The sequence below is a fragment of the Acinetobacter sp. YH01007 genome (assembly GCF_013420425.1).
GTDB classification, from domain to species: domain Bacteria; phylum Pseudomonadota; class Gammaproteobacteria; order Pseudomonadales; family Moraxellaceae; genus Acinetobacter; species Acinetobacter towneri.
This window is the reverse complement of sequence record NZ_VOYC01000014.1, coordinates 56,902-112,434: the sequence shown is the minus strand read 5'-3', so window position 1 is coordinate 112,434 and position 55,533 is coordinate 56,902. Positions and strand designations below refer to the sequence as shown.

Genomic DNA, 55,533 nt, shown 5'->3' with positions numbered 1-55,533 from the left:
TGACATAATTCCAGACGAAGTTCACTTCTGATGCTAGTTGGTCTAACACCTTGCAATGTTTGTCTTTTATACGTAATTTAAGGGTTTTCATGTACTTATATTAACAATCAAAACTCAAGGAAAATAGTCCTTAGTTAAATCAAACGACACTTCATGTCGTGTCGCTTATATCTCTGACCTGAAGGACTGAGTTTTACGCTCCATTTGATAAAGCATGCTAAACTGCCAAACATAGGGATTAAACTGCGTTAACCATGTCAAATATCAATAAAAAGTTATTTAAGCGCTTACATTTAAATCATGCTTATGGACAGCTGATTGCACTTATTTTTGTGCCAATTATGGTTTTGGCATGCGTCGGCACGATGCTAGTTTTATCTGAAACCTCGAATGCCGCAAAAGCACAGCAGCGACAAATGGCAATTGCGATTTTGACCCGTTTTGAGTTGCCATCTGAAGCAGCTTTGCATCAACTGGCTAGCTTTCCGTGGAAGTACGAAGAAGCACGTACTTTTATGCAAAACATGATGAACGAAAAGCACTTGATTCGTACTGCACTGATTGATGCTTCTGGTACACGCCGTTTAAGCATGGGCTTTCAAGACCAAGCCGAATGGCCCAAATTCCCTAAAAATGCCGATTTTTTTGGCCCAATTCTGTATAAAAATAATCATGTGTATGGCATGCAAATTCAGCAAGACATCAACCGTCCTGCATGGTTGCTGATTGAACTGGACAATCAGCCATTACAAATTGCCCGTTATCGGGTCATGATTGTATTAATTGCCACAGGCTTGCTGACCCTGTTGTTGTTATTGCTGTGTCTGAATTTCTATTCACGACGCTGGATTGCACCCATGTATGAAATTCGCATGCAGCTACAACGCCTGAATGCCGATACGCTCGATCAACACATGGTCATTAACAGTACTGGCGAATTACGCTTACTGCAGCGGGATATTGCCAATGTGGTAAAACGCCTGCATTTCAGCTTTTTAGAACTCAAAGAACATACCGAACAAACCGAAGATGACTTGCGCCGCACCCTCGATACTTTGGAAGTGCAAAACATCACTTATCGTCAGGCACGTGACCAAGCGATTTCTGCCAACCAGTCTAAATCGGTATTTTTAGCCAACATCAGTCACGAACTCAGAACACCATTGAACAGTATTGATGGCTTTATTCACCTGTTATTGCGTCAGGAAAATCTTAGCAATGAACAGAATTTATATTTACAGACCATTCGTAAATCATCGGCGCATCTTTTAGCACTCATTAATGACGTATTGGATTTTTCTAAAATTGATGCAGGCAAACTGGAACTGGATACCGCACCCTTTGATTTAGAAGAAGCCATTTTTGATGTGATGGATATGCTCTCGCCTTTGGCTGCGCAAAAACACATCAACATGGCCTTTTATTTTGCCGATAACGTGCCGCAATATGTGCTGGGCGATGCTTTACGTTTCAAGCAAATTTTAACCAATTTAATTTCCAATGCGATTAAATTCACCCCCGATGGTGAAATTATTGTACGGGCGCGGGTAGAACATGACGATATTGGACAATGCTTAATTCACTTTAGCGTCCAAGACAGTGGCATTGGCTTAAGCGGTACAGACCGTAAAAAATTGTTTGAGTCTTTCTCTCAAGGTGATACTTCGGTCACGCGTCAATTTGGTGGTACAGGTTTAGGTTTGGCCATTTCCAAACAGTTGGTGCATTTGATGCAAGGTCAAATTGGCTTTGAAGACAATCAGGAACGCGCCCCAACCGAAAAAGGCTCGACCTTCTGGTTTACTGCCATGTTTGCGGTAGATGAAGCGCATGCACAGCAGCATCCAAACTTTAAAGAGATTCAGGTGGTGTCGTATTTGGCGCACCCTGCCACAGCGAATGTCTTGCGTCATTATCTTGAAAATTATGCGGTGCGACATATTGAAGCCGCTTCAATTTTAGATTTATTTAGCCGCTTAAAAGATGTATCCGACCTGCAAGACAATACTTGGTTGATTGTTGATCATAGTGGCGACACCGAAGCTTTATTAAAAGAAATTCGTACCCGTTATCAAGGTAACTTGGCAGTGTATGGCTATCAAATGGCGCTAGACCCAAGTCTGTTAAATGAATATCGTGCGCGCGCTTTGTATCAACCGCTCAGTCGTTCAGCCTTAATTGACTTACTCAACAATGAAAACAGTTTTGATGAACAGGAGTCTGCATCATTTGATGGTAAAGGCCTGCACGTTTTAGCGGTGGATGACCATCTACCAAACCTGATTGTACTCGAAGCCTTGTTGGGCGAACTGAATGTGACCACCACCAAAGCGCAAAGTGGTCAGGAAGCTTTGGGGATTTTGCAGCAACGCATTGAGCAGGGACAGCAACCATTTGACCTGATCTTTATGGATATTCAAATGCCTGTGATGTCGGGGGTAGATACCACCCGTGCGATTCGTTCTTTAGAATCGACTTTGGAAAATCACAAACGCTTACCTATTATTGCCCTCACCGCGCATGCTCTTGCCGATGAAAAGCAAAAATTACTCAAAGTCGGTATGGATGACTATGTCACCAAACCGATTCAGATTGAACAAATCATCCAAATTTTAACCCATTGGACCACGCAAAGTTTTAATAAGCCACCTGCAGTCGATAAAGCCATTGTGATTGAAGCGCTAGATCCACAGGTGTTGGATTGGCAACAAAGCCTAATGCTGGCAGCCAACAAAGAAGACCTTGCAGTGGATTTACTGAAAATGCTAGTGGATAGCTTTGCCACAGAATTACATGAAATTGAACAGCTGATTGAACTGGAAGATTTCCCACAACTCGAGCATGTGTTGCATCGTCTGTATGGTGCGACCCGCTATGTTGGCACACCGAACCTGCAAGAAGTAACAGGCTCATTTGAACAGTTTGTTTCGACCTTACGTAAAGAACGTCGTAAAGCCGATGATCTGTTTGTGCAAGAGGTCTTAAACCGTTATCAGGAATTACAAACCTGTATACAGCAAGTTGAACATGCGGCAGAACACATTTTTACCAAACACAATGCGGTGAGTTAGCCAACATCAAAGTGACATTCACCGCGAACGCCTCAACGAGAAGATACAGTTTGTAAGCACGACTCACCCAGCACTATTCACAAAAAAAAGTCACGTAATCAAAGGCAAGGTCGCAAGGCTTTGCCGTGACTCTGCTGTCATTTATCGCACTGCTGCCCATGTTATGCTTTGCCCAGTAAAAACAAGAGCTCACATCATGACCTTACTTCGTATCGAAAAAAATAATGGCATCGCCACAGTTTCCCTGAACCGCCCAGACAAACGCAATGCCATGAGTTTTGCCCTACTCAAAGAATTGGTGCGGACTGCCGAAAAACTTAAAAAAGACCGCAGCTTACGTTGTGTAATTTTAACAGGCGAAGCAAAGGTATTTAGTGCAGGCATTGACTTGGCCGACCTCAACAATCCACAAAACCGTGCATTTGCGGCTTGGGAGTTAATTAAGCCAGGGCAAAGCCTGTTTCAAAAAGCATTTCTCGTTTGGCAACAATTGCCTGTACCTGTAATTGCTGCAATTGAAGGCTATTGTTTTGGTGCAGGGATGCAATTGGCCTTGGCCGCAGATATTCGTATCGCGCATCCTGACACACAAATGTCGATTATGGAAAGCCGTTGGGGCTTAGTGCCTGATATGGGGCTAAGCCGTTCTTTAAAAGGTTTAATCGGTCTAGACCTTGCCAAAGAGCTGACTTTAACTGCGCGTATTTTTGATGCCAACTATGCCAAAGAAATTGGTTTGGTCACGCATTTAGATGCAACCCCCTTACAAAAAGCACAAGCCCTTGCTGAAGAAATTGCACAACGCTCCCCAGATGCATTGGCTGCAGCCAAACAAGTGCTGGATGCTATGGAACATGCGCCAAATAAATCTTTACGTTTAGAAAAAATTTGGCAATTAAAATTATTGCTGGGTAAAAATAGCCAACTGGCACGTAAAAAGGACAAGAACCCTGAAGTGACCTTTGCACCGCGTCAGTTTTGATTCAGTTCAAACACAACAGACTTTGACCAAAGGCTAAATTGACATTTCAAGCCAGACTTGTACTGTAGGCAAAAATGGAGAATCAGCGCTATGCATTTTGATCGTGACACAAAAATCGCTTTTTTAGGTATGGGACTTATGGGGACGCGCATGGCAACCCGCTTAGTTCAGGCAGGTTTTGAGGTCGCGGTGTGGAATCGTAGCCCTGCGGCTTGCGAATCTGTGCTCAGTCTGGGGGCAAAACCGCTGCAATTGAGCGAGATCGGACAATATCCAGTGATCTTGAGTTGCCTTGCCGATGATAATGCCGTCCAAGCTGTATTAGATCAAATTGAGCCTTTTTTGACTGCTCAACAAGTCATTGTCGATTTTTCCAGTTTGTCTGTAGATCAAACCCAAAAGCTAGCGCAGCAAGCCAACCTCAAACAGGTCACATGGATTGACTCACCTGTATCGGGAGGCACTGCGGGAGCCGAACAAGGTAGTTTGGTGATTTTTGCAGGGGGTGATGCAAACACCATCGAAAAATTAAGCCCGATTTATGATGTGCTGTCACAACGTGTGACCCGTATGGGCGAAACAGGCACAGGACAAGCCACTAAAATCTGCAACCAACTGATTGTTGCTGCCAACAGCACCCTAATTGCCGAAGCTGTTGCCTTAGCAGGACAGGCAGGCGTAGACACCCGTTTACTTGCACCTGCTTTGGCCGGTGGTTTTGCCGACTCGAAACCGTTTCAGATTTTAACTCCACGCATGGCGACTCACAGTTTTGAACCTGTGCAATGGAAAGTCCAAACCCTATCTAAAGATTTAAACAATGCCTTACAACTGGCAGCACAATTTCAGTTACAGATTCCTATGGCAGAAAAAGCCCTTTCACAACTGCAAGCTCATCAAGCCAAAGGTTTTGCAGAAGCAGATTTAGCCACCATTATCCATCAAGTCGAAGCCTAATCGGCTTGATTCCTGATCCACCCTTTGCCTGCAAGGAGCATCTGCATGTCTAAACTGGCGGTTAATCTGTCGATGATTTTTACCGAAGTGCCTTTAATTGAACGCTTTGCCCTTGCACGCGAACATGGTTTTCAGCATGTTGAAATTCAGTTTCCCTATGAACTGAGTATTGAGCAGATTCAAACCCAACTCACACTCCACCAACTCAGCCTGTGTTTAATTAATGTCCCTGCGGGCGACCTCATGCAAGGCGGCAATGGTTTGGCGGGCGTACCGGGGAAAGAGATTGAATTTCATCACGCCCTAGAGTTAGCCATCCGTTATGCCACGGCGTTAAATGTCCCTAGCGTCAATATTTTGGCAGGTAAACAACCTGTCGATGCCGATCTACTACCTTGCTTAAACACGCTGGCAGAAAATCTAAAACTGGCCTGCTCGATGCTCACCCAACATCATATTCAGCCTGTATTTGAAATGATTAATGGCACCGACATGCCACGCTTTTTGGTACAAAATATTGCGCAAGCTCAAGAGATGCTAGAAGCAGTCAAACATCCTGCTCTTAAAATGCAATATGACTGTTATCACATGGCGATGATGGGTGAAGATGTGCTGAGCGCATTGCAAGAAAACATTCAGGATATTGGTCATATCCAGTTTGCCGACAATCCAGGACGCCATGAACCCGATTCAGGCGAGCTAGACTATACTACTATTTTCAAATGGTTACAGCACAGTGCTTATTCAGGCTATATCGCTGCAGAATACCGCCCAAGTCTGGCGTCAAATCAATCATTTGCATGGAAAGACAAATACTTTCCCTCAAATCAAAGTGGTTAAAATTAAACCGATTTGAAATTTCAGGCTAAAACAGCTATATTAGACGATGAATAATTTTAGGAAATTATACACCCCATGAATTTAGAACCATCGCCCGGCGCTTCTAATTCTCACGATCTTGCAATGAATACCCAAAAGCATGACGTACAAACTTGTCTTAAAGTTGTACATGAAGCTCTCCTTGATGTAAAAGCCAAAGAAATTGTTGAACTTGATGTCAGCAGCATCAGCAATGTTTCAGATGCCATTGTGATTGCTAGCGGTACATCAACTCGCCACGTAAAATCTCTTGCCGACAATGTTGCCGAAGAAGCGCGCAAAGCAGGCTTCCGCCCAATTGGTATTGAAGGTGAACGTGATGCAGAATGGATCTTGGTCGATCTTGGTATGGTAGTGGTTCACATAATGCTACCAACAGCACGTAAATTCTACGACCTAGAAAGCTTATGGCGCACTACGCCTGAGTCTGTTGCTTAATACAACAGCTCACTTGAGCAGCCTTAAAGATACACAATAAGCGACTTTCAAATAAGTCGCTTTTTTAATGCAGATCTTTTGAAGCTCATATCCCTAATCATTTTTATATCGCATTAATCTACCCACCAAATATTGGTTTATATCATCCCCTACCCAATACATTGCTTCAAACCAATCCTATAAAACTCGCCCAAACTCAATCTGCCTGATCTCAATTAACCACTTTACATCAGCCATAAAAAAAACCGCCCGAAGGCGGTTTCATATCTGGAAACAGTGTCTTAGTGACCTGTACCGTTGATTGATTTAGTCATATCTTCCACAACTTTCTTGGCATCACCAAAGATCATCATGGTCTTGTCGTTATAGAACAAGTCGTTGTCTAGACCCGCATAACCTGTTGCCATTGAGCGCTTGATGACCATAATGGTACGTGCTTTATGCGCTTCAAGAATTGGCATGCCGTAAATTGGCGAGTTTGGATCGTCTTTTGCCGCAGGGTTAACTACGTCATTTGCACCAATCACCAACACCACATCTGTTGCAGGGAAATCTGAGTTGATTTCGTCCATTTCTAAGATGTCTTCATACGGTACGTCTGCTTCTGCAAGTAATACGTTCATGTGACCCGGCATACGACCTGCCACTGGGTGAATCGCAAAACGAACAGTTACACCTTGCTCTTTTAACAAGTTGGCCAATTCTTTGACCGCATTCTGTGCACGACCTTGCGCCATACCATAGCCCGGTACAATTACTACGCTGTCTGCATTTGACATCAAGAAGCCAGCATCATCAGCAGAACCTGAACGGTAGTTACGTTGCACTTGCGCACCCGCTGCTGCCGTTGGTGCTGCTGCACCGCCCATCGCACCACCAAACAATACGTTGATGATTGAACGGTTCATGGCTTTACACATGATGTAAGACAGAATCGCACCTGAAGAACCGACCAATGAGCCTGCAACAATCAGCATGTTGTTTTCAAGTGTGAAACCAATACCTGCTGCCGCCCAACCTGAGAACGAGTTCAACAATGACACCACAACTGGCATGTCACCACCACCCACTGGTGCAATCCATACCCAACCGAATGCCAATGCTAAACCTGTCATTGCCCAGAATGAAGTCATGTTGCCGCTCAGGAAGAAGTGAATCCCAAAACCGAGCATAGCAAGGAAAATTAACGCCTGAACAGGTTTTACCCATGCACCCGAAATAGTTTTTGCCCATTTCTTCGCCGCCAATTTACCGTATGCAAAAACAGATGCAGTAAAGGTAATCGCCCCCACGAAACAGCCCACAAACAATTCAAATAAATGAACTTTGCTCATTTCATGGAAAGTAATGCCATTTGCAGCCAACAAGTCTGGACCAAGTTCGATTAACTTGTTGTTATGAATAATCGCAGCAATCGCAATTAAAACTGCAGCCAAACCGACTAAAGAGTGCATTAACGCTACAGTTTCAGGCATTTGAGTCATTGGCACCGTACGTGCGCGGGCAATACCCACCACCGCACCTGCTGCCATAGCTGCCAGAATCATCCACACAACTGGATTGTCTGCCACAAAGAATGTAGTCAAGACTGCAATCGCCATTGCGATCATGCCGTAACGGTTGCCCGCAATCGCAGTTTTAGGCCCAGACAAACCACGTAAAGTTAAGATAAAGAGCACAGCCCCGATTAAATAGAACCAGTCTGCATATTCACGAATAAATTCCATGCATTAGCCCTCTTTTTTCTTTGCTTTTGGTTTGAACATTTCCAGCATACGTGCAGTCACTGCAAAACCACCGAAAATATTGATGCTTGCCAAGAACACAGCAATCGCACCCAGTACACTCACCACATTAATGGTTTGGAAATCGACACTGCCTTCTACACCCATGATTGGTAGACCAACAGTTTGAATCATCGCACCGACAATAATGATTGAAGAAAGTGCATTGGTTACTGCCATTAATGGCGTATGTAACGCAGGTGTTACCCCCCACACCACGTAGTAACCTACGAAGATGGCAAGGACAAAAATCGTAATTGTTTCAACCATGAGAATTCTCCTTAACCACGCTTTAACAGCACTTGACCGTTATGAGTGACCAGCAACGCTTTCTGAATTTCTTCTTCAGGATTCAATGCGAAGTTCTTGTCGTTATCAAATAATGTTTCAACAAAATTCAACACATTACGCGCATATAGTGCAGATGCTTCTGTCGATACAGTCGATGGAATGTTTGGAATACCCAAAATTTTCACACCATTGGCAGTCACTACAGTTTCACCGCATTGTGAACCTTCGACGTTACCGCCCGTTTCGACTGCCATATCTAAAATCACAGAACCCGGCTTCATTTTTGCCACAGTTTCCGCTTTGATTAAACGCGGTGCATCACGACCCGGCAATAACGCAGTGGTAATCACGATATCCGCATTAGAAACGGCTTTATCGACAATCACTGCTTGGTCTTTAATGTATTGTTCACCAGGCATCCAGCCATAACCATTTTTGGCAGCATCGGCAGCTTTTTGTTGTTCTTCTTCAGACATTGGTACGTCTAACCACTTACCACCCAAAGATTCCACCTGATCTTTTGCCGTTGGACGCAAGTCAGTTGCTTCGACTACAGCACCTAAACGCTTCGCTGTTGCAATGGCTTGCAAACCAGCAACACCCACACCCATGATCACAACACGCGCAGGTTTTACAGTACCCGCTGCCGTCATTAACATTGGGAACATGCGTTGATATTCTGCTGCAGCCAACAACACAGATTTATAACCTGCCAAGTTGGCTTGTGATGACAACACGTCCATATTTTGCGCACGCGACAAGGTACGTGGCAAAAGCTCTAAAGCAAATGCAGACACCTGAGCCGCAGCAAATTGGTCTAATTCAGTATTGCGGTAAGGATCAAACATCGCCACCACAGTGCTGTTCGGTGCAAGTTTTTGAATTTCTTCACCCTTTGGGGCACGAACTTTCAAAATCATTTGGCTACCGCGATAAGCATCATCTGTCATGGTCGCGCCTACTTGTTCATAAGCGCTGTCGATATAAGCGGCTTTTACGCCTGCACCACGTTCAATGACTACGCTATGACCCGCGCTAATCAACTTCTTTACTGTTTCTGGCGTCGCAGCGACACGATTTTCACCGACAACAGTTTCGGTTGGAATTCCGATCTGCATGAGCGTTCCTCAAGCTAGTTTTTCTTAAGTCAACATCGTGGATAACGATGCTTTCCCCTCAGGATAAGTTTTGTTGAATTTTTGGATTCTAATGCAACATTTTTAAATTACCACCCAATATTTATTTAATAAATACCTATATTTTGAACTGATGATTCATAAAAATATTGTTGCGAGATATAATTGATAAGTTTTGCTTATTGAATATAAGTATAATTATTCAGCAAAACTTCGATTTGAAGTGTCTAAAAGAAAAAAAGCGATGCTTTGAGCTTGCAGTTGACCACATTTAAATGAATTAAGCATTGATCATTCTGACACGCATTTCACTTAATTGGGAAAATCCGACTTAGCGCTAAAAGATTGCATATCTATACATTTAAGCGCTAAAAGCAAAAACTTAAACACCAAATTGACTTTTTTGACAATTTTTACACCGCACAACATGGTTCAATTTAGAAGTGTTTTGCGCATCTGAAAACCTTAGAAAAACCTACCTTTGCCTTATGAGTAAAACCGAATATTTGAAACAGTAAAACTTTTAAAAGAAGCTTGAATTTATTCAACTCAGGTCTAAGTTAAGTGCTGCTATTTTTTCATTTTTTTTGTGCGTCATTTTGTCTGATGATGGATTTTCTCTGTTTTGCAATATTTTCAACTAATTTGCACCATTATCGTGCAAATCCCATTTACTCTACTTTTCACAAAATTTATGCCATCTCAAGCAGACCATCTGCATAAAATCGGCTATGCTTGCTCAAATACAGCACACACAGCTTGATCCATGCAGTCGCATCTGCCTTTATCTATCATGCAACTTGCATTTGTGTGCGCGGCATGTGTCACTTCTCTTGCATCCACCTTGCTCGACAGCATTTTTCATGATCAGACTTAACGCCACACAATGGGGCTCCATCTTTGCCTTATTTGCAGCCTTTTTGTTTAGTACCAAAGCCATTTTTATTAAACAGGCTTATGCACTTTCACCGTTGGTCGATGCAACCGTACTCATGGCTTTGCGCATGGCAAGTGCCCTGCCTTTCTTCTTGCTGATTTGTTGGCTCAATCGCCATCACAGTCGCAACATCTCTACACGCAATTGGCTGCTAATAATATTTGCAGGTCTGATGGGCTATTATTTTTCTAGCTGGCTGGATTTTTTAGGGCTGATGTTCATTAGCGCTTCATTAGAACGCATTATTCTGTTTTTATATCCAACGCTCACCGTTCTGGCTTCGAGCGTAATGTATCGGCAGAAACTGAGCTGGCTGAGTCTGTTTGCAATTGCTCTGAGTTATGGCGGAACAGTGATTGTGATGTTACAGGAACAGAGCAATACCCCACATGACACGTATTTTTGGTTAGGCAGTAGTTTGGTGTTCGCCAGTGCAGTGTGTTTTGCAGGCTATTTATTGCTGACCAAAAGCCTGATTCAGCATTTTGGTTCATGGAATTTTACAGGTCTGGCTTTAAGTATTGCCTGCATCGGTACGCTTACGCATTACAGTTTGGTCACACCGAATCCACTGGGACTGGTGCAACAACTGCCTGTAGAAGTGCTGGGCTATGGCATAGCTTTAGGGATATTTGTCACAGTCTTGCCCACCTTACTCATGGCGCACAGTATCGCCCGTTTAGGTGCGGCACAATCGGCCATGATTGCTTCAATTGGCCCCATCTTGACGATTCTATTGGCCACAGCATTTTTAGGTGAACATCTAAATGGCATACAATGGTTCGGCTGCATGCTCAATATTGTAGGCGTGATGATGATCACCTTGTCCAAAAACAAGTTCTCTCATTAAGTTAAAGGCGACATCCTGCCACTAATGAAGTTGAATATTGGATTCAATCTTTGAGCTACTGCAACCCCGTTTTACCATTGACCTTAGGATAATTATGAACACTGCACCCGACATCAGCCAAGATAAAACCCTGCTCTGGTTGATGGCGATCGCCTGTGGTCTATGCGCGGGGGCGAATTATTATTGCCAACCGCTGATTTACTCGATTCATCAATCTTTCCAAATTCCGCAATCCCAAGTGGCATTGACAGTGACTTTTGCACAAGTGTCTTATGCTCTGGGTTTATTATTCATTGTGCCCATGGGCGATATTGTCAATAAAACCAAATTCATTCCCTTATTGATGTTTTTGGCCTCGATTGGCTTATTTTTATGTGCCTTTTCCAGCAATTTAAGCATGCTATGGATTGGCACGATTATCACAGGGCTGTTTTCAGTTGCAGCACAAGTCTTAATTCCCTTTGCCACCATGACCGTAAAACCTGAAAAAATGGGTGAAGTGGTCGGTTTATTGATGAGTGGTTTATTGGTCGGTATTTTACTTTCGACCAGTTTGGCAGGTTTGCTGTCCAACTTATTCCATTGGAAAGTGATTTACCTGATTAGCGGTGTGCTGATGCTTTGCATTGCCGCGGTACTCAAAGCACGCTTACCCTTTATCTCAACCAGCAAACTCAGCTATTTGGCCGTGTTTCAGTCTATGGGCAAACTCATTTTAGAAGAACGTCGTTTGGTCTATCGTGCCTTGCTCGGTGCGTTTGCTTTTGCAGCGATGAGCGTGTTGTTTTCCACCATTGCAGTATTACTCAAATCCAGTTTTGGCTTAGCTGACTTTATGGTGGGCATTGTGGCAATGGTGGGTGTATTCGGTGCTCTTTCGACCAAACACGTGGGGAAAATTGCAGATCGTGGCTATGTTACAGCGCTGACGTGGGGTGGTTTGGCGCTATTGGCAATCAGTTGGGTCTTTCTATACAACGGACAATTTAGCTTATGGAGCTATATTCTTGGTTTTGGCTTAATTAACCTTGGGCTTGCCACCGTACACAGCAGCAACCAAAATGTAATTTTTCGCTTACGCCCCGATGCCAAATCGCGGATTAACTCAATTTATATGACCAGTTATTTTACTGGCGGTGCTTGTGGTTCTGCCTTGGGAATCTATGCATGGCAACACGGTGGATGGTTATGGAGTTGCCTAGTTGGTTTGTGTTTTGTTACCGCCGCAATGAGCTTTGCCCTACTCGACTGGCAGCATCAACGTCAACACACCGCCATGCCTTAAACGCTGCGATTACAATCAAGCAAGTCGCTTAAGACATTTGCATCACAGGGTAAAATGGCTGACTCAATTCCACATTTTCTAAATTTTCCAATAAGATTTGGATAAAACACGGCATCAACGCACACAGTAAAGTATTGGCATGGCTGAGTTGTTTGCGGTTGATTGCACTGTTATAAGTTGCACCACCTTGTAAAAGTTGCTGCTGTAACGTCAATAAGCGCTTAAACAAACATGCCAAAATTGTAGCTGAATCATGGATGTGCAATGCCTGCATAATCTGCTGTTTCTCTGCTTCATAATCTGCACGCCATTCAGCTTCAGTCATTTTTTGATTACGCCAATCCCAAAAACTTTGATACAAATAAGGGTTGGTCAGCAACACCTCTAAACTTTGTGGATATTTTTCCCAAATAATTCTCGCCATGCGCTGATCGACATCTTTTTGATACATACGCTGCACAAATTGCTGCAAGGTCTGTTGTGTATGCTCTGCCGTTTGACCTTGCGCATACAAGGCACTCAACGCCACCCATGCTGTCATAAATTGCATATCGACATCATCATGAAACTCAATGGCTTTTTTCCACCAACTTAAACTGCGCTGCATGCGTAAATTAAATGCCGTTGAAAATTCATTTTTCTTAGTTCGATAAATTTCTTCTAATACCAACATTTTATTTTCCCTCTTATGCTGCGTTATCCTATCTTTTCAACATACTAAAAAACGGCTACGCATACAAATACTGAGCAGTTCCGCTTTAGCATCTACGGTTGCGCTGCTTTGTTCATAGCGAACAAAGCAAAGTTAATGCCAATGGATGTGGGTTGGGGATACTGTCGATTTTCACTTAAACCCCGTATAATGCGCGGTCTTGTGCTTTTGTTTTTCAATTCAGGTGGGTTATGACACGTGCCATCCAAACTTTACAACCTCGCATTTCGGTTGCCCCGATGATGGATTGGACTACCCGCGATTACCGTTTTTTTGCACGTTTATTTAACCCCAATATCATTCTGTATACTGAAATGGTAACCACTGGCGCAATTTTATTTGGTGATGCCAAGCGCCATTTAGATTACAGCAAAGAAGAACATCCTATTGTCTTGCAGTTGGGCGGTTCAAATCCGAAAGACCTTGCGACCTGCAGTAAAATGGCACAAGACTGGGGTTATGATGAAATCAACCTGAATGTTGGCTGCCCAAGTGATCGAGTACAAAACAATAAAATTGGTGCGTGTTTAATGGCAGAACCAGACTTGGTTGCAGAGTGTATTGCCGCCATGCGTCAATCGGTTGATATTCCTGTGACCGTAAAACATCGCATCGGGATTGATGACATGCACTCTTATGCAGAGATGCTGTATTTTGTGGATACTGTGGCTCAAACAGGTTGCAATAACTTTATCGTGCATGCCCGAATTGCCTTATTACAAGGTTTATCGCCTAAAGAAAACCGCGAAGTTCCGCCTCTGCGTTATGAGGATGTGTATCGCCTAAAACAAGACCGCCCCGAATTGTTAATTGAAATTAATGGTGGAATTAAAACGTTTGCCGAAACCCAACAACACCTCAAGCATGTCGATGGGGTGATGATTGGTCGTGAAGCCTATCACAACCCTTATTTACTGGCAGAGCTTGGGCAATTATGGGGGCTAGAATTACCTGACCGTTTTGAAATTATGCAGCGCATGTTGCCGTATATTGAACAACGTCTACAACAAGGTGCACCACTTTCTGTCATTACCCGCCATATTTTAGGTTTATTCCAAAACCTGCCAGGTGCACGTAAATGGCGTCAGGCACTAAGTGGCGGCAATGCCAAAACATTTGCAGATGTAGAGCAAGCATTGGTCAATATTCAAGCAGCAATGCAGCGTACGGAAGACTATTCAAAAGAGCAGCAGCTACAACGACCTACTGAATAAAGTCATTGGCGATGTGCAAAATCAAAGAACTTTTTTATAAGCCATGCCTCGCATGGCTTTGATTTATGTATTTTTAGCCTGTAAGGCATCTAACTTTTTCAACACTTCTGCCACAGCTACCATCGCAAAACTGGACGTGACCACCACCGCCGAACCATAGCCGCCACAGCGCAAGCCTGCGCTTGGGCATACATCGGCACTAGAAAATGGATTGTCGATGGAATACACACAGGTAATCCCAAACTTTTCTTTTGGCTTTTTACAAATACCTTTGCTGCGTAATTGGGCGCGCAATTTGGCCAACATTGGGTCTTGTTCGGTTTTAGATAAATCTGCCACTCGAATTTTCAACGGATCAAGTTTGCCACCTGCACCACCCGAAACAATCAGTGGAATCTTGTTAAAACGACAATGCAGCATCAACGCTAGTTTAGCTTTTACGTCATCAATGCAATCTAAAATCAAATCAGGTGCAGTCGCCAATAACGCTTTGACGTTATCTGGACTGAGGTAATCATCGACCAAATTAATTTTGATACGTGGATTAATAGAACGGCAACGCTCTGCCATGACATTAATTTTTTCATGCCCCAAGGTTGAGCTCATGGCAGGCAATTGACGGTTAATGTTAGATGCTGCGACCACATCCATATCCACCAATGTCAGCTCGCCGATACCCGTACGTGCCAACGCCTCAACCGCCCAAGAGCCGACACCGCCAATTCCTATCACCATGACATGACTTTGGGCATAATGCTGAAAAGCACTGTCGCCATAAATTTTGGCCACACCTGCAAAACGGCGTTCATATTCATCATCTTGAAGAAGATCTGTCATGCTGCAATCAAATTTAATTTCAAAGTGTGGGCATTTTACTGCGTTTCGCAGACTTCGTGTTGTTTCATCTAAAGTTTAGGCAGGTCTAATACTTGAACACTATTCTGCCAAAGCTGTGCGGCTAAAGTTTGCGGTGCAATATCTAAACAATCCGCTAAACCTTCAAGCACATAAATCAGGTTCGCAGGGGTATTTCGGGTTCGTGATTGAGTATCTGTCTGACAACATAAAGGCGTCATATCGGGGCAGTCGGTTTCCAAAACCAAATGTTCAGCACCAATTTCCTGCACAACACGGCGCAGTTTTTTTGCATTGGGATTGGTAATCTGCCCTGTCACACCAATTTTAAAGCCCAATTTGATCAGTGCTTTGGCTTCTTCTACCCCACCGCTAAAAGCATGTGCAATGCCACCAAACTGAAATTGTTGCTGTTTGAGTATTTTTAAGGTTTCGGCATGAGCCTTACGAATATGTAGCAGTACAGGTTTTTGTCGATGGCGTGCGATTTCCAATTGCGCGGCAAAAAAATCTTGCTGCTTTTGAAACGCTTCAGGCTGTTTATGTTCAACCAAAAAAGTGTCTAAGCCAATTTCACCCACCGCGACACAATGCTGTTGTTGCAAAAACTGTTCTAAATCTTGTAAATGTTGGTCTTGATGTTGTTCGATATAAAAAGGATGCAAGCCTGGTGCAAGATGACTTTGTGGCACATGCTCAAGTTGGTTTAAAAACTGTTGTGTAGAGATTAAATCTTGAAAACGTGATTGTACAAAGCCAATCAGTACCAAATGTTCTACGCCTGCTGCCTTGGCCGCATACGCCAATTGCTCCCGATCTGAGTCAAAATCAGGTACATCAAAATGGGTATGCGTATCAAACAGCGCAATGCTCATATTAAGATTTCGCTTTGGTTGTGTTTACTGCACTGGCTTCGGCAGATTTTGCGGTTGCTTCAGAGGCTGCTTCTGTTACAGGCAAATACGCAGCTTTTAAAATCCCCTGCAGTTCTGCATACGGAATGGTTAAACGCGGTAAACCAACGACATAAGGGCCTATTTCATATTCTGCGTATTGCAGAATTAAACCCTGTTGACCTAAATAGTAATTTTCCGACAGCTTAAATTTCCACGCTTGTTCATATTCTTGCACATTGGTGGAAAGTTCAGATGCGATGACCCATTGTTTAAACGCTTCGTAGGCTTTGCGCTCCAATTGTGGACGCTGCTTCTCTAACAGAATGTCATTTAACAATACTAATTTTTTCTGTTCTAAATCAAAATTATAGTATTGCTGTGCCGATGCACCATGCGCTCCTCCCAAATAACTACTGCTATTCAGTACCACGGTTGCCAAAGGCTGATCTGCATTCAAAATTTTAGGCTTAATCATCAAACTGATTTTATGATTTGAGCTTAAAGCTTTCAGTTCCTGATCAAGTACCAAAAAGCTTTGCACATAAGGCACAGTTTGTTTTTCTAATTTTTGCGCCAAAGTTTCCACTTGTGCAATGGCTGCTGCAGTGGGGTTGCTGGCAGGTGCATCTGCAGCACTGGCTGCTGTATTTTCACTGGCTGCATTCTCAACTGCTATAGCCTCAGAAGCCGCCTGCTGTGGTGCAATTTCTAAAATTTGTGCCAATTCTTGAATAATTTTCTGATCAATAAAATGGTCGATAAAGGCCTGATTACTATTCAAACGCTCAATTGAAATTTCAGGGCAGTTATTCCCTTCACATTTAGGCAACGACAAATTCAGTTTTTCAGTATCCCCGACCAGTTTTAAGCTTTGTTGTTCCGCCTGCGTCTGCTCTGGCTCGACTGTTTCTGGTTCGGTTTTCTTTGGCTGACATGCAGTAATCCCTAGCGTTGTAATTAAAATACTGATGGCCAAAATACTTTTATTTTTCAACATGGATCCAACCTTGATTTCATCTATTTTTGCTTGTCACCGTACTCACCTACTAAAACATAGATGGATAGATGTCTGCTTTTAAAACTTGTTGTGTTTGTGCTTTGCTTAGGTAAATATCTAACTGCGTGCCATCTTTGACAATTTCATGGGTGCGATAATGCAATCCTAAGCCCTGATCATCAAAAAACCAATCTGCCTGCCCCCAGTATAATTTGGCAGGTGCTGCTTTTTGCACGTCACTGCTTTGTGTTTTGAGCCAATCCTGATAGGCCTGCTGTACAAAAGTATTCATACGGGTTTGTTGTTTGGCATCAATCACATCTAAAACAGACAAGGCTTTTTGCTGCTTCCGATCTGCCACAAAGAAATAATAGCGTTCCTTGACTTGCGTGCCTTCCTGTTTGCTATCTACCCCGACTTGCAACAAAACATATTGATTGCGTTGATATGCCATACGGGTGTACATCGCCAATTCATAAGCTTTATTTTGATCTAATTGTGCCTGCCAAGCATCGGATTTTTTCACATAGGCATCTACGGCTTGCTGCAAATTCATGTTTTGTTTTAAGCCAATTTGGTCTTGAATCACCATGGCCTGATTTTTTGCAATCCAACTGTTGAGCCATGTATCTTGGGTATTTAAAGTTTGTACTTCTAATTCAATGCAGTTTTTATTTTCACAAAATGGCAAGGCAATTTCTGCCGCCTGTTGCTTGATATTCAAATACGGTAAAACATCCGCTTGATCTTTCTGAAAAATAGACGTTTGCTCATCTGAGTTTTGATCTTGTTTAGATGAGTCACAGGCGCTAAGCAAAACCATCCCGCTCAAAATTGCACCCAGATAAACCGATTTTTGCTGCATGATTTCCCCAATTCATTTATCAAAAATAATCTTTAATCTTTTACCGCCCCCATAATAAAACAGCTTCCTAAAGAAGCTGTTTTAATTTTGAAACTTTTAGGCATGCCGAACATTCATCTGCGCTACGCTGATTGCATCTGCCAGATTAAGCATCATCAACCTGAGGCTTAGTGCTCGCGTGTATTTCTAAACTCAATGTCAGGGTAACGCTCTTGCATTAACTGTAAATTCACACGACTTGGCGCGAGATAAGTTAAGTGACCACCACCATCGACAGACAACTGATCGTGGGCTTTTTTCTTAAATTCGTTAAACTTTTTCTCATCGGCACAAGACACCCAGCGTACCGTGTTGATGCTGACAGGCTCGTAAATACAATCGACTTTGTATTCTTCTTTCAGGCGATAGGCGACGACTTCAAACTGTAGCACACCAACAGCACCTACGATTAAATCATTGCTGTTTTGTGGCATAAAGACTTGCGTTGCACCTTCTTCTGAAAGCTCTTTAAGGCCTTTTTGCAGCTGTTTGGACTTCAATGGGTCTTTCAAGCGTACACGACGGAACATTTCAGGTGCGAAGTGCGGAATCCCTGTAAATTGCAACTTTTCACCCGAAGTGAAGGTATCGCCAATTTGAATCGTCCCGTGGTTATGTAGACCAATAATGTCGCCCGGCCAAGCTTCTTCGAGGTGCTGACGGTCACCTGCCAAGAAGGTCAAGGCATCGCTGATACGTACATCTTTATCAATACGCACATGCTTCATTTTTAAGCCTTTTTCATACTTGCCTGAACAGATTCGCATGAAAGCAATACGGTCACGGTGCTTCGGATCCATATTGGCCTGAATTTTAAAAACAAAACCACTAAAGCCTTCTTCATTGGCTTCTACAATACGGTCTTGCGTTGGATGTGCTTTTGGCGGCGGCGCATATTCACTGAATGCATTCAATACATGATCTACACCGAAGTTACCCAAAGCAGTACCAAATAGCACTGGTGTTTGACGACCCGCTAAAAACTCTTCACGGTCTAAAGGCTCATTCGCCATTTGTACCAACTCAAGTGATTCTTCAAATGCCGCCCATGCCAATTCACCTACTTTTTCACGTAGGTCTGCATGGTTATAGCCATCACGTACTTCAATTTCAGGAATGGTTGAACCAAAACCTGATTTGTACACATAAAACTTTTCTTCGATGAGGTTAAACACCCCTGCGAAATCACGCCCTGTACCCATTGGCCAAGTGATTGGCACACACTTAATTTTGAGGACATTTTCAATTTCATCCAACAACTCTAATGGTTCACGAATTTCGCGGTCCATTTTGTTGACGAATGAAATGATGGGTGTGTCACGCATACGACACACATCCATTAATTTAATGGTACGGTCTTCGACACCTTTCGCACCATCAATCACCATCAGTGCAGAGTCCACCGCAGTTAGAGTGCGGTAAGTATCTTCAGAGAAATCTTCGTGCCCTGGGGTATCGAGCAGGTTAATCATTTTGTCTTTATACGGGAATTGCATCACCGAAGTTGTAATGGAAATACCACGTTCTTTTTCCATTTCCATCCAGTCAGATGTTGCGCCACGATCTGACTTACGGCTTTTTACCATCCCTGCAACTTGAATGGCTTGTCCCCATAACAGCAGTTTTTCTGTCATGGTGGTTTTACCAGCATCGGGGTGGGAAATAATCGCGAAAGTACGTCGCTGTGCGACCTGCGCCGCTAACTCATCTTTAAAACTCATGCAAGACACCTACTGCAGAACCGCAGTGTATAAGATCAAAATGATCAATATGAAAAATTGGCGTAATTGTAGCAGATTTGAATCAAATTTTATTGATTGTTGATATGTTCTAATTTATCCACAACTGAGAATATAGTTATTTTTTCAATCTATACTTTTGCTTTTGGCTTTTCGGTTTTTCTGGAATCGTACGTTCAATCAAACCTACTTCTATGGCAGGATTCATATCGTTCTTTTGGAATGTTGCGCTATGAGTTAAACCTAACAACTGCATCAACTCAGCCAAACTATATTCATCTTGTTTCATCACTGAAATTAAACGCTGGACTTGGTCGCTCACTTGTACGCTATCTTGAGCGGTAGCATGATCGCTAGCTTAAGCCGAATGTTTAAACAGCTCTTCTAAACGCTCAACATCCATTGGTAAGCCTAATAAGTAGCCCTGTAATTGCTGACAGCCTAAACGGGTTAAAATCTCAGCTTGCAATGGCGTTTCCACCCCTTCAGCGGTCACAGTTAAACCCAGTTTAATGGCTAACTGAATAATACTTTCTAAAATTAATTCTTCTTTGCTGTCCAAACACAAATCTAAAATAAAAGCACGGTCAATTTTCAACTCATCGACTGGCAATTTTTTCAAATACAAGAAACTCGAATGTCCTGTACCAAAATCATCAATCGCCAATTGAATCCCCATTTGACGCAAACGCTCAAAACTACGAATACTCGATTCAATATGATGCATTGCTGTACTTTCAGTCACTTCAATCATCAGGTGATGGGGTTGAATCTCATAGCGTTTAAACAAGTTTTCTAACGTCGAAAATAAGTGTTTATGTTCAAACTGCACTGCCGATAAATTCACAGCCACAGGAAATAACGGTGCACCCGATCTTTCCCAAATTTGAATTTGTTTAAAGGCTTCTTCTAGCGTCCAATAGCCAATTTGAATAATCAACCCCGTCTTTTCAGCCCCTTTAATAAACATATTTGGGGTAAGTAAACCATGTACGGGGTGATACCAACGAATTAAAGCTTCTACGCCACAAATTTTATGGTCAGCGGCTTTAAACTTTGGCTGATAGAACAACGCAAATTGTTGTTGTTCAACCGCTTTATATAAATCATTAATCAACTTACTTTGGCTTTTGGCCTCAAGTAACTCCAGATCATAATTAAATACCGAACTGGTGTTACGCCCCTGATATTTAGAGGTCAGCATCGCCGCATCAGCATTCATTAAAATATCTTGCAAATTGGTGCCATGCTCTGGATACATCGCAATGCCAATACTGCCTGAAATATTAATGACCTTGCCTGCAATTAAGAAACTTTGCTGAATCAGTTCTAATATTTTTTCAGAAATGAGCGTGGCTTCTGCGATATCGGTATGTTCAATCACCAAAAGAAATTCATCGCCACCAATTCTTAATAACTGGGTATTTTCGCCCAAGTGGGATTGCACACGTTTAGACAACTGAATCAGCAATTGATCGCCAACATGATGCCCAAATACGTCATTCACCGCTTTAAAGCGGTCTAAGTCGATATACAAAAATGCAATTTTAGTGTTTTTTTGCCGATGCTCAGAAAAAAGCAATTGTGCATATTCAGCTAAATATAAACGGTTGGGCAATTTGGTCAGGTTATCTTTGACTGCCTGATTGGCCAATTCACGGTTGGCTAAAGACAATTGTCTGCTTTTTTCTTCTAAGCGCAGCTCCAGCAGAGATACGCCCACCGCAGCAGCAAAAATCAGACTGGTCACTAAAATAACCACCAACAGAGCTGGCCCTTGCCCGATCTGGAAGTGCCCTGATTGAGGCAAATCTGCTGTAGAGTAAAAATGCAGTGCTTCCATGCCTATATAGTGCATGGCAACAATGCTCAGACTCATGAGCACCGCAATGAAAATTTTATATTGTGCCTGACGCCCCATTCTGCACTTGGAATGAAACATAAACCAAAAGGTAAGTATTGCTCCGCCAATGGCCACTAATACAGACAGCAAAACAATGGTAGGATCATAATAACTACGGTAGCCTTCTACCTGAATTCCCATCATGCCCGTATAGTGCATGCCTGAAATACCCAACCCCATTAAAATGCCGCTCAGGATCAAACGCGCCACAGGCAAGGTCGATTGCGTGGTCAGCCAAACCGCAAACGTAGAGGCGATAAATGCAATAACAAAAGATAGGGTCGTAAAGCTAAGATCAAATTGATACGGTGCAGGTAACTGGCAGGCCAACATGCCCACAAAATGCATACTCCACACTGCCGCACCCAGCAGCAAACCACTCATGATTAATGCAATTTTTTTTAGTTGTTGTTGTACATTTTGAAAAAGCATTTGCCCAACAGACACTGCAAAATAGCAGGCCAATACTGAGATTGCTACCGAGCCAATTACCAAGCTCAGATCATAATGTACATGCATCATTAGATGTATCCATCTCTGTCATATTTTATTGTTTTTCGGCTACTCAATCTCACACTCTCTTATAAATAATAACTAAAAAGCAACCTGAACGACGGATTGATCTAGCAAAGACTGCATTGACTTAAGAGTCTAATACTATTCCGCTTTGGTCAATAGTCAAATATATAATATGTCATCATGAAATAATGGCAATTCAAAACTGCTAAAAATAGCTGTCTGACTCAAAGCTATATGCATCTTGTCACTTTACTTTTCGCTTTAGGATGAAAAAAACCAGCAACTTTTCGCTGCTGGTTCTATTTGATTAAGATTCTAACATTGTTTTAAGGTTGATTCGGCTCAGAAACACCTTTTTGTAACATGGCATAGTCTTGCAACACCTGCGCTGCTTCAATCACAAAAGCTTCTTCCTCAGGTAAAGCAGGGCGTTGTGCCGCTTTCATTTTGGCACGCGCTTCTGCCAAAGCATCAATAGATGCCTGATAGCTTTCCCAATTAGCAAATGGTTTCAAACCTGTTTCCTGACGGCGTTTGTTTTCCGCAGTCAGCGTTTGTTGCTCCAAAGCTAACAACTCTGCTCTGCGTTGTTCAATATCTAACACAATGCTTTTGCGATCTTCAGTTTGTTTGGCAATTTGCTTACGTTGTTCCAAATATTGAAATTGCGGATCAAGCGTGACACGTTGCTGTGACAATTGCCCTAGCTTGGTGATGTACGGCTGTACTGAACCTTCACGCTTAAATGGTGCAGTTGGAATAGTATCCCACTTCAAAGCATTTTTCGCTTTGCGTTCACCAAACTCCTCATTGTAAATATCCACCAGTTTAATGTCAGGAATCACACCTTTGTTTTGGGTACTTCCACCTGTAATACGGTAGAACTTACGTTGAGTTAAGGTCGCCTGCCCATAGGCTAAGGTGTCGAGTTGTACCTGCGCTGTACCTTTACCTGTGGTGGTGCTACCAATCACAATCCCGCGCTGATAGTCCTGAATTGCAGCAGAGTAAATTTCACTGGCCGAAGCAGAAGCAAGGTTAATCATCACTGCCAATGGGCCTGCATAAGTCTGTGCACCGCCATCGTCATCTTCAAATACGCTCACGTTGCCATTGCCATCACGAATTTGCACTACAGGGCCTGATTTGATTACTTGCCCAAGCATACGTGCCACTTCTTCTAGTGAACCGCCAGGGTTGTTACGCAAATCGACAATAATCCCTGCGACATTTTTGGCCGCCAAACTTTTCAGGGCATTGTTGGTATCCTCCGACACCGAGCGATATTCATTGCCTGCACGACGTGCACGGTAATTCAAATAAAAGGATGGAATTTCAATCACACCATAGGTATAAGTTTGACCATCACGTTTGATGTCAATCGTTCGTGAGCGAACTCCCGCATCTTCTTCCTGAATCACATCACGCACAATGGTCACATTACGCGCCTGATTCATCGCCGCACCCGCACCCAACAAACGCACAGTGACTTTGGTGCCACGTTTACCACGAATCAGCCCAACAATTTCATTACTCGGCCAACCCACAACATCCACCATTTTTTCGCCATCTTGCGCCACACCAATAATGCGGTCACCCGATTTCACCTGCCCTGTTTTACTGGCAGGGCCACCTTCAACAATGGTTTCAATTTTAGTGTAGTCTTCATTGCCCCGTTCAGGACGAATCGACACCCCAATCCCTTCAAGCTGCAAAGTCGTTTGACGATTCAGCTCCATCGCATCAACAGGTGGGAAATAATTGCTGTGCGGATCATAAGTCAGCATCATCGCATTCAAAGTTTTATCCAGCACATCATCGCTCTTTAAACGATCCATGCGCTCTAACTGACGAGTATAGCGCTTAGTTAAAGTCTGCACTGGAGTCAAATCTTCTGGACTTGCCAAATCCTGACCATTGGTCAATTCAGGGTTATCTTTAATGGCTTTTTGTTTTGCCAATTCTTCTTCTTTGCTAATGGTCAGGTTAATGAGCTGCGACACCAGCATTTTTTGCCAATGCTTACGCATTTCTGCTTCAGTATTAAAGAACGGTGCTTTTTCCCGATCTGTTTCAATCGTGACATTTGGCTGTTTTAAATTTTGTGGTTTTTTCAGCTCTGCCAACATGAAATGATAAAACTGTTTTAAGCGTTCACGATACTGTGCATGAATTTGATACGGTCCAGCCAAATTGCCTGCTTTTAATGAAGCGCCAAATGTTGCTGCATATTGTTTGCGGTATTGCTCAACTTCTTTAGCCAAAAACAAAGTGTGGTCAGGGTCTAAACTGTCGATATAAAAATCAAAAATGCGCTGCGACGTCGCAGCATCTAAACGCTGATTTAAATAATGCTGACGATCGACCAAGGTCGCCAATTGACGCGAAACCAAAGCTTGTTCCTGCGTCGGCACAATACTGTTAGCAACGACAGCGGTATTATTGGCTGCAATTGCCTCGTTAATGGCGTGAGAAAAGAAAAAACCGCCAGTTGCTATTGCAACCGCACAAGCGATGGTTTGAAGTTTCATAAAAATATTTACGTCCTTGGTTTTTGACCAATCTCTGCTTTTCACAATGAATTGAGCAGATTCAAAATCTTATACAACTTAATTTGGGTCTGTCGTGTAGTTTTATCATAATCTGTGCTGTCAAAATGTAGCAAATCATTGCAGAATTCAGGTATTGTTTTTTTATTGATAAAAATCGAATACGGACACCCAATATGATTGGCGCATTGATGCTCGACATCGCTGGCACAGAACTTACTCAAGAAGATATTGAACTATTAAGCGCTCCGCAAGTCGGTGGAGTCATTTTATTTGCCCGAAATATCCAATCTCCTGCGCAAGTACGCGCCTTGACCGACCACATGCGTCAGGTACGCCCTGATATTTTAATTGCAGTCGATCAGGAAGGCGGACGCGTACAACGCTTAAAACAAGGTTTTACCCTATTGCCTGCTATGGGTAGATTTGGCGAGTTATACCAAAACGAACCTGAACGTGCCTTAGATTTAGCCGAAGAATGTGGCTGGTTGATGGCCACCGAAGTATTAGCCGTAGGCATTGATTTTAGTTTTGCACCCGTTTTAGATTTAAATGACATCAGTGATGTCATTGGAGATCGTGCTTTTGCTGCGCGTCCTGTCGATATTATTGCTTTGGCAGATGCTTTTTTACGTGGAATGCATCGTGCAGGAATGGCAACCACAGGCAAACACTTTCCTGGACATGGATCGGTTAAAGCAGACTCTCACGTTGCTGCCGCGATAGATTCACGTTCTTTTGCCGAAATTCAACAACAGGATATGCAAACCTTTATCCAACTGCAAAATCAACTGGATGCGCTCATGCCTGCGCATGTCATTTATGATCAGGTCGATCCGAACCCTGCAGGTTTTTCTGAGTTTTGGTTACAGCAAGTGCTTCGCAAAGACTTGGACTATGATGGTGTACTCTTTTCGGATGATTTAAGCATGCAGGCGGCTTGTGTAGCAGGCGATGCCGATGCACGTATTCATGCCGCTTTGCTTGCAGGCTGTGACATGGGATTGGTCTGCAACAACCGTGCTGCACAACGATTGGCTTTAAATGCGATTGCCGATTTACCCTTGCCGAATCAGGCACGTTTAGAACGCATGCGCGGTAAAATCCCTGAGCTTAGTGCAGAGTTTAGCATTGCTGAAGTTTTAGACTTGGGTGATGAATGGCGAAGCGTCCGTGATCGTATCTTGGTATTTAAAGAACAAAGTGCCGCGCTACTGGCAGCACAAACTAGTCACGACCCGACCAATTATTCAAGTACCACTAAAAACGCTGCGACTTGAGATCACCACAAACTAACTAGGGTCTGTTGACAATTCGTCTATGTTTGCGACGTGAGAGATATATCTCGCAAGATTTTTTAGCTGATATAAGGCATGGGACAGGAAATTTAGTCATTCTAAATGACTGGCACATAACGCAATAGCAGCAAAAAATATGCTCGCCCCCTTGCGCAGCAAACAAAGCAACGCTTTGTTCTTGCTCATGTGGCTAAAACTTTCTCAGATTGCGTTATGGAACTTGAAAATAGGTCCACTATTCCCTGCGTTTTATGCCTGATCTGCTCAGTTTTAGCCTACAGCGCAAGCCATTTATGAAATGTCAACAGACCCTATACGCCTTCACTTTTTCACAGCATTTATACGACAAAGGAACACGACAGCTTGTTCCTTTTTGATTATGATAAACTTATTCTATTTTGAGTATATGCCTGACACCGCAGCTTGAGTGTCAAAGCATGCCTAAAAAGACAACGACCACCATACAAACAATTAAGGTCTATACGAAAATGACAAAAACATTGCTGAACAGCAAAATCACGACAGAAAAAAGGACTGAAATGCACAACTCGGATGCCAAGCCAACTCGCTCAGACACGACTGCATTGTCCAAACATCGGCATATTTCTTTTACCGCACATTATACGGGATATATCTGGTATCAAAGGGGGATTTCACATCCTGTATTTGCGACCCGAAAAGGCAAGTTTTTAGCCAAATTGGTACATCCTTTAGAAAACTGGGCAGAACGTCATGTGGGCGGCAGTATGCGCAGCACCCTCAAACAACGTCACCAAATGATTGATGCACACTTAACCGCACTGATTCAGCAACATCCGCAATTACAAGTGCTCGAAATTGCATCTGGGCTGTCACCACGCAGCTGGAACTTTCGACAAAAATATCCTGAACTGAATTACCGTGAACTGGATTTGCCTGATATGGCGCAAATTAAAACTCAAGCGTTACGACAAATTGACCACGACGCACCTGAAGTTCTCACCGCCGATATTTTTAGTGAATCCTTTCAACAGGCCTTTGAATATTTTGATCACTCGCAGCCCTTAGTAATTATTAGTGAAGGTTTAATTAACTACTTCAGCAAAGACATGCTACAACAGCTGTTAAATGGCATGTGTAACTACACCCAAGACTTTCCAGAACTGCATTATTTAACCGATATTTACCCTGAACCCGTCAAAAACAAGCTCGCCAATTTTATTTGGAACTGCAGCCGATTATTGAAATTTATGTCACGCAGTGCTTTCACCTTTCACTTTCAATCTCCGCAGGAATTAACTCAGTTTTTTCAAAATGCAGGTTTTGAGCAAGTGCAGCTACAACAACCACAACTGTATTTTTCCAACAGCTCTTTAGAAAAAACAACCGCAGAACATTTAGGCGATTTAGTCTGGATGGTTCATGCCTACAAAAAAAATAGCGTGGTTTAACACGCTATTTTGATTCTATTTTCTTTGGATAATTTTAAACCAAGCACTGATTTTATCTACTAACGGGCATATTCCAAATTTTGTGCAGCCGCTTTTTGACGTTCCACATAACGCAACAAACGCTCTGCCACCTCAAAACTACCATGCTTAAATAATGCGCGTAGTTGCTGCCCTTGGCTTTCAAAAATTAAACATTCAATGCTAAAACTGCCTTCCTCATCCTGTAATTCTAAGGCCATATCTCGTTCAAACTGTGCTGCTTGTGCCGCCAACGCAGCATTTTCAAAATCAAGCAATACACCAAAGAAGTTTAAATCGACAATGTGCGTAGCAATTTTCAAATCAGAATGACGATACTGCAAATGACTTTGCGGATTTTGCACCCGAATACGCGCTTCTCCACGGCGTTCCATCGTCAATAGTTGCGCACGTGTCATTGGAATAATGCCATCTAAGTCCTGAATAGATTCATCGCTTAAAAAGGTCGCAAATAAATTCATGGTTTCTTTACGGCGCTGTAATTGCGGCACATGATCTGCATTGGCAATCATGGCAAATTCCATGTTCGGGCACTGTAAGGCAAAATTGGCATTTTCATGCGGCAAGGTAAAACTGTCATATTGCCCACACGCCACCAAAACCTTACATTGCGGAATAGGCACATTGGTTAACCGCAATAAACGGTTGCAGTTCACATCGTAGCGATCTTGCTCTGTAGCGGTAAAGTCGGCCATTTGTCGGTAAAACAAACGCTTTGCAGTCGGTGACATGCGAGTTTGTTCCATTTTGGCATGATTGACCAAGTATAAAATCACCGCCTGACCAAATTCATCCATGCGCTGCTCTTTCATTAAATGCAGTGATTCTTCAAGCAACATGCGCCAACTTTTACGGGTCTTTTGCATAACCCCCATTAAAATCATGCGATCAATCAATTCAGGACGCTGATCTGCTAGACACGATGCCACCACCGAACCCAATGACATGCCCATGACGGATACTTTATCTAAGCCGACAATATCCAGCCAATCACCCAACATCTGACCTAAATCATGCAGTTCTAGCGTTCCTGCCGACTCACCTGTTTCCACATTGGTCATTTGCTGATTGGCGCCCATAGATGGCATATCAATTAAAATGATTGGCCCTGCACGAAAAAGCTGCTCGACACAATATTTATATGAATTAAAGTTTTGGAATGCACCACCAATAATCACAATTGGAGTTAAATGTGCGGTTTCTGGCTGAGCAATTGCCATGTATTCCACTTTCCAGCCGTTGATCCAAGTGGTACGAGCGGGTTGTTTAAAGCTGTGTTTATCGTAAATATCAAAAAAACAGACATGCGAACTTGCGTCCTGTACATCCGTGTCCATCTGGATCATGGAATTCATATTCCTTACCTCCATGCGCATTTTATTTTTATTGTGCAAGTGTTCGTCATTGAACGATTACCCACTTATCTGAATTAAAGTGGCATCCTGCTTATTGTTGTGAATGACATCAATGTCGTTATCGCATCATTCTATACAGGTGCTGATTTTATACGCAACATTTTCTATGACCGCTCATCTACTTTTAAATCATAAAGCATTTCAAAATATTAATTTTTGTGATGAAAGCATTGAAAAATATGAAAAGATTGAACAATTTAGTCGATTTTCCGCTGAGACGCTTCATTGTGCAGGCACAGACTGTTAATATCGAGTTGAAATTTCTAAGTGATCAAACCGCTATGCAAGAGTCTATTGAACAATATATGCAAACGGTAGGACAACAAGCACGCCAAGCCTCTCGTGTCTTAGCAAGCGCTTCTACCCAATCTAAAAACAATGCGTTATCGGCTATTTATACGGCATTGGAAAATAGCGAGTCCGCTATTTTAGCTGCCAACCAAATTGATATGACCAAAGGTCGTAACAACAACTTGGATAGCGCACTGCTTGATCGCTTAGAACTTAACCCCGCACGCTTTAAAGGCATGTTACAAGGTCTGAAAGATGTGATTGGTCTCATGGATCCAATTGGTGAAATTACCGATATGGCTTACCGTCCATCTGGTATTCAATTGGGCAAAATGCGTGTACCGCTAGGTGTGGTGGGCATGATTTACGAATCACGTCCAAACGTAACCCTTGAAGCTGCGTCTTTGGCATTAAAATCAGGCAATGCGATTATTTTACGTGGTGGTTCTGAAGCACTGGAATCTAACCAAGCGATTGCTGCCGCGATTCAACACGGCTTAAAAGCATCAGGCTTGCCAGAAACATCGGTGCAAGTGATTAACACCTCAGACCGTGCTGCCGTTGGGCAATTAATTACCATGTCTGAATATGTAGATGTAATTGTGCCACGTGGCGGTAAAAGTCTGATTGAACGCATCAGCAATGAAGCGCGTATTCCAGTGATTAAACATTTGGATGGTAACTGTCACGTATTTGTAGAAGCACAGGCCGATTTACAAAAAGCCCTGCCTATTGCCCTGAATGCAAAAACTCACCGTTATGGCGTCTGTAATGCCATGGAAACATTGTTGGTCGATGAGGCTGTTGCCGCACAATTCTTGCCACGTATTGCCGAGCTATATGCAGAAAAACAAGTCGAATTACGCGGCTGTCCTGCAACCCAAAAGATTTTGGGTACAAGTGTTAAAACAGCAACCGAAGAAGATTGGTACACCGAATATTTAGGCCCAATTTTGGCAGTTAAAGTGGTTTCAGGAATTGATGAGGCAATTGAACATATCAATAAATATGGTTCACATCATACTGATGCCATTATTACTGAAAACTTTAGTTTGGCGCGTCAATTCTTGGCTGCGGTAGATTCTAGTTCAGTCATGATTAACGCTTCTACACGCTTTGCTGATGGTTTTGAATATGGTTTAGGTGCTGAAATTGGAATCTCTACCGATAAAATTCATACCCGTGGCCCTGTCGGTTTGGAAGGTTTAACCTCACAAAAATGGATCGTGTTTGGCGATGGTCAAATCCGCCAATAAAATCCATCTGTAATTTTGCAATATCCAAATATAATGTTCAGTTTCACAGGAAGCTGAACATTATTCCCTTCTATTTTTTAGACATTGTTTTAAGACACAGTTCCACTACACATTTCTGCCTCACGCTCACTTAAAATAAAAACACCATCAAGATTAGAAAAATCATCAAAAAGAGTGGCGATGCTTATGTTTTATTATTTGATTATTAGTACCTTTGCTTTAGCACTGTTGGTGTCGTTCATTGTCATGCGTCTGTTTTCCAGCTCCATCAATGCAATTTTGGCGCGTATCATCCACGACCCAATTCATGAAGCATGGGCAAAGTACACCAAATTTGCAGGCATGGTGGTCGGCACATCTTCAGGCATTCGTATTTACGATATGGAAAAATACATTACCCCACTCACCTATGCCGAAAATGACAAAAGAATTGTGATTGAACTGACGCAAGAACGCTGGGTATTGGAAATTTACCGCACCATTATTGAAACCTTACAAGGCTTGGCGTGGATGATGTTGGTGTTTTTTATGGTGGCACTGATTGCTTATGTGATTGTCCGTTGGTCGGAAATTAAATACGCTGCCAAATCAAAATAAACCGACAAAGATTGAGGAAATAATTTAAAACAGTTTGCCACTCGCCTGCAGAATGAAGTGTGCTATGTTAAGAGAATACAACAGGAATTAAGCAGAAATTTTAGACCATCATTTCATGAAAAAATGAAAGTTTCGGGCTGATAAATTTTAATTATTTCTGATTTCATGGTCGATAATGCTTAAGTCTAATCTCCTAAAGTCTATCTAGGAGCAATAAAAAACCCATGATAAAACATACGTAATGATCAAGATTGCAACACAATAGATTGCCGTTTGCCATATCTTGCAATGCAGCTTGATTGACTAGGGATAACTTCAATTAGAATTCGGGTACATAAAAGTGACTACATCAGTATTAGTGATTAACTGCGGATCTTCTTCTATCAAATATGCGCTTGTATCTGAAAGCGTTGGAGATCGTATCTTTGGTTTGGCAGAAAATCTAGGTTCTGCTGATGCGCGCATTAAAGGCATTACCGCAGGTGGTGAGCCGCTCGAACTTTCTATTCCACATGCTGACCATGAAAAAGCATTGGAAACTATTCTTGGTCGCTTATCTCAATATAAGCCACAAGCCATTGGTCACCGCGTTGTACACGGCGGTACTTTAACCAAAGCAGAATTATTAACTGAAGAAATCGTGCAACGTATTCGTGAAGCAACTCCGCTTGCACCTTTACACAACCCTGCACACTTGGTGGGTATTGAAGCAACAATGCGTTTGTTCCCAGAACTTCCGCAAGTGGCTGTATTTGATACTGCATTCCACCAAACGATGCCTGCTCACGCTTACCGTTATGCAGTGCCTAAATTCTTATATACCGACCACAACGTACGTCGTTATGGCTTCCACGGTACAAGTCACGCATACGTTTCAGAGCGCGGTTCAGAGTTGGCTGGCAGCTTCAAACAAGGTGGCTGGTTAACTGCTCACTTGGGTAACGGTAGCTCGACTTGTGCAATCTGGAATGGTCAAAGTGTAGACACATCGATGGGCCTAACCCCACTTGAAGGTTTGGTGATGGGTACTCGTAGTGGTGATGTAGACCCAAGCTTACACAGCTTCCTTGCAAGCAACTTAGGTTGGGATATCTACAAAATTGACAAAATGCTAAACAGCCAAAGTGGTTTACTTGGTTTGTCAGGCTTATCGAACGACATGCGTACCCTGATTGAAGCATCTGAACAAGGCAACGAAGATGCAACGCTTGCAATTGAAGTATTCTGCTACCGTTTAGCTAAATCTTTAGCTGCACTTAGCTGTGGTTTACCACGCTTAGATGGCTTATTCTTCACAGGTGGTATTGGCGAAAACTCTGCGTACATCCGTGAAAAAACTGTATCTTACTTGCCACACTTTGGCTTTAACTTCAGCAAAGAACGCAATGACAGCTTAAAACGCGGTACTGAAGGTCGTATTGATGCAGGTACAGGCGGTCCACAAATTTGGGTTGTACCAACTGACGAAGAAGGCCGTATTGCGAAAGAAACTGCGCAAGTTGCAGAGGAGCTAAAGTCAGCTGCAAAAAAGTCTGAATGTGACGCTGCGATTGCTTAAGCAATCGTAGTGCTCAGCCACTTTCAATCAGTCCCTTTACGATTTAGAAAAAATTATGAAAACAATACTTTTGGTTCCTACAGAAATTGGTGTTGGTTTAACATCAGCATGTTTAGGTTTAATTTACGCTTTGGAATGCCAAGGCGTAAAAGCAGGTTTCTTAAAGCCTTTTTCACAAGAATTACAACCTGAAGCAGACCGCACAACTGCGTTGTATCGTCACCTGTTCAAGCATGAAACAGTTGAGCCGATTTCTTATACTGCGCTGACTGAGCGTTTAAAAAATGATGAAAATGACGAATTGCTTGAAGATGCAGTTCGTTTACATCGTGAAATTTCTAAACATCACGATATCATTATTGTAGAAGGCGTGTTGCCAAACGGACGTGATCCATTTGCAACTGAATTGAATGCAAATTTGGCTAAAGCACTTGATGCAAAAGTCATTATTGTCAGCAATGCCGACATCAACAATGCTGTTAAAACAGCGTCAAAAGTAGACAATCAATTACGTTTCTTTGGTGGTGCAACTTGTGAGCGTACTGCGGGCGTATTGTTTATGCGTACCAAAGGTTTACCAGAAGATTCTGCACAAATTCCTGTTACGCTTGATCCAAACTTACGTTTAATTAGCGACACCAACCAGTTTGTCAGCAAAATTCAAACTACACATCCAATGATTGGTAAAGATTGCATGCCAGTGATTGGCTTGGTGCCATTCAGCAATACTTTAAGTGTGCCACGCATGTCGGACTTGGCTGCACACATTTCTGCAGAATGGATTAACCAAGGTGAAGCAGCGCAGCGCCGTGTATTACACAGCAGCTTAATTGCATCGAATATTGAACACGAAATGCATAAATTCGTTGCAGGCGAGCTGATTATCAGTGGTTCTGACCGTGTCGATGTATTGCTTGCCAGTAGCTTAGCCAGCAGCAATGGTATTCCACTTGCAGGTTTGGTGTTAACTGAACATCAAGCACCAAGCGCACAAGCTTTAGAGTTCTGCCAAGCAGCAATGAAAAATGGCTTGCCAATTTTACATACTAAATTGAGCACCTTTGAAACTGCACAACAGTTATTAAACCTGAGCAACGAAATTCCTGTAGATGATACTGAGCGTGCAGAACAAGTTACCCGCTTTGTGGCCAGTCACATCAATGCAGAATGGTTAACCCAATTAATCAGCGATACGCATAAACCACGTTTATCGCCTTCTGCGTTCCGCCATGAATTGGTGCAAAAATCTATTGCAGCGAAAAAACGTATCGTGCTTCCAGAGGGTGATGAGCCACGTACCGTTCAAGCTGCAGCGATTTGTCAATCACGTGGTATTGCCCACTGCGTATTATTGGCAAAACCAGAAGCGGTAGTCGATGTTGCCAAAGCACGCGGTATTGAGCTTCCACACGACTTAGAAATCATTGATCCTGACTTGATTCGTGAAAACTATGTCGAAAAAATGGTTGCGATGCGTAAAGGCAAACTTACTGACGATCAAGCACGTGAACAGCTGCAAGATACTGTCGTATTAGGTACGATGATGTTAGCACTTGATCAGGTTGATGGTTTGGTGTCTGGTGCTGTGCATACTACAGCCAATACAGTTCGTCCTGCATTCCAGCTCATTAAAACTGCACCTGATTATTCATTGGTATCTTCAGTATTCTTTATGCTGTTACCAGATGAAGTATATGTGTACGGTGACTGTGCGATTAACCCAGACCCAGATGCTGAACAATTGGCTGAAATTGCGATTCAATCTGCTGACTCTGCAAAAGCGTTTGGTATTGACCCACGTATTGCCATGATTTCTTACTCAACTGGTACTTCGGGTGCAGGTGCTGACGTAGAAAAAGTAGCGAAAGCGACTGAAATTGCGAAACAACGTCGTCCTGACTTACTGATTGATGGCCCATTACAGTACGATGCAGCATCGGTTGAAAGTGTTGGTCGCTCTAAAGCACCAAACTCTCAAGTTGCAGGTCGCGCCAATGTGTTCATTTTCCCTGACTTGAACACAGGTAACACGACGTATAAAGCAGTACAGCGTTCTGCTAACGTGGTGAGTGTTGGCCCAATGCTACAAGGCTTGAACAAGCCAGTGAATGACTTGTCACGTGGTGCATTGGTAGATGACATTGTGTTCACGATTGCATTGACTGCGATTCAGGCAGAGCAACAAGCAGCTCAATAATTCGTAAAGTTAAGTTTTACAAACCACCTGATTGAAAAATTGGGTGGTTTTTTTATTCCACACTGTAGATTCATAGATCACTACAAAAATTGATTAGCTCCATCCAATCTATTTTTAAAACCTCTGCACCAACCACACCGTATGCCCTGCACAGTCCTGATCTTCCGCGAGCATTTTCACAACTTTAAAGCCATAATCTTTTAACAATTGCCGATATTCATCCTGCGACAAACTGGCGTGATAAAGTGCTTCACCAAACATTTCCCCAATCGCCTCACCCGCAGCAGGTCCACTGCTAAACATTAAAACTGTATTGGCGGTAGACCATTGCGCAAATTTCTCGAACATGCAGCGCTGATCGTTTGGCGTTAAATGAAAAAAGCTATCCCACGCCAAAATACCATCAAAGCACCGATTCAAGTTCACTGAGCGCATATCGGCTTCAATCCAGCACTGTTCAGGAAAATGTTCACGTGCCATCTCCAGCATGCTGTCTGCGCTATCTACTCCTGTAAGTTGATGCCCATGCTGTAATAGATATGCAGCAATAGGACGCCCCGAACCACAGCCCAAATCTAATATTTTGGCCTGCGCAGGCAAATAAGCAAGAAAACGATCCAGCCAAGTTTTTTCATATAACAACTGACCGCGCAAGTCTGTCCACGCTTTTGCATGCCGTTGATAAATGGGGATAATCTGAGCAGCTAAATGCGTGTGATCATTCATATTTACCCCAAACATCATTCCAAAGAAGTCTTTGAACATAGCTAAATTTGCACCAACAAAACAGCAAAATCATGGCCCGTTTTGACGACATAATTTTATGGATATTTCACAAATTCTCTCAAGCTAACGACTGATATTAAACTTTCGCCCAAAGCTTGATCAAAGTGCCCACAATCGCTGCATTTTATCTTATAATTTAGCCCGCTAGCTATCCGCCCGCTCAAGAGATTTTTGATATGACAACTATTATCAAGCAAGATGACTTGATCACTTCGATCAAAGACGCGCTTCAGTTCATTTCCTACTATCATCCACAAGACTTCATCCAAGCGATGAGCCGTGCTTATGATCGTGAAGAAAACAAAGCTGCGAAAGATGCGATTGCACAGATCTTAATTAACTCACGTATGTGTGCAGAAGGTCATCGTCCAATCTGTCAAGATACTGGTATCGTAAACGTATTCCTTGAAGTGGGTTTAGACGTTAAATTTGATTTAACCATGAGCTTGGACGATGCGATCAACGAAGGTGTACGTCAAGGTTACCTAGAAAACTCAAACGTACTTCGTGCATCGGTATTGGCTGATCCTGCATTTGGTCGTAAAAACACCAAAGACAACACCCCTGCAGTAATTCACTACAAACTCGTTCCGGGTAACAAAGTAGATATTACAGTTGCTGCCAAAGGTGGCGGTTCAGAAAACAAATCTAAATTGGCGATGTTGAACCCATCTGACTCAATTGTAGATTGGGTACTTAAAACTGTTCCGACTATGGGCGCAGGCTGGTGTCCACCGGGTATGCTTGGTATTGGTATTGGTGGTACTGCCGAAAAAGCCATGATGCTTGCAAAAGAAGCACTCATGGAAGAAATCAACATGGACGAATTATTACGTCGTGGCCCACAAAACAAAATGGAAGAGCTCCGTATCGAGATCTTCGAGAAAGTGAACGCACTTGGTATTGGTGCACAAGGTTTAGGTGGTTTAACCACAGTTCTTGATATTAAAATCAAAGACTACCCTTGCCACGCTGCAGGCAAACCAGTGGGTATGATTCCAAACTGTGCGGCAACTCGTCACGCACACTTCCAGTTAGATGGTTCAGGTGTAGCGCATATTCAAGCGCCTAAACTTGAGGACTACCCAGAAGTAACTTGGGATTCATCTAAATCTAAACGTGTAGATTTAGACAACATTACCCAAGAAGAAATGAACTCTTGGCAGCCGGGCGACACGTTGTTATTAAACGGTACGATTTACACAGGTCGTGATGCTGCACATAAGCGCATGGTCGACATGATCAACAATGGTGAAGAATTACCAGTCGACTTAAAAGGCAAATTCATTTACTACGTTGGCCCTGTCGATCCTGTTGGTGATGAGGTCGTTGGCCCTGCAGGTCCAACAACGGCAACCCGTATGGACAAATTCACCCGCCAAGTCTTAGAACACACTGGTTTGTTCGGTATGATTGGTAAGGCAGATCGTGGTCCTGCAGCAATTGAAGCCATCAAAGATCACAAAGCGACTTACCTCATGGCTGTAGGTGGTGCGGCTTACCTCGTATCTAAAGCAGTACGTGAAGCAGAAGTGGTTGCTTTTGAAGACTTAGGTATGGAAGCAATCTACAAATTCAAAGTTGAAGATATGCCTGTATCTGTTGCGGTAGATGTCAATGGTACATCTATCCACGCGATTGCACCAAAAATCTGGCAAGCTAAAATTGGCAAGATTCCCGTTGTAGATGCTGCAGCAGAATAATATTCCAATTTAGTAATAAGCGAAAAAGCACCCAACATTGGGTGCTTTTTTATGCTTACTGGAAATAAATAAAAGCAATGCATGAGATAAAGATGCAAAACCTTACCACGTTCTCGGATCCCACAATTTAAAGGGTTGGGTTAAGTGCACATCTTCCGCAGGGTCATATTTCTCATGCTTGATTTTTTGTGGCTTTTTACGCAACTTACCTGTGGTTTGATCTTCCGCGACAAAGTTATAGCTTTCGGTTTTCAATTGAGTAAACGCTATTTCCTGTTGTGCCGTACTTGAAGGCATAAGAATTAAAGGCCCTGAAACCTCTTTGCGGGTACTCAAGTTTTCTTCATCATATTTAATAAAATACGACTGCCCTGCCTGTACCTGAAAATCCAAATACTTTGGTTTTTGGAAATGTAATGCACCCAAAGGACGACTCACACTCAGACGATACGCGCCCGGTGCCAGTTCAACCCAGTAATAATGATTGTGCAATAAACTTGGAATCCGATGTTTGTTGATAAACATACTAGCAGCGACAATTTCCTGTCTGTTCCATTTAGAATCTGGACGATATAAATACACGATGGCAGCATCGGCATGTTGTGCCTGAACAGGTTTAAAATTTTGCCCTAGTTTTTGATTGACCCAACCACCAATGGTCATCATGCCCAAACGGTGTTGTTCTACAAAACCAGGTTTTTGTTCTAAATCTAAAACTTTTAAGGTACTAGGTGGTTGCGTTTGTTGCACCACGTTTTTTTTGCCATGACATCCCAGCAACATTAAACTGGTCACGACCAAGATTGCGACACCACGCATGTCTATCCCTCACTGCGTTTCTTATTTTTGTAAATCACGTTTTTGAAATCACGCTGCAAATTCATTTTGCAATTGTTGTTTTGAATAATGGGCATCCACGCCTAGGTCTAAGATTAACACTGCCTTGATTTTTTTGACAATAAAAAAACGTGCCGAAACCTAGCGTTTCTGCACGTTTCAGACGAATAGCGTATTAAGCAGTTTTGCTGTCTAATACTTTTAAGTCAATTTTTTCTGCTGCAGGTTCTTCTGTTTGAGGCTGACGTTCGGTCTGAAATTCAGGTTTAGCACCTTCTTCAATCACCGCTTCAGTCACTACCACTGTGCCAACATCGGTACGGCTTGGCAAGTCGTACATGGTTTCGAGCAAGGCATTTTCCAGAATTGAACGCAAACCACGCGCACCTGTATTACGTTCAAGGGCTTTTTTCGCCACTGCACGTAATGCCGCCTCTTCAAAGACTAAATCGACATTTTCCATCTCGAATAAGTATTGATATTGACGGGTTAAGGCATTTTTCGGCTCGGTCAGAATTTGCATCAATGCATCTTCATCTAGCTCGTCTAGCGTTGCAATTACAGGCAAACGACCAATGAACTCTGGAATTAAGCCAAATTTCACCAAATCGGTTGCTTCTACCTGACGAAATAAATCAGACAATTTCTTGCCTTCATCTTTTTTCTTCACGTCTGCCGTAAAACCAATGCCGCCTTTTTCTTGGCGTTGCTGCACAATTTTCTCTAAACCAGAGAATGCGCCACCGCAAATAAACAAGATATTTGAAGTATCAATTTGAATGAATTCTTGCTGCGGATGCTTACGTCCACCTTGAGGCGGAATAGAAGCCACCGTGCCTTCAATCATTTTGAGCAAGGCTTGCTGAACACCTTCACCAGACACATCACGAGTAATTGATGGGTTTTCAGACTTACGCGTGATCTTGTCAATTTCATCAATGTAGATAATGCCTTTTTGTGCTTTTTCTACATCGTAATCGGCTTTTTGCAACAGCTTTTGCACGATGTTTTCGACATCTTCACCCACATAACCCGCTTCGGTTAAAGTCGTGGCATCTGCCATTGCAAAAGGCACATCTAATAGACGTGCTAAGGTCTGTGCAAGTAAGGTTTTACCCGAACCCGTTGGACCTACCAACATGATGTTACTTTTTGAGATTTCGACAGCATCGCCTGCTTTATGCGCCTGATTGCTCACTTTTAGGCGTTTGTAATGGTTATATACTGCAACCGATAAGGTTTTTTTCGCAGTATCTTGACCAATTACATACTGATCAAGCGCAGCACGAATTTCATGTGGTTTTGGCAATGGACGTGTTGCCCAATCACCCGACTCAACTTGTTGACTGGTCTGAACCAAGTCTAAGCATACGTCCACACATTCATTACAGATGTATGCGTCCTCGCCTGCAATCAGCTTCCCGACTTCAGACTGCGTTTTACCGCAAAATGAACAATGTTTTTGTCCCTGAGGATGTTCGGACATAGTCACTCCAATATCTCAATCTTTAAAACTTATGGACGTTTTGTTAAAACTTCATCCACAAGACCGTATTCCTTCGCTGCCTGCGCAGTCATGAAGTTGTCACGGTCGGTATCTCTTGCGACAGTTTCATAGTCCTGACCACTATGTTCTGCCATTAAACGGTTCAAACGCTCTTTAATGAATAGAATTTCACGCGCATGAATTTCAATATCTGATGCCTGACCACGGAAACCACCCAATGGTTGGTGAATCATAACGCGGGCATTCTCAAGACAGTAACGCTTACCTTTTGCGCCTGCATTTAACAGGAATGCACCCATAGATGCTGCTTGTCCCATACAGTAAGTCACGACGTCTGGTTTAATAAATTGCATGGTATCGTAAATTGCCATACCTGCAGTCACTGAACCACCTGGTGAGTTAATGTAAAGGTGAATATCTTTATCTGGGTTCTCAGCTTCTAAAAACAACATCTGCGCCACAATTAAGTTGGCCATATTATCTTCGACTTCACCCGTTAAGAAAATGACACGTTCACGTAAAAGACGTGAATAAATATCAAAAGAACGCTCACCACGAGATGATTGTTCGACCACCATGGGTACTAAAGCATTTTCAATTGTTGGAACATACATAATGGTTATTTATTCCTAAATTCTTGTGACACGACTCATGTTCACAATATGAGGGATAATTGTCTAAATTGCAAAATATTCACAGCTTAAATCGTAGATATTTTGAGTTAAATGTTGTCGATCTGTGAAAAACCAAAAACTGCGATGCAATAAAAAAGGCGCACAAAGCGCCTTTTTTACCTAAAGCCAATTAGCCTTGTTGACGAGCTTGTTGCTCTTTCAATAAGTCTTCATAGCTTACAGATGTATCAGTCACTTTTGCAGAAGCCAAGATGTGATCTACAACCTGATCTTCTAAAACAACTGCTTCGATTTGTGAACGCTGTTGTTTGTCATTTTTGAAGTATTCAATTACTTCGTTTGGATCTTCATAAGAAGAAGCCATATCTTCGATGTAAGCATCTACACGTGCTTGGTCAACTTCAAGTTTAGCATCTGCCAATACTTTGCTAACCAATACGCCTAGTTTTACAGATTTTTCAGCTTGTTCTTTGAACAATTCATCTGGAAGCATGCTTGAGTCAAATGCTTTTGCACCTTGCGCACCAAACTGCTGAGTGAATTGCTGAATCATTTGCTGACGTTGACGGTCAACTTCTTGAGCAACCATCGCTGCTGGAAGTTCAACTTCGTTTGCAGCAACCAAAGCATCAAAAGTTGCGCCTTTCACTTGGTTACGTAAACCATTTTTCACTTCACGTTCCATGTTTTTACGAACGTCAGCTTTTAATTTGTCTACGCCATCTTCTTTAGAAATACCGAAGATTTGTAGGAATTCAGCATCAATTTCTGGAAGTTTTTGCTTTTCAACAAGTTTCACAGTGATTTTGAATTGAGCTGCTTTACCTGCAAGGTTTGCTGCTTGGTAGTCTTCAGGGAAAGTTACATCAATAACTTTCTCTTCGCCTTTTTTCATGCCCACGATGCCATCTTCAAAACCAGGAATCATGCGACCAGAACCAAGTACTAGTTTAAAGTCTTCAGCAGCACCGCCTTCAAACTTTTCGCCATCTACAGTGCCTTCAAAGTCGAAAGTCACTTGCATGTCTTTTTTCGCCATGCCTTTGGTTTCAACCCAAGAAGCACGTTGCTTTTGAAGGTTTTCAAGCATTTGTTCAACATCGCTATCATTTACTTCAGAAGACTTGCGTTCAACTTCCAAACCGTCAAATTTCACTTCAACTTCTGGATAAACTTCAACAGTCGCTTCATATACTAAAGCGTCGTCTTTCATTTCAGTTTTTTCGATGTTTGGCATACCCACAGCATTGATTTTTTCTTGTTGGATTGCTTCAAACACGGTGTCACGAATAATGTCGTTGACCACTTCTTGATAAATACCCGCACCGTATTCACGACGAACAACGTTTAGAGGCACTTTACCTGGACGGAAGCCGTTGATCTTCACAGTTTTGGCAGTGCGTTTCAAGCGAGCTTCAAACTGCTCGTTAATACGGCTCGTCGGTACAGATACATTTAAACGACGGGCAACGCCCGAAACCGCTTCAGAAGTTACTTGCATGGCTTCCTCGATATAGTTAGTAATAACAGTTTATAAAAAAGTGCCACATTATATGACAACATTAAAGGATATACAAAATACGTTCTGATCTCGACTGAATTTTTTTAATCGGAGCGCTATTTTCTGTAAATTTTCAACTTTGTGTATATTTCTTGTTGTAAATAAGAATCCTTATCATTATTATTAGCCAACTCCTTCATGAATGATTCTAATTACCATATAGGTCTAAATTAGGATCATTGATTCATATTAGAGATATAATTTTATGGCTAAGTTCAACCTACACCCGCTGTGTCTTGCATTACTTGGGGCAACCTCTACTGCTGTTTTCGCAAATACCTCTACCGATGCGACTTCAACCCACCAACTTTCCACAATTGTGGTTTCAGCGGCAGGTTTTGAACAAGAGCTAAAAAATGCACCCGCATCTATAAGTATAGTCAGTAAAGAAGATATTGAGAAAAAAAATGCGACCAGCATTGCAGACTTACTGGCAGATGTTCCTGGTATCGATATACGTTCTGGTGTCGGTAAAACCTCTGGTCTAAATATAAAAATGCGTGGTCTTGGAAATGATTACAGCTTAATTTTAATTGATGGTCGTCGTCAAACTACCTCTTCAGATGTTACCCCAAATGGTTTTGGAGAAACATCAAACGGATTTTTACCCCCACTGGCTGCAATCGAAAGAATTGAAGTGATTCGTGGACCTATGGCTACTCGCTATGGCTCAGAAGCGATGGGTGGTGTGATCAATATCATTACCAAAAAAGTGTCTGATGAGTGGAATGGGAATGTCACTGTCAGCGGTAATGTCATGGAAAGTAATGCCGAAGCAGACTCATGGAAAACCAGTTTTGTCGTCAATGGACCACTGATCAATGACCGTTTAGGTTTGCAACTACGTGGCAGCTATTTAGACCGTCAACGTTCAGAGCGTATTCAGGGTTCAACAGGTCGTGACCCACGCCCAAGCAAAGCTGATAATTATGATATCGGTGCAAAATTAGACTTTAAACTTGATGATCAAAACTCTTTTTGGATCGATGGTTTTTCATCAACTCAAAAATATGACAATTCAGATCAACGTTTGGGTAACTTCATTTCTCGTGGCGGTATTGCAGGATATGAAGATGAACTTGAGTTTAATCGTATTCAAATTGCTGCAGGTCATGATGGACAATATAACTTCGGTTTGTGGAAAACTTATATCAGTCAGAATACAACTGAGACTAAAGGACGCACCATTCCAACGGATGCATTTCCAGCACTTGCAGGACAACCCCGCAAATTAGAAAATACTGATTTAGTCTTTGACTCACATTTAGTCACTCCAATTGCGAACCACAAACTCACTATTGGCACCGAATATAAAGACACTACTATTGCAGATGATATCGCAGGCATTGGTAAAGAATTTACTCAAGATACTTGGTCACTGTATGCTGAAGATGAATGGCAATTAAGAGATAACCTTTATTTTACCTTTGGTGGACGCTTTGAGGATCACAGTGGTTTTGGTGGACAGTTTAGCCCGCGCGCATATTTAGTATGGAATACAACTGATGACTTAACGATTAAAGGAGGCGTCAGCACAGGCTATAAAACTCCATCAGCCAAAGATTTGTATAACGGTATCAATGGTTATAGTGGACAAGGTGCAACACCAAGTCTCGGAAATCCTGATCTAGATCCAGAAACTTCAGTCAACTATGAACTTGGTTTTAATTATCAACCGACTGATGCTTTAAATTTAACGGCAACAGCATTCTTCAACCAAGTTGAAGATAAAATTATTTCTAAAACATTTAGCTGTCAAACCAATAACTGTTCTAACTTCAGCAACAAAGTTACCTCTTTTAGTAAAAGCTTTAATGCTGATGAAGCAGAAATTTACGGATTAGAAACTTCATTGCAGTACCAAATTATCCCAGAATGGGATATCAAAGCCTCCTACACCTTTACAGAATCAGAAATCACCAAAGGTGATGATAAAGGGTATGCTTTAGAATCAACTGCTAAACATTTACTTAACTTGACTTCAACTTGGCATATTAATGATGCATTTGATATTTGGTTACAACATGAGTACCAATCTGGTCGCCCTCGCTTTACTGCCAAACCAACAGATGCCGGCTCACAAAGCATTGAAGTACAAACAAATAATGAGTTCTCTGGGTATAACCTCTTTAACTTAGGCACAAGCTATCAATTTAACGATCACATTCGTATTAATGCTGCGGTAAACAACTTACTAGATAAAGACTTTACCCAAAATATGGATTACATCGATATCAATGGTGATACACAACAGGCATATAAATATCTATCTATCGGACGCAGTTCTGAAGGTACATATTTAGCAGGTCGTAACTACTGGCTCTCTGTTTCTTATGACTTCTAAGTCTTAAAACTTCATCTCAAACCCTGCTTCGGCAGGGTTTTCTGTCTTTACTCCCAAGCCTTTCACGTTCACATCGTTTTATTAAATAAAAATATTGATAATGATTATTATTTTCAAATAAGAATTAGAAAAAAGTGCCGTTCCGCACATTGTTGTTGATAATGATTCTCAATACAATTAGCAACAATTGTTATAGACGTCATAACAACAACTTCACACTTTATTCATTTTGAACTAAAAACGCTGAATAAAGCGTGGCCTCCTGTTGGTTTACATTTAGGGAAATACCATAAATGGCACAGATCAAAAGCCGCAAACACAATCGCTCTGCGCAACTGATGGCTTTAGCCGCCTCTCTTCCACTACTTGCACATGCCGCAAGCCCTGAAGATGACGTCACCCACTTACCCACCATTACGGTTAAATCAGAAGCCGAAAGCAAATACAAGGCAGACCGTTTAAGTTCTGCAAAATATACACAGCCGTTGTTGGATACCCCACAAACAATTTCTGTGATTAAAAAAGAAATGCTACAAGAACAAGGCGCAACGTCCTTAGTTGAAGCCTTACGCAATACACCAGGCATTACTCTACAATTGGGAGAAAATGGCAATACTAGTGCTGGCGATGCCTTTCAAATGCGTGGTTTTTCCACCCAAACCTCGACCTATGTTGATGGTGTCCGAGATTTAGGCGCAATCAGCCGTGATGTATTTAACATTGATCAAATTGAAGTTGTCAAAGGCCCATCGGGTTCAGAAGCGGGTCGTGGTGCAGCATCGGGTTATATCAATTTAGTCAGCAAATTACCGCAAAGTGAAAGCAGTCAGGAAATTTCTGCAACTTACAACACAGCACAACATACAAGACTTTCTGCAGATATTAACCAGGCCATCAATCCAAATACCGCATTTCGTCTAAATGTAATGGGGCAAGAAGGCGGCATAGAAGGACGTGACTATATTGAAAACAATAGTTATGCCATCGCCCCTTCTATTGCCTTTGGATTAAACACTGCCACACGCCTTTATTTATATTCTCAACACATCAGACAACGCAATATTCCAGATGGTGGCATTCCAACTGTGGGCATGCAAGGCTTTTACAATACCGATTCACTGTTAGCCACTGCGCCTAAAGTTAATCGGGAGAATTTTTATGGTCATGTCAATGACTATGAAGATGTCGATGCTGATATGTTCACCGCAAAAATTGAAAGTGATTTAACCGATCAACTCAAACTGACCAATATCACCCGTGTAGCGAAAACCCACATGAATCGGGTTTTAACAGGCATCAATACAGGTGCAAATGGTCTTCGAACCAATGGTTCATCAAACCCTGCCGAATGGGAAGTGAACCGCTCCCGCCAAGGCGTCGATCAAGAAAATAAAATTCTGGCCAATCAAAGCACTTTAAACTGGAGTGTCAAAACGGGGGCAGTACAGCATGATGTTGTTGCAGGCATGGAGTTTTTAAAAGAACAGCAATCTAGCAAACTCATGGCAACCCAGATGCCTGGCGAAGCCACTGCCGATACACCGTGGGCCAATCTTTATCACCCAGACCGCAATCAAGCCATGCCAGCGCTTATTTATAATGGCGGTTATACCGATGGTGAAACCCAAACGGCAGCCGCATATTTATTTGATACTCTAAAATTTGGGGAGCGTTTTCAACTGAATGGTGGCGTACGGGTCGATTATTATGAAACAGATTATCAAGGGCTTACTCTGCCACGTGGGGGAAATGCTTTGGTGGCCACAGATCTGAGCACCCACGATACGCTGTTCAGTTGGAAACTTGGCGCTGTGTATAAGCCTACGTTAAATAGCAGCATTTACGCTGCGTATGCAAAATCGCTGACTCCGCCCGGCAGCGCCAACTTTAGCCTGTCTGAATCGGGCAATGACGCAATCAATGCCAAGCCTCAAGAAACCCATCATTATGAAGTAGGCAGCAAATGGGAGTTACTACAAGGCAAGCTGGCTTTGGCTGCTGCAGCGTATCGTACAGAAAATGAAAATCAATCGACTATAGATCCAATTTCTCAGCTTGCTGTACAAGAGGGTAAAAAACGGGTCGATGGCATTGAGTTGAGTGCCGTTGGTCAAATGACCGAAAACTGGAATTTGTCTGCAGGCGTTGCGCACATGAAAGTGAAACAACTCAATCAACGTTCAACGAGTGCCACAACCTTATCGGAACGTTGGTCGCCTGAATGGACTGCAAGTTTATGGTCAACCTACGACTGGGCGGGCTTTAAATTAGGTTTGGGCGCGCGTTATGTCGATGAACAAAAACGTGTTGTGACTGACAGCAACGCACCAGCCAACATGCCAAATATTCCAGGCTATGTCGTGTTTGATGCATTGGCAGGCTACAACTTCAACAAAAATGCCTCGTTAAATTTAAACCTTTATAACCTTGCCGATAAAGAATACATCAGCACGCTAAACAATGGTGGTGGTCGCGTCGTGCTTGGGCAGCCACGCTCGGCAGCAATCAGCTTAAACTACAAGTTCTAAGTTATAGCAAATCTGTAGTAGCCCGCTTAAAACAGGCTACAGATTTAGATTCGAGCGATAGATTATTTTTCATACCATCTATTGCTCGAACTTTGCATGCCGAACAACGCTGTAGAATGTTCAGCAGTTTGAATTCAAACTTTTTCAGGAAGAATCGGTATGATGCTTCACATTCCAGAGGTCCTCAGCAAAATTCAAGTCCAACGAATTCGTGCTGAATTGGACACCGCAGATGCATGGCAAAATGGTCAACTCAGTGCAGGGGCTCAAGCACAGAAAATTAAACAGAATTTGCAGTTTGACCTGCAACATCCGAGCTGTGCAACACTGTCACAAGACATCCTCAGCGCACTGAAACAGCAGACTTTAATACAGTCGTTCGCGCTCCCTTTGCATATCCTCCAGCCAATGTTCAATTGTTATCAAAACACAGGAACTTATGGCAATCATGTCGATAGTGCGGTGCAATATTGTGCGCAGGCACAACGTCCGATTCGTACTGATGTTTCTATGACTTTATTTTTAAGTGAACCCGAAGAATATCAGGGTGGTGAACTGATTATTGAAGACAACTATGGTAGCCATGAAGTCAAACTCAGTGCGGGCGATGCGATTGTGTATCCTGCGACCAGTTTACATCGGGTTGAACCAGTAACAGCAGGTCAAAGAATTGCAGCTTTTACTTGGTGTCAAAGTATGGTGAAAGATGACTGGCAGCGCAGTATGTTGTTCAATTTAGACATGACCATTCTGCAATTACGTCAACAACTTGGTGATACCACAGAAGTATTGTCCCTGACTGCGCACTATCACAATTTGATTCGTCAATGGAGTCAATTATGAATACCGCACCATTGGCAGCCTTAAACCATATTCCCCCACATTTACAAACCATTGCCGACTATCAAAAACAGGCGCAACTACATTTAAATGCAACCACATGGGCTAATTTAGAAGGCGCTGCGGGCGATGAATACAGTCTAAACAATAACCGAGCTGCTTTTGCCAATATTCAATTGTTGCCACGTCATTTAAATTCTTTTGCAGGGGCAAATACCCAAATTCAGCTCTTGGGCGAACAGTATCCCCACCCGATTTTTTTAGCCCCCGTGGCTTATCAACAACTGTTTCATCCGCAGGGGGAAATTGCCACAGCACAAGCCGCTGCCGCCCTGCAAGCACCTATGATTCTCAGTCATTTAAGTACCACCTCAATGAGCACACTGAATCAGGTTTCTTCTGCGCCAAAATGGTTTCAGCTGTATTGGCAAGGTAGTCGTGAAGCCGCTTTGGATTTGATTTTTCAAGCTCAATATCATGCTTTTCAAGCCATTGTTCTCACGGTTGATGCACCGTACATGGGCATTCGGGATCGTGAACGTCGCGTTTATTTTCAATTACCTGCACATATTCAGGCAGTATATCAAACACCTGTAAACACCTCTCATCTCAAGGAAAATCAGCATCCTCTTTTTGATGGACTAATGCAGCAGGCTGCCACATGGGAAGATATTGTGTGGTTGTTACAACACAGCCCGCTGCCTATTTTACTCAAAGGTATTCTACATCCTGCCGATGCGCAGCAGGCGTATCAGTACGGTGCACACGGTATTATTGTATCTAATCATGGTGGTCGAATCTTAGATACCGCAGTCAGCCCAATTCAAATTTTAGGCACGCTGCGAAAAATTTTACCGCAAGATTTCCCCATTTTATTGGACAGTGGTATTCGTCGTGGCACAGATATTTTTAAAGCACTGGCCTTGGGAGCAAATGCAGTTTTGGTCGGTCGTCCATATATTTATGGCTTGGCAGTTGCAGGCGCGCTAGGGGCAGCGCATACTATCAAGTTGTTAAAAGAAGAATTTGAAGTCACAATGGCACTTATGGGAACAAACTGCATCGAACTAATCAACAGCAGTTATATTTATCACCAAAACAGCCAATAGCCGAAAAATATTTCACAGCACATGCCGTATATGTAAAAAACAGGGAATTATTACCCTTGCAGATCGATTAACATACAGATATTGGTTTACAAGTGCCATGATTCGACTTTTAGCGATAGTCTCCTGAAAATAGCTTGTAAATTGATAGAATAGACACAATCTATATTTATAGTAAGTTGCCGTTATCCACGACCGATGCAACCGCTACTATTCAAGGAGTTTTCACATGATGTTGGCAGATCCAAGTAAAAAATACCGTCGTATGTACCAGCGTGTCGACTTACCAGACCGCCAATGGCCAAATAACGAAATTACCAAAGCGCCAATCTGGATGAGTACCGACCTACGTGACGGCAACCAAGCGATCTTTGAGCCAATGAACATTGAACAAAAATTCAAAATGTTCCAAATGCTTGTGAAAATTGGTTTTAAACACATCGAAATTGGTTTCCCATCGGCATCTCAAGTTGACTACGATTTCACACGTAAATTGATTGAAGAAGGTCATATTCCAGATGACGTATATATTGAAGTATTGGTACAAGCACGTGACCATTTAATCGCACGTACTTTTGAATCTTTACAAGGTGCAAAACGTGCAATTGTGCATATTTATAATGCCAACTCGCCTACCTTCCGCCAAAAAGTCTTGAATGTAGATGTGGCGGGTGCCAAACAATTGGCCATCAACGCTGCAACCAAAGTAAAAGAATACGCAGCGAAGCAACCTGAAACTGAGTGGGTATTCCAGTACAGCCCAGAATGTTTTACTGCAACTGAGTTAGACGTGGCTAAGGATGTATGTGATGCGGTGACTGAAATTTGGGAAGCATCGCCAACCAATAAAGTCATTTTAAACTTGCCTGCAACAGTGGAAGTGTCTACACCAAACGTGTATGCAGACCAAGTTGAATGGATGCACCGTAACATTGAGCGTCGTGATGGCGTGATCATTTCAGTACACTGTCACAATGACCGTGGTTGTGGTATTGCCGCTTCTGAATTGGCCATCATGGCGGGTGCAGACCGTGTAGAAGGTTGTGTATTTGGTAACGGTGAGCGCACAGGTAACGTAGACGTTGCGGCAATTGCCTTAAACATGTACACCCAAGGTGTTGCACCTGAGTTGGATTTCTCAAACATCAACGAAATTATTGCAACAGTTGAAGAATGCACAGGCTTGCCAGTACACCCTCGTCATCCGTACGCAGGTGACTTAGTCTTTACCGCATTCTCTGGTTCACACCAAGACGCAATTAAGAAAGGTTTTGAGTTCCAGAAAAACGAAGAAATTTGGGATATGCCTTACTTGCCAATTGACCCGAAAGATTTAGGTCGTGACTATGACGCAGTGATTCGTGTCAACTCACAATCGGGTAAAGGCGGTATTGCTTACTTGTTAGAATCGAACTACAACGTGACTTTGCCGCGTCGTTTACAAATCGAATTCTCGCAAATTGTGCAACAACGTACCGATGAACAAGGTACAGAAATTAGCGCAAGCGAAATCTGGAACTTGTTTAAAGAAACTTACGTTGCGGTAAAAGATGCGCAATATGCAACGCAAAACTACAAATTGTCTGATGAAAATGGCAATCAAGTCATTGAACTAGATGTTGTGGTAAACGGCGAAACGCAACGCTTACGCGGCGAAGGCAATGGTCCAATTTCAGCAATTTTGAATGCATTGCAATTGCCAATTGATGTCTTGAACTATGAAGAGCGCAGCATTAGCTCGGGCGCACATGCAAAAGCGTTGGCTTTAATTGAATTGCAAGTGAAAGGCACAGGTAAATCTGCCTTTGGTGCAGGGGTACATGACAACATCGTGACCTCATCTATTGATGCAATTATTGCCTGCACCAACCGCTTGATTGAACAAGGTGTGTTAAGCACAGATCAAGTGGTTGCAGCAGCAGTATAATCTTGCGCTAACATGTAAAAGCATTTTGAAAAGGATACCCCAAGTGGTATCCTTTTATTTATTCATCCTCAGGATTTAAGGCGAATTATTCCCGTGTCTTTTCCAGCTGACTCAGTAGGTATTGTTGTTCCAGAAAAATTCCAATTTGAAGAACCTTTAGAACTCGAATGTGGTCGTGTTCTGCCCCGCTTTGAACTCATGGTCGAAACTTATGGCACGCTCAATGCCGATAAATCCAATGCGATTCTGATCTGTCATGCACTATCAGGGCATCACCATGCTGCGGGTTATCATCATGCCGATGATAAAAAAGCAGGTTGGTGGGATGCCTGTATTGGCCCTGGAAAAGCCATTGATACCAGTCGTTTCTTTGTGGTGGCGCTAAACAATATTGGCGGCTGTAACGGTTCTACTGGCCCCACATCGCCTAACCCTGAAAATGACAACCGTCCTTATGGCCCAGACTTCCCGTTAGTTACGGTGCGAGATTGGGTAAAAACCCAAGCCATGCTGTCTGATCGTTTAGGCATTGAGGTCTGGTATTCGATTATTGGCGGCTCTTTGGGTGGTATGCAGGCCTTGCAGTGGTCGGTAGATTATCCTGACCGTCTGAAAAAATGCGTCATTATTGCCAGTGCACCAAAACTCTCCGCACAAAATATTGCCTTTAACGAAGTGGCACGTCAGTCGATTTTATCTGACCCAGATTTTCATCATGGTCGTTATTTGGAACATGACAGCTATCCAAAACGTGGATTGATTTTGGCACGCATGGTCGGCCACATCACCTATTTGTCTGAAGAAGCCATGAAACAGAAATTTGGGCGTGACTTAAAGTCTGGCAAGTTTATGTATGGTTTTGATGTCGAGTTTCAGGTCGAAAGCTATTTACGCTATCAGGGCGAACAATTTAGCCGTAATTTTGATGCCAATACCTATTTAATTATGACTAAGGCACTGGATTATTTTGATCCTGCACGTGAATACGAACAATCCTTACAAAAAGCCATGGCGAATACAAAATGCAAGTTTTTAGTGGTGTCTTTTACCACCGACTGGCGTTTTAGCCCTGAACGTTCGCAGGAAATTGTGGATGCGTTAATTAGCAATCATAAGCCTGTCAGCTATTTAGATATTGATGCCGAACAAGGACACGACTCGTTCTTATTCCCAATTCCACTATACGTAAAAGCCATGCGTGCATTCTTGGGTGGAACAGAACATCTTCAAGCAACCCCACAGGAGGCCGTGTAATGCGTCTTGATCAGCAACTTGCCGAAAAGTGGATTAAACCCAATTCTAAAGTACTCGATTTGGGTTGTGGCGATGGTGAACTGTTGGCACACATGAGCAAACAGCATAATATTCGTGCATACGGATTAGAAATTGATCAAGAAAAGATTGCAATTGCGATCAGTCGCGGGTTAAATATCATCCAACAAGACTTGAATTTGGGGCTTAGCCGTTTTGCTGACCAGTCTTTTGACTATGTGGTCATGGCACAAGCCTTGCAAGCAGTAGATGCACCTGACGTATTATTAAGAGATATGGTACGTGTGGGTAAACAGGCAATTATTACCTTTCCAAACTTTGCGCATTGGAAGACTCGCTCTTTTCTTGCCTTAAAAGGAAAAATGCCTGTTTCAGATGCATTACCTTATATGTGGTACAACACCCCAAATATTCATTTATGTACGTTTCGTGATTTTGAGGCACTTTGTGCCGAAAATAATATTCGCATCATTAACCGACTTGCCGTGAATGGGAATCAACAAGATAGTTTACTCAGTAAGCATCTGCCTAATTTGTTTGGTGAAGTCGCAATTTATCGAGTGAGCGCTCTATGAAAAAACTATTATTAAGCACCACGCTATTGGTTGGACTGTTGAGCATTCAAGCCCATGCAGATTATGTTTCACCGTCATCTTCTGTAGCGAGCCAAGCGGCTCAATATTCAACTATGGATATTAATGGCTTGATTAAAGCAGCCAAAGCAGGTCAGGCAGGCGCACAATTTTACTTAGCGACGAAATATCAACAAGGTAAAGACGTTCAACAAGACAGCCGTCAAGCGTTTGCTTGGTACAAAGCTGCGGCAGATCAAGGTTTATCGGCTGCGCAATTAAATGTAGGCCGTATGTTGGCGGATGGTATTGGCACGAAAAAAGACGAAGTCTTAGCACGTCAATATTTTGAAAAGGCGGCTAGCCGTGGTGATAACCGTGCCAGCTTTAACCTTGCCATGATGGAAGAACAAAAGAAAAACTATATGGGCGCGTATCAGTGGTATGAGTTATCTACCCGTGATGGCATGCTCGACAATAAAGTAATTTCTTTGTCTGAAGGTAAGAAAACCGCTTTGGCAGCTAACTTAACTCAAGAACAAATTCGTCAAGCACGTGACCGTGCTGACCAATGGATTCAAGCGCAATAAATTTAACTACGTTTGAAGTGATCTCAAAGCACCTTCGGGTGCTTTTTGTTTTATCCGAAATAAACTGCCTGCATGGCCTGTAGCAGTTCAGGGCTGAATTCTTCTACTGCAGCAGAACCTAATACCGCATCTATACCACAATGCGGACAAATTGCGGTTTGCTCATCATCACACCAATCTTCAATTTCGCTATAAGCAAAAGTTTCCAGACAGTAAAAACAGCCACAACGCTCACTTTGCTGCAGTAATGCGCGGTGCTGACTCGAATAACGGTAAATCTCTGATATTTTGCTCATCATGATTCCCCTACTTTTTGAAACCTAAATATTATTAGCATGTATGAAAACAAATCTGTGCAAGATTAAACTTTTAAGTCTGCAAAATCCGTTAAAATATCCAATATTATTTTGAATTAAGATCTGAATTATGGCTGTAACTGATTGGCGCGCTCAAGGTACTTTGGTTTTAGCAAGCAATAACAAGGGAAAAATTGCAGAATTTGAAACCCTGTTTGCGCAATTAGACTTGCCTGTGCAAGTGATTCCGCAAGGTCAACTAAATATTGAAGATGCTGTTGAAGATGGTTTGAGCTTTGTTGAAAATGCCATTTTAAAAGCACGCCATGCCGCAAAAATTTCAGGAAAGCCTGCCATTGCAGATGACTCTGGTTTATGTGTGCCTATTTTAGGCGGCGCACCGGGGATTTATTCTGCACGTTTTGCAGGCGAACATGGCAATGATGCAGCCAACAATGAAAAACTTTTGAATAAACTCAAACCACTACGTCAAGACGGCGCAGCAATTGAAGGTATGTTTGTTTGTGTTTTGGCTTTGGTTGAACATGCCGATGATCCATTACCACAAATTTTCCAAGGTATTTGGAAAGGCGAGATTTTAGCAGAAGCTCGTGGTGAAAATGGTTTTGGCTATGACCCGCTCTTTTGGTTGCCTGAATTGGGAGTGTCGAGCGCAGAAATGTCGAAAGCAGAAAAGAATAAAATCAGTCACCGTGGTCAGGCGATGCAACTGTTTAAAGCAAGTTTACAAGCTTAGATTTAACAGATGTGATTGATCTTACAGCCCGTTTTCAAACACGGGCTGTTTTATTTTCAAGCTTTACAAATCAGGTCAAACATCCCTTGTCGTCAAATCGCAACACATTCGTCACCGCATTGTCATACAGACCTGTTGAGATAGGCTCAACTATTGAGAGGTCTAAATCATGGCAGGATTATCTATTTGGCACGTGCTGATTTTTGCAATTGTGGTCATTTTATTATTTGGTACATCTAAGCTTAAAAACTTAGGTAAAGATGTAGGTGGCGCGGTCAAAGATTTTAAAAAATCAATAAAAGATGATGAGGCAGAAGCGGCGCAACTGAAAGAACCTCGTACGATTGAACATCAAGCCAATAGCAGTGATGTAAATTCGACTGTAAAGCATTAAGGCTGAGGGTTTGAGATTATGCTCAATATTGGAATGACGGAACTGCTGATTTTCGGCATCATTGCATTATTGGTGCTGGGTCCTGAAAAACTCCCTGAAGCAGCGCGTTTTGTCGGCAAGTGGTACGCTAAAATTAAACGTATGGTCAGTAATGTTCAAAATGACATTGACCGCGAATTGCGTTTATCTGAATTACGCGAGCAAATGCAGCAAGAAATGGCGCGTATTCAGGAACTTGAAGCAAAGATGCAAGCACAAATGCATGAAATGCAGCAAGAAAAAATATTTGAAGATATAACTGCAAAAAGCACACATTCCCCGCATGCCGTATCAAAAAATACCTTACAACAGCATCATTACACCTTGGTTTTAAATACTGAAAAAACCTCTGCGGTGTTACTCCCTAAAACTAAAATGACATCACATTCAAATTTATCTGCGCTACAACATACTACAGCGCCCTATACTGAAATGAAGGTTGCAGTATGAGCCAATCAAACGCTTCTGAGCTTTCACATTTGCCTGTGAAGGCAGAGCAAGCCGCATTAGAAGAAATGCCAATTACCAAGCACTTGATGGTGCTGCGTAATCATCTTTTTAAAATTGTAGGGCTTATTCTTGCCTTATTCTTCTGTTTATTGCCCTTTGCCAATAAAACTTATCAAGTATTGTCGGAACCATTACGTGCACAGTTGCCACATACATCAACCATGATTGCGACTGATGTTACCGCAACCTTTATGGCGCCGTTTAAACTAAACTTTTTTGTCGCGCTGTTCATTGCGATGCCATTTATTTTGTATCAGATTTGGGCATTCGTAAAACCAGCGTTATATGAAAAAGAAAAAAGTTTGGCGCTGCCTTTGCTGATCGGCAGTATTTGCTTGTTCTATATCGGA

The 55,533-nt window shown here is 42.5% G+C and carries 45 protein-coding genes and 1 pseudogene (1 of these 46 only partly in view); 27 read left to right on the top strand and 19 right to left on the bottom strand.

Features of this window, described 5'->3' with window-relative positions; genetic code table 11:
• Positions 1-254 precede the first annotated feature (254 nt).
• The 5 genes from FTT74_RS08780 (at position 255) to rsfS (ending at position 6,327) form a co-directional block, all read left to right on the top strand.
• Positions 255-3,071, top strand: coding sequence for an ATP-binding protein (locus tag FTT74_RS08780; RefSeq protein ID WP_131260559.1), 2,817 nt, complete (start codon positions 255-257; stop codon positions 3,069-3,071).
• A gap of 196 nt (positions 3,072-3,267) precedes the next feature.
• Entirely contained in the window at positions 3,268-4,053 is a 786-nt protein-coding gene (locus FTT74_RS08775; protein ID WP_004974929.1) for a crotonase/enoyl-CoA hydratase family protein, read from the top strand.
• A 90-nt stretch (positions 4,054-4,143) separates the two neighbouring features.
• Positions 4,144-5,010, top strand: a complete 867-nt coding sequence (locus tag FTT74_RS08770) for an NAD(P)-dependent oxidoreductase (protein WP_179988888.1) — start codon at positions 4,144-4,146, stop codon at positions 5,008-5,010.
• 45 nt (positions 5,011-5,055) lie between these two features.
• On the top strand, positions 5,056-5,850 hold the full coding sequence (locus FTT74_RS08765; RefSeq protein WP_096901402.1) for a hydroxypyruvate isomerase family protein: 795 nt from the start codon (positions 5,056-5,058) through the stop codon (positions 5,848-5,850).
• A 75-nt stretch (positions 5,851-5,925) separates the two neighbouring features.
• On the top strand, positions 5,926-6,327 hold the full coding sequence (gene rsfS, locus FTT74_RS08760; RefSeq protein WP_004974926.1) for a ribosome silencing factor: 402 nt from the start codon (positions 5,926-5,928) through the stop codon (positions 6,325-6,327).
• Positions 6,328-6,608: 281 nt separating this feature from the next.
• On the opposite strand, the gene FTT74_RS08755 is transcribed toward rsfS, so the two are convergent.
• The 3 genes from FTT74_RS08755 to FTT74_RS08745 are packed head-to-tail and all read right to left on the bottom strand — an operon-like array spanning position 6,609 to position 9,520.
• Complete coding sequence (locus FTT74_RS08755; RefSeq protein WP_004974925.1) at positions 6,609-8,054, bottom strand: NAD(P)(+) transhydrogenase (Re/Si-specific) subunit beta; 1,446 nt, start codon at positions 8,052-8,054, stop codon at positions 6,609-6,611.
• 3 nt (positions 8,055-8,057) lie between these two features.
• A complete protein-coding gene (locus tag FTT74_RS08750) occupies positions 8,058-8,381 on the bottom strand; it encodes a proton-translocating transhydrogenase family protein (protein ID WP_004974924.1) in 324 nt (107 codons plus the stop codon).
• Between the two features lie 11 nt (positions 8,382-8,392).
• Positions 8,393-9,520 carry a Re/Si-specific NAD(P)(+) transhydrogenase subunit alpha gene (locus FTT74_RS08745; RefSeq protein WP_004974923.1) on the bottom strand — a complete coding sequence of 376 codons (1,128 nt, stop codon included), beginning with the start codon at positions 9,518-9,520 and terminating at the stop codon, positions 8,393-8,395.
• An 881-nt stretch (positions 9,521-10,401) separates the two neighbouring features.
• On the opposite strand from FTT74_RS08745, the gene FTT74_RS08740 reads away from it, so the two are divergent.
• Together FTT74_RS08740 and FTT74_RS08735 are read left to right on the top strand one after the other, a co-directional pair.
• Positions 10,402-11,325, top strand: coding sequence for a DMT family transporter (locus FTT74_RS08740; protein WP_004974922.1), 924 nt, complete (start codon positions 10,402-10,404; stop codon positions 11,323-11,325).
• 94 nt (positions 11,326-11,419) lie between these two features.
• The gene (locus tag FTT74_RS08735; RefSeq protein ID WP_096901400.1) at positions 11,420-12,610 is read left to right on the top strand and encodes an MFS transporter; all 1,191 of its coding nucleotides are present in this window, start codon (positions 11,420-11,422) and stop codon (positions 12,608-12,610) included.
• A 28-nt stretch (positions 12,611-12,638) separates the two neighbouring features.
• On the opposite strand, the gene FTT74_RS08730 is transcribed toward FTT74_RS08735, so the two are convergent.
• Positions 12,639-13,283, bottom strand: coding sequence for a hypothetical protein (locus FTT74_RS08730; protein WP_004974903.1), 645 nt, complete (start codon positions 13,281-13,283; stop codon positions 12,639-12,641).
• Between the two features lie 230 nt (positions 13,284-13,513).
• On the opposite strand from FTT74_RS08730, the gene dusA reads away from it, so the two are divergent.
• Entirely contained in the window at positions 13,514-14,536 is a 1,023-nt protein-coding gene (dusA, locus tag FTT74_RS08725) for a tRNA dihydrouridine(20/20a) synthase DusA (RefSeq protein WP_179988889.1), read from the top strand.
• A 63-nt stretch (positions 14,537-14,599) separates the two neighbouring features.
• On the opposite strand, the gene FTT74_RS08720 is transcribed toward dusA, so the two are convergent.
• From FTT74_RS08720 to FTT74_RS08685, 8 genes and pseudogenes are all read right to left on the bottom strand, one after another.
• Positions 14,600-15,373, bottom strand: coding sequence for a ThiF family adenylyltransferase (locus FTT74_RS08720; RefSeq protein WP_096901398.1), 774 nt, complete (start codon positions 15,371-15,373; stop codon positions 14,600-14,602).
• 68 nt (positions 15,374-15,441) lie between these two features.
• The gene (locus tag FTT74_RS08715) at positions 15,442-16,266 is read right to left on the bottom strand and encodes a TatD family hydrolase (RefSeq protein ID WP_096901397.1); all 825 of its coding nucleotides are present in this window, start codon (positions 16,264-16,266) and stop codon (positions 15,442-15,444) included.
• A gap of 1 nt (position 16,267) precedes the next feature.
• Positions 16,268-17,284 (bottom strand): RsiV family protein, encoded by a 1,017-nt coding sequence (locus FTT74_RS08710; RefSeq protein WP_096901396.1) that lies wholly within the window; start codon positions 17,282-17,284, stop codon positions 16,268-16,270.
• Positions 17,285-17,333: 49 nt separating this feature from the next.
• The gene (locus FTT74_RS08705; protein ID WP_004974888.1) at positions 17,334-18,149 is read right to left on the bottom strand and encodes a hypothetical protein; all 816 of its coding nucleotides are present in this window, start codon (positions 18,147-18,149) and stop codon (positions 17,334-17,336) included.
• 167 nt (positions 18,150-18,316) lie between these two features.
• A complete protein-coding gene (locus tag FTT74_RS08700) occupies positions 18,317-19,909 on the bottom strand; it encodes a peptide chain release factor 3 (protein WP_004974887.1) in 1,593 nt (530 codons plus the stop codon).
• Between the two features lie 136 nt (positions 19,910-20,045).
• Positions 20,046-20,282, bottom strand: a pseudogene (locus tag FTT74_RS08695) (Fic family protein); the annotation flags it as partial.
• Between the two features lie 3 nt (positions 20,283-20,285).
• Positions 20,286-22,352, bottom strand: a complete 2,067-nt coding sequence (locus FTT74_RS08690; protein ID WP_154320324.1) for a bifunctional diguanylate cyclase/phosphodiesterase — start codon at positions 22,350-22,352, stop codon at positions 20,286-20,288.
• Between the two features lie 323 nt (positions 22,353-22,675).
• Complete coding sequence (locus tag FTT74_RS08685; protein WP_096901393.1) at positions 22,676-24,880, bottom strand: carboxy terminal-processing peptidase; 2,205 nt, start codon at positions 24,878-24,880, stop codon at positions 22,676-22,678.
• Positions 24,881-25,074: 194 nt separating this feature from the next.
• Here FTT74_RS08685 and nagZ point away from each other — a divergent pair, with 194 nt between their 5' ends.
• Together nagZ and FTT74_RS08675 are read left to right on the top strand one after the other, a co-directional pair.
• Positions 25,075-26,178, top strand: coding sequence for a beta-N-acetylhexosaminidase (gene nagZ, locus FTT74_RS08680; protein WP_179988890.1), 1,104 nt, complete (start codon positions 25,075-25,077; stop codon positions 26,176-26,178).
• A 557-nt stretch (positions 26,179-26,735) separates the two neighbouring features.
• Positions 26,736-27,626 (top strand): class I SAM-dependent methyltransferase, encoded by an 891-nt coding sequence (locus tag FTT74_RS08675; protein WP_004974878.1) that lies wholly within the window; start codon positions 26,736-26,738, stop codon positions 27,624-27,626.
• Positions 27,627-27,685: 59 nt separating this feature from the next.
• Here FTT74_RS08675 and FTT74_RS08670 read toward each other — a convergent pair whose 3' ends face one another.
• On the bottom strand, positions 27,686-29,020 hold the full coding sequence (locus FTT74_RS08670; RefSeq protein ID WP_004974874.1) for an alpha/beta fold hydrolase: 1,335 nt from the start codon (positions 29,018-29,020) through the stop codon (positions 27,686-27,688).
• A gap of 341 nt (positions 29,021-29,361) precedes the next feature.
• On the opposite strand from FTT74_RS08670, the gene FTT74_RS08665 reads away from it, so the two are divergent.
• From FTT74_RS08665 to pta, 4 genes are all read left to right on the top strand, one after another.
• A complete protein-coding gene (locus FTT74_RS08665) occupies positions 29,362-30,627 on the top strand; it encodes a glutamate-5-semialdehyde dehydrogenase (protein ID WP_096901406.1) in 1,266 nt (421 codons plus the stop codon).
• A 186-nt stretch (positions 30,628-30,813) separates the two neighbouring features.
• The gene (locus FTT74_RS08660; protein ID WP_026438428.1) at positions 30,814-31,224 is read left to right on the top strand and encodes a hypothetical protein; all 411 of its coding nucleotides are present in this window, start codon (positions 30,814-30,816) and stop codon (positions 31,222-31,224) included.
• 340 nt (positions 31,225-31,564) lie between these two features.
• Positions 31,565-32,782, top strand: a complete 1,218-nt coding sequence (locus FTT74_RS08655) for an acetate/propionate family kinase (RefSeq protein ID WP_096901391.1) — start codon at positions 31,565-31,567, stop codon at positions 32,780-32,782.
• A gap of 55 nt (positions 32,783-32,837) precedes the next feature.
• Entirely contained in the window at positions 32,838-34,979 is a 2,142-nt protein-coding gene (gene pta, locus FTT74_RS08650) for a phosphate acetyltransferase (RefSeq protein ID WP_004974865.1), read from the top strand.
• Between the two features lie 114 nt (positions 34,980-35,093).
• Here the strand turns inward: pta and FTT74_RS08645 are convergent, their stop codons facing one another.
• Positions 35,094-35,705 (bottom strand): class I SAM-dependent methyltransferase, encoded by a 612-nt coding sequence (locus FTT74_RS08645; RefSeq protein WP_026438429.1) that lies wholly within the window; start codon positions 35,703-35,705, stop codon positions 35,094-35,096.
• A 236-nt stretch (positions 35,706-35,941) separates the two neighbouring features.
• On the opposite strand from FTT74_RS08645, the gene FTT74_RS08640 reads away from it, so the two are divergent.
• Positions 35,942-37,468 carry a fumarate hydratase gene (locus FTT74_RS08640; RefSeq protein ID WP_004974861.1) on the top strand — a complete coding sequence of 509 codons (1,527 nt, stop codon included), beginning with the start codon at positions 35,942-35,944 and terminating at the stop codon, positions 37,466-37,468.
• A gap of 102 nt (positions 37,469-37,570) precedes the next feature.
• On the opposite strand, the gene FTT74_RS08635 is transcribed toward FTT74_RS08640, so the two are convergent.
• The 4 genes from FTT74_RS08635 to tig all read right to left on the bottom strand — a co-directional run bounded on the left by FTT74_RS08635 (position 37,571) and on the right by tig (position 41,948).
• Positions 37,571-38,287 (bottom strand): DUF2846 domain-containing protein, encoded by a 717-nt coding sequence (locus tag FTT74_RS08635; protein WP_070153234.1) that lies wholly within the window; start codon positions 38,285-38,287, stop codon positions 37,571-37,573.
• A gap of 193 nt (positions 38,288-38,480) precedes the next feature.
• A complete protein-coding gene (gene clpX, locus FTT74_RS08630; protein ID WP_179988891.1) occupies positions 38,481-39,791 on the bottom strand; it encodes an ATP-dependent protease ATP-binding subunit ClpX in 1,311 nt (436 codons plus the stop codon).
• Positions 39,792-39,820: 29 nt separating this feature from the next.
• Positions 39,821-40,426, bottom strand: coding sequence for an ATP-dependent Clp endopeptidase proteolytic subunit ClpP (clpP, locus tag FTT74_RS08625; RefSeq protein ID WP_004974855.1), 606 nt, complete (start codon positions 40,424-40,426; stop codon positions 39,821-39,823).
• Positions 40,427-40,616: 190 nt separating this feature from the next.
• Entirely contained in the window at positions 40,617-41,948 is a 1,332-nt protein-coding gene (gene tig / locus FTT74_RS08620) for a trigger factor (protein ID WP_179988892.1), read from the bottom strand.
• Between the two features lie 265 nt (positions 41,949-42,213).
• Between tig and FTT74_RS08615 the strand changes: the two genes are divergently transcribed.
• From FTT74_RS08615 to FTT74_RS08580, 8 genes are all read left to right on the top strand, one after another.
• Entirely contained in the window at positions 42,214-44,352 is a 2,139-nt protein-coding gene (locus tag FTT74_RS08615; protein ID WP_004974851.1) for a TonB-dependent receptor domain-containing protein, read from the top strand.
• 293 nt (positions 44,353-44,645) lie between these two features.
• Positions 44,646-46,880, top strand: coding sequence for a catecholate siderophore receptor Fiu (locus FTT74_RS08610; protein WP_179988893.1), 2,235 nt, complete (start codon positions 44,646-44,648; stop codon positions 46,878-46,880).
• 159 nt (positions 46,881-47,039) lie between these two features.
• Positions 47,040-47,723 (top strand): Fe2+-dependent dioxygenase, encoded by a 684-nt coding sequence (locus tag FTT74_RS08605; RefSeq protein ID WP_179988894.1) that lies wholly within the window; start codon positions 47,040-47,042, stop codon positions 47,721-47,723.
• Positions 47,720-48,829, top strand: coding sequence for an alpha-hydroxy acid oxidase (locus FTT74_RS08600; RefSeq protein WP_179988895.1), 1,110 nt, complete (start codon positions 47,720-47,722; stop codon positions 48,827-48,829). The genes FTT74_RS08605 and FTT74_RS08600 overlap by 4 nt, the downstream gene beginning before the upstream one ends.
• A gap of 226 nt (positions 48,830-49,055) precedes the next feature.
• On the top strand, positions 49,056-50,753 hold the full coding sequence (gene leuA, locus FTT74_RS08595) for a 2-isopropylmalate synthase (RefSeq protein ID WP_179988896.1): 1,698 nt from the start codon (positions 49,056-49,058) through the stop codon (positions 50,751-50,753).
• Between the two features lie 93 nt (positions 50,754-50,846).
• On the top strand, positions 50,847-52,007 hold the full coding sequence (locus FTT74_RS08590) for a homoserine O-acetyltransferase (protein ID WP_004974835.1): 1,161 nt from the start codon (positions 50,847-50,849) through the stop codon (positions 52,005-52,007).
• Positions 52,007-52,600, top strand: coding sequence for a methionine biosynthesis protein MetW (gene metW / locus FTT74_RS08585; RefSeq protein WP_004974832.1), 594 nt, complete (start codon positions 52,007-52,009; stop codon positions 52,598-52,600). The genes FTT74_RS08590 and metW overlap by 1 nt, the downstream gene beginning before the upstream one ends.
• The gene (locus FTT74_RS08580) at positions 52,597-53,187 is read left to right on the top strand and encodes a tetratricopeptide repeat protein (protein WP_070153255.1); all 591 of its coding nucleotides are present in this window, start codon (positions 52,597-52,599) and stop codon (positions 53,185-53,187) included. Before metW ends, FTT74_RS08580 begins: the two co-directional genes overlap by 4 nt.
• Before the next feature lie 50 nt (positions 53,188-53,237).
• On the opposite strand, the gene FTT74_RS08575 is transcribed toward FTT74_RS08580, so the two are convergent.
• Positions 53,238-53,483, bottom strand: coding sequence for a cytoplasmic protein (locus tag FTT74_RS08575; RefSeq protein ID WP_242769824.1), 246 nt, complete (start codon positions 53,481-53,483; stop codon positions 53,238-53,240).
• 130 nt (positions 53,484-53,613) lie between these two features.
• Here FTT74_RS08575 and rdgB point away from each other — a divergent pair, with 130 nt between their 5' ends.
• The 4 genes from rdgB to tatC form a co-directional block, all read left to right on the top strand.
• Positions 53,614-54,240, top strand: a complete 627-nt coding sequence (gene rdgB, locus FTT74_RS08570) for an RdgB/HAM1 family non-canonical purine NTP pyrophosphatase (protein ID WP_154320316.1) — start codon at positions 53,614-53,616, stop codon at positions 54,238-54,240.
• Positions 54,241-54,409: 169 nt separating this feature from the next.
• Positions 54,410-54,634 carry a Sec-independent protein translocase subunit TatA gene (tatA, locus tag FTT74_RS08565; protein WP_004974820.1) on the top strand — a complete coding sequence of 75 codons (225 nt, stop codon included), beginning with the start codon at positions 54,410-54,412 and terminating at the stop codon, positions 54,632-54,634.
• A gap of 18 nt (positions 54,635-54,652) precedes the next feature.
• Positions 54,653-55,123: a Sec-independent protein translocase protein TatB gene (gene tatB / locus FTT74_RS08560; RefSeq protein WP_167846331.1), complete on the top strand. Its 471-nt coding sequence runs from the start codon at positions 54,653-54,655 to the stop codon at positions 55,121-55,123.
• Positions 55,120-55,533, top strand: the 5' portion of a protein-coding gene (gene tatC / locus FTT74_RS08555; RefSeq protein ID WP_004974811.1) for a twin-arginine translocase subunit TatC. The gene runs 372 nt beyond the window's last position; 414 of the gene's 786 nt are visible here — the first part of the coding sequence; it begins with the start codon at positions 55,120-55,122; its stop codon lies beyond the right edge, outside the window. Before tatB ends, tatC begins: the two co-directional genes overlap by 4 nt.

Excerpts from the sequence above, each read along its gene's own strand:
- FTT74_RS08780 (WP_131260559.1), top strand. The coding sequence starts at position 255 with ATGTCAAATATCAATAAAAAGTTATTTAAGCGCTTACATTTAAATCAT.
- FTT74_RS08775 (WP_004974929.1), top strand. The coding sequence starts at position 3,268 with ATGACCTTACTTCGTATCGAAAAAAATAATGGCATCGCCACAGTTTCC.
- FTT74_RS08770 (WP_179988888.1), top strand. The coding sequence starts at position 4,144 with ATGCATTTTGATCGTGACACAAAAATCGCTTTTTTAGGTATGGGACTT.
- FTT74_RS08765 (WP_096901402.1), top strand. The coding sequence starts at position 5,056 with ATGTCTAAACTGGCGGTTAATCTGTCGATGATTTTTACCGAAGTGCCT.
- rsfS (WP_004974926.1), top strand. The coding sequence starts at position 5,926 with ATGAATTTAGAACCATCGCCCGGCGCTTCTAATTCTCACGATCTTGCA.
- FTT74_RS08755 (WP_004974925.1), bottom strand. The coding sequence starts at position 8,054 with ATGGAATTTATTCGTGAATATGCAGACTGGTTCTATTTAATCGGGGCT.
- FTT74_RS08750 (WP_004974924.1), bottom strand. The coding sequence starts at position 8,381 with ATGGTTGAAACAATTACGATTTTTGTCCTTGCCATCTTCGTAGGTTAC.
- FTT74_RS08745 (WP_004974923.1), bottom strand. The coding sequence starts at position 9,520 with ATGCAGATCGGAATTCCAACCGAAACTGTTGTCGGTGAAAATCGTGTC.
- FTT74_RS08740 (WP_004974922.1), top strand. The coding sequence starts at position 10,402 with ATGATCAGACTTAACGCCACACAATGGGGCTCCATCTTTGCCTTATTT.
- FTT74_RS08735 (WP_096901400.1), top strand. The coding sequence starts at position 11,420 with ATGAACACTGCACCCGACATCAGCCAAGATAAAACCCTGCTCTGGTTG.
- FTT74_RS08730 (WP_004974903.1), bottom strand. The coding sequence starts at position 13,283 with ATGTTGGTATTAGAAGAAATTTATCGAACTAAGAAAAATGAATTTTCA.
- dusA (WP_179988889.1), top strand. The coding sequence starts at position 13,514 with ATGACACGTGCCATCCAAACTTTACAACCTCGCATTTCGGTTGCCCCG.
- FTT74_RS08720 (WP_096901398.1), bottom strand. The coding sequence starts at position 15,373 with ATGACAGATCTTCTTCAAGATGATGAATATGAACGCCGTTTTGCAGGT.
- FTT74_RS08715 (WP_096901397.1), bottom strand. The coding sequence starts at position 16,266 with ATGAGCATTGCGCTGTTTGATACGCATACCCATTTTGATGTACCTGAT.
- FTT74_RS08710 (WP_096901396.1), bottom strand. The coding sequence starts at position 17,284 with ATGTTGAAAAATAAAAGTATTTTGGCCATCAGTATTTTAATTACAACG.
- FTT74_RS08705 (WP_004974888.1), bottom strand. The coding sequence starts at position 18,149 with ATGCAGCAAAAATCGGTTTATCTGGGTGCAATTTTGAGCGGGATGGTT.
- FTT74_RS08700 (WP_004974887.1), bottom strand. The coding sequence starts at position 19,909 with ATGAGTTTTAAAGATGAGTTAGCGGCGCAGGTCGCACAGCGACGTACT.
- FTT74_RS08690 (WP_154320324.1), bottom strand. The coding sequence starts at position 22,352 with ATGATGCATGTACATTATGATCTGAGCTTGGTAATTGGCTCGGTAGCA.
- FTT74_RS08685 (WP_096901393.1), bottom strand. The coding sequence starts at position 24,880 with ATGAAACTTCAAACCATCGCTTGTGCGGTTGCAATAGCAACTGGCGGT.
- nagZ (WP_179988890.1), top strand. The coding sequence starts at position 25,075 with ATGATTGGCGCATTGATGCTCGACATCGCTGGCACAGAACTTACTCAA.
- FTT74_RS08675 (WP_004974878.1), top strand. The coding sequence starts at position 26,736 with ATGCACAACTCGGATGCCAAGCCAACTCGCTCAGACACGACTGCATTG.
- FTT74_RS08670 (WP_004974874.1), bottom strand. The coding sequence starts at position 29,020 with ATGAATTCCATGATCCAGATGGACACGGATGTACAGGACGCAAGTTCG.
- FTT74_RS08665 (WP_096901406.1), top strand. The coding sequence starts at position 29,362 with ATGCAAGAGTCTATTGAACAATATATGCAAACGGTAGGACAACAAGCA.
- FTT74_RS08660 (WP_026438428.1), top strand. The coding sequence starts at position 30,814 with ATGTTTTATTATTTGATTATTAGTACCTTTGCTTTAGCACTGTTGGTG.
- pta (WP_004974865.1), top strand. The coding sequence starts at position 32,838 with ATGAAAACAATACTTTTGGTTCCTACAGAAATTGGTGTTGGTTTAACA.
- FTT74_RS08645 (WP_026438429.1), bottom strand. The coding sequence starts at position 35,705 with ATGAATGATCACACGCATTTAGCTGCTCAGATTATCCCCATTTATCAA.
- FTT74_RS08640 (WP_004974861.1), top strand. The coding sequence starts at position 35,942 with ATGACAACTATTATCAAGCAAGATGACTTGATCACTTCGATCAAAGAC.
- FTT74_RS08635 (WP_070153234.1), bottom strand. The coding sequence starts at position 38,287 with ATGCGTGGTGTCGCAATCTTGGTCGTGACCAGTTTAATGTTGCTGGGA.
- clpX (WP_179988891.1), bottom strand. The coding sequence starts at position 39,791 with ATGTCCGAACATCCTCAGGGACAAAAACATTGTTCATTTTGCGGTAAA.
- clpP (WP_004974855.1), bottom strand. The coding sequence starts at position 40,426 with ATGTATGTTCCAACAATTGAAAATGCTTTAGTACCCATGGTGGTCGAA.
- tig (WP_179988892.1), bottom strand. The coding sequence starts at position 41,948 with ATGCAAGTAACTTCTGAAGCGGTTTCGGGCGTTGCCCGTCGTTTAAAT.
- FTT74_RS08615 (WP_004974851.1), top strand. The coding sequence starts at position 42,214 with ATGGCTAAGTTCAACCTACACCCGCTGTGTCTTGCATTACTTGGGGCA.
- FTT74_RS08610 (WP_179988893.1), top strand. The coding sequence starts at position 44,646 with ATGGCACAGATCAAAAGCCGCAAACACAATCGCTCTGCGCAACTGATG.
- FTT74_RS08605 (WP_179988894.1), top strand. The coding sequence starts at position 47,040 with ATGATGCTTCACATTCCAGAGGTCCTCAGCAAAATTCAAGTCCAACGA.
- FTT74_RS08600 (WP_179988895.1), top strand. The coding sequence starts at position 47,720 with ATGAATACCGCACCATTGGCAGCCTTAAACCATATTCCCCCACATTTA.
- leuA (WP_179988896.1), top strand. The coding sequence starts at position 49,056 with ATGATGTTGGCAGATCCAAGTAAAAAATACCGTCGTATGTACCAGCGT.
- metW (WP_004974832.1), top strand. The coding sequence starts at position 52,007 with ATGCGTCTTGATCAGCAACTTGCCGAAAAGTGGATTAAACCCAATTCT.
- FTT74_RS08580 (WP_070153255.1), top strand. The coding sequence starts at position 52,597 with ATGAAAAAACTATTATTAAGCACCACGCTATTGGTTGGACTGTTGAGC.
- FTT74_RS08575 (WP_242769824.1), bottom strand. The coding sequence starts at position 53,483 with ATGAGCAAAATATCAGAGATTTACCGTTATTCGAGTCAGCACCGCGCA.
- rdgB (WP_154320316.1), top strand. The coding sequence starts at position 53,614 with ATGGCTGTAACTGATTGGCGCGCTCAAGGTACTTTGGTTTTAGCAAGC.
- tatA (WP_004974820.1), top strand. The coding sequence starts at position 54,410 with ATGGCAGGATTATCTATTTGGCACGTGCTGATTTTTGCAATTGTGGTC.
- tatB (WP_167846331.1), top strand. The coding sequence starts at position 54,653 with ATGCTCAATATTGGAATGACGGAACTGCTGATTTTCGGCATCATTGCA.